This is a genomic window from Pseudanabaena minima str. Chao 2107 (genome assembly GCF_051131155.1).
Taxonomy (GTDB): domain Bacteria; phylum Cyanobacteriota; class Cyanobacteriia; order Pseudanabaenales; family Pseudanabaenaceae; genus Pseudanabaena; species Pseudanabaena minima.
Window position 1 is genome coordinate 2,940,649 of sequence record NZ_CP159508.1, and the last position, 57,671, is coordinate 2,998,319.

Annotated in this window: 52 protein-coding genes (2 of these 52 only partly in view); 26 read left to right on the forward strand and 26 right to left on the reverse strand. The window is 42.8% G+C overall.

Features of this window, described 5'->3' with window-relative positions:
- Nucleotides 1-314: the 3' end of a DUF2834 domain-containing protein gene (locus ABM313_RS13335; RefSeq protein ID WP_434683691.1), read on the forward strand. 343 nt of this gene lie to the left of the window's left edge; 314 of the gene's 657 nt are visible here — the last part of the coding sequence; its start codon lies beyond the left edge, outside the window; the stop codon is at nt 312-314.
- A 249-nt stretch (nt 315-563) separates the two neighbouring features.
- Nucleotides 564-1,154: a Uma2 family endonuclease gene (locus ABM313_RS13340; protein ID WP_434683692.1), complete on the forward strand. Its 591-nt coding sequence runs from the start codon at nt 564-566 to the stop codon at nt 1,152-1,154.
- A gap of 18 nt (nt 1,155-1,172) precedes the next feature.
- Here the strand turns inward: ABM313_RS13340 and pcrA are convergent, their stop codons facing one another.
- A complete protein-coding gene (gene pcrA / locus ABM313_RS13345) occupies nt 1,173-3,548 on the reverse strand; it encodes a DNA helicase PcrA (protein WP_434683693.1) in 2,376 nt (791 codons plus the stop codon).
- Nucleotides 3,549-3,685: 137 nt separating this feature from the next.
- Here pcrA and ABM313_RS13350 point away from each other — a divergent pair, with 137 nt between their 5' ends.
- The 6 genes from ABM313_RS13350 (at nt 3,686) to ABM313_RS13375 (ending at nt 8,708) form a co-directional block, all read left to right on the forward strand.
- On the forward strand, nt 3,686-5,149 hold the full coding sequence (locus ABM313_RS13350; RefSeq protein WP_434683694.1) for a protein kinase domain-containing protein: 1,464 nt from the start codon (nt 3,686-3,688) through the stop codon (nt 5,147-5,149).
- 179 nt (nt 5,150-5,328) lie between these two features.
- A complete protein-coding gene (locus ABM313_RS13355; RefSeq protein WP_434683695.1) occupies nt 5,329-5,904 on the forward strand; it encodes a Uma2 family endonuclease in 576 nt (191 codons plus the stop codon).
- A 311-nt stretch (nt 5,905-6,215) separates the two neighbouring features.
- Nucleotides 6,216-6,611 (forward strand): Pepco domain-containing protein, encoded by a 396-nt coding sequence (locus ABM313_RS13360; RefSeq protein ID WP_434683696.1) that lies wholly within the window; start codon nt 6,216-6,218, stop codon nt 6,609-6,611.
- Nucleotides 6,612-6,614: 3 nt separating this feature from the next.
- Nucleotides 6,615-6,800: a hypothetical protein gene (locus tag ABM313_RS13365; RefSeq protein ID WP_190397471.1), complete on the forward strand. Its 186-nt coding sequence runs from the start codon at nt 6,615-6,617 to the stop codon at nt 6,798-6,800.
- A gap of 2 nt (nt 6,801-6,802) precedes the next feature.
- On the forward strand, nt 6,803-7,078 hold the full coding sequence (locus ABM313_RS13370; protein ID WP_434683697.1) for a hypothetical protein: 276 nt from the start codon (nt 6,803-6,805) through the stop codon (nt 7,076-7,078).
- Between the two features lie 34 nt (nt 7,079-7,112).
- Nucleotides 7,113-8,708, forward strand: a complete 1,596-nt coding sequence (locus ABM313_RS13375; protein WP_434683698.1) for a GUN4 domain-containing protein — start codon at nt 7,113-7,115, stop codon at nt 8,706-8,708.
- Between the two features lie 227 nt (nt 8,709-8,935).
- On the opposite strand, the gene ABM313_RS13380 is transcribed toward ABM313_RS13375, so the two are convergent.
- Nucleotides 8,936-9,070 carry a hypothetical protein gene (locus tag ABM313_RS13380; RefSeq protein ID WP_434683699.1) on the reverse strand — a complete coding sequence of 45 codons (135 nt, stop codon included), beginning with the start codon at nt 9,068-9,070 and terminating at the stop codon, nt 8,936-8,938.
- 275 nt (nt 9,071-9,345) lie between these two features.
- Between ABM313_RS13380 and ABM313_RS13385 the strand changes: the two genes are divergently transcribed.
- From ABM313_RS13385 to mtnA, 8 genes are all read left to right on the forward strand, one after another.
- Entirely contained in the window at nt 9,346-9,825 is a 480-nt protein-coding gene (locus tag ABM313_RS13385; RefSeq protein WP_434683700.1) for a transposase, read from the forward strand.
- A 61-nt stretch (nt 9,826-9,886) separates the two neighbouring features.
- On the forward strand, nt 9,887-10,018 hold the full coding sequence (locus ABM313_RS13390) for a hypothetical protein (protein WP_434683701.1): 132 nt from the start codon (nt 9,887-9,889) through the stop codon (nt 10,016-10,018).
- Between the two features lie 406 nt (nt 10,019-10,424).
- Nucleotides 10,425-12,026 carry a lysine--tRNA ligase gene (lysS, locus tag ABM313_RS13395; protein ID WP_434683702.1) on the forward strand — a complete coding sequence of 534 codons (1,602 nt, stop codon included), beginning with the start codon at nt 10,425-10,427 and terminating at the stop codon, nt 12,024-12,026.
- A 294-nt stretch (nt 12,027-12,320) separates the two neighbouring features.
- Complete coding sequence (locus tag ABM313_RS13400; protein WP_434683703.1) at nt 12,321-13,427, forward strand: metal ABC transporter solute-binding protein, Zn/Mn family; 1,107 nt, start codon at nt 12,321-12,323, stop codon at nt 13,425-13,427.
- Between the two features lie 233 nt (nt 13,428-13,660).
- Nucleotides 13,661-15,019: a ribosome biogenesis GTPase Der gene (gene der / locus ABM313_RS13405; protein ID WP_434683704.1), complete on the forward strand. Its 1,359-nt coding sequence runs from the start codon at nt 13,661-13,663 to the stop codon at nt 15,017-15,019.
- Between the two features lie 101 nt (nt 15,020-15,120).
- On the forward strand, nt 15,121-16,530 hold the full coding sequence (locus ABM313_RS13410; protein ID WP_434683705.1) for an adenylate/guanylate cyclase domain-containing protein: 1,410 nt from the start codon (nt 15,121-15,123) through the stop codon (nt 16,528-16,530).
- Between the two features lie 37 nt (nt 16,531-16,567).
- Entirely contained in the window at nt 16,568-16,960 is a 393-nt protein-coding gene (locus tag ABM313_RS13415; protein WP_434683706.1) for a hypothetical protein, read from the forward strand.
- A gap of 73 nt (nt 16,961-17,033) precedes the next feature.
- The gene (gene mtnA, locus ABM313_RS13420; RefSeq protein WP_434683707.1) at nt 17,034-18,125 is read left to right on the forward strand and encodes an S-methyl-5-thioribose-1-phosphate isomerase; all 1,092 of its coding nucleotides are present in this window, start codon (nt 17,034-17,036) and stop codon (nt 18,123-18,125) included.
- A gap of 34 nt (nt 18,126-18,159) precedes the next feature.
- Here the strand turns inward: mtnA and ABM313_RS13425 are convergent, their stop codons facing one another.
- The 6 genes from ABM313_RS13425 to xseA all read right to left on the reverse strand — a co-directional run bounded on the left by ABM313_RS13425 (nt 18,160) and on the right by xseA (nt 22,625).
- Nucleotides 18,160-18,681 carry a hypothetical protein gene (locus ABM313_RS13425; protein ID WP_434683708.1) on the reverse strand — a complete coding sequence of 174 codons (522 nt, stop codon included), beginning with the start codon at nt 18,679-18,681 and terminating at the stop codon, nt 18,160-18,162.
- Between the two features lie 154 nt (nt 18,682-18,835).
- A complete protein-coding gene (locus ABM313_RS13430; RefSeq protein ID WP_434683709.1) occupies nt 18,836-19,063 on the reverse strand; it encodes a hypothetical protein in 228 nt (75 codons plus the stop codon).
- A gap of 66 nt (nt 19,064-19,129) precedes the next feature.
- Complete coding sequence (locus tag ABM313_RS13435) at nt 19,130-20,950, reverse strand: S8 family peptidase (protein ID WP_434683710.1); 1,821 nt, start codon at nt 20,948-20,950, stop codon at nt 19,130-19,132.
- 90 nt (nt 20,951-21,040) lie between these two features.
- A complete protein-coding gene (locus ABM313_RS13440) occupies nt 21,041-21,190 on the reverse strand; it encodes a DUF2256 domain-containing protein (protein ID WP_434683711.1) in 150 nt (49 codons plus the stop codon).
- A gap of 4 nt (nt 21,191-21,194) precedes the next feature.
- Nucleotides 21,195-21,416 carry an exodeoxyribonuclease VII small subunit gene (xseB, locus tag ABM313_RS13445; RefSeq protein ID WP_434683712.1) on the reverse strand — a complete coding sequence of 74 codons (222 nt, stop codon included), beginning with the start codon at nt 21,414-21,416 and terminating at the stop codon, nt 21,195-21,197.
- Nucleotides 21,417-21,428: 12 nt separating this feature from the next.
- Nucleotides 21,429-22,625, reverse strand: coding sequence for an exodeoxyribonuclease VII large subunit (xseA, locus tag ABM313_RS13450; protein WP_434683713.1), 1,197 nt, complete (start codon nt 22,623-22,625; stop codon nt 21,429-21,431).
- A 22-nt stretch (nt 22,626-22,647) separates the two neighbouring features.
- Here xseA and ABM313_RS13455 point away from each other — a divergent pair, with 22 nt between their 5' ends.
- Nucleotides 22,648-23,046, forward strand: coding sequence for a hypothetical protein (locus tag ABM313_RS13455; protein WP_434683714.1), 399 nt, complete (start codon nt 22,648-22,650; stop codon nt 23,044-23,046).
- A gap of 227 nt (nt 23,047-23,273) precedes the next feature.
- Complete coding sequence (locus ABM313_RS13460; RefSeq protein ID WP_434683715.1) at nt 23,274-23,714, forward strand: RrF2 family transcriptional regulator; 441 nt, start codon at nt 23,274-23,276, stop codon at nt 23,712-23,714.
- A gap of 239 nt (nt 23,715-23,953) precedes the next feature.
- Here the strand turns inward: ABM313_RS13460 and aroA are convergent, their stop codons facing one another.
- A complete protein-coding gene (gene aroA / locus ABM313_RS13465) occupies nt 23,954-25,297 on the reverse strand; it encodes a 3-phosphoshikimate 1-carboxyvinyltransferase (RefSeq protein ID WP_434683716.1) in 1,344 nt (447 codons plus the stop codon).
- 84 nt (nt 25,298-25,381) lie between these two features.
- Between aroA and ABM313_RS13470 the strand changes: the two genes are divergently transcribed.
- Both ABM313_RS13470 and ABM313_RS13475 read left to right on the forward strand, forming a co-directional pair.
- The gene (locus ABM313_RS13470; protein WP_434683717.1) at nt 25,382-25,996 is read left to right on the forward strand and encodes a Yip1 family protein; all 615 of its coding nucleotides are present in this window, start codon (nt 25,382-25,384) and stop codon (nt 25,994-25,996) included.
- Between the two features lie 564 nt (nt 25,997-26,560).
- Nucleotides 26,561-30,745: a response regulator gene (locus ABM313_RS13475; protein ID WP_434683718.1), complete on the forward strand. Its 4,185-nt coding sequence runs from the start codon at nt 26,561-26,563 to the stop codon at nt 30,743-30,745.
- Nucleotides 30,746-31,015: 270 nt separating this feature from the next.
- Here the strand turns inward: ABM313_RS13475 and clpX are convergent, their stop codons facing one another.
- The 4 genes from clpX to ABM313_RS13495 form a co-directional block, all read right to left on the reverse strand.
- Nucleotides 31,016-32,353, reverse strand: a complete 1,338-nt coding sequence (gene clpX / locus ABM313_RS13480) for an ATP-dependent protease ATP-binding subunit ClpX (RefSeq protein WP_434683719.1) — start codon at nt 32,351-32,353, stop codon at nt 31,016-31,018.
- Between the two features lie 17 nt (nt 32,354-32,370).
- A complete protein-coding gene (clpP, locus tag ABM313_RS13485; RefSeq protein ID WP_434683720.1) occupies nt 32,371-33,060 on the reverse strand; it encodes an ATP-dependent Clp endopeptidase proteolytic subunit ClpP in 690 nt (229 codons plus the stop codon).
- A gap of 175 nt (nt 33,061-33,235) precedes the next feature.
- Entirely contained in the window at nt 33,236-34,645 is a 1,410-nt protein-coding gene (tig, locus tag ABM313_RS13490) for a trigger factor (RefSeq protein WP_434683721.1), read from the reverse strand.
- A gap of 217 nt (nt 34,646-34,862) precedes the next feature.
- Nucleotides 34,863-35,270: an FHA domain-containing protein gene (locus tag ABM313_RS13495; protein WP_434683722.1), complete on the reverse strand. Its 408-nt coding sequence runs from the start codon at nt 35,268-35,270 to the stop codon at nt 34,863-34,865.
- Between the two features lie 345 nt (nt 35,271-35,615).
- Here ABM313_RS13495 and ABM313_RS13500 point away from each other — a divergent pair, with 345 nt between their 5' ends.
- Nucleotides 35,616-36,698, forward strand: a complete 1,083-nt coding sequence (locus ABM313_RS13500) for an NAD(P)/FAD-dependent oxidoreductase (protein WP_434683723.1) — start codon at nt 35,616-35,618, stop codon at nt 36,696-36,698.
- A 5-nt stretch (nt 36,699-36,703) separates the two neighbouring features.
- Here the strand turns inward: ABM313_RS13500 and ABM313_RS13505 are convergent, their stop codons facing one another.
- From ABM313_RS13505 to sds, 7 genes are all read right to left on the reverse strand, one after another.
- Nucleotides 36,704-37,081, reverse strand: a complete 378-nt coding sequence (locus ABM313_RS13505; RefSeq protein WP_434683724.1) for a DNA-binding protein — start codon at nt 37,079-37,081, stop codon at nt 36,704-36,706.
- Nucleotides 37,074-37,412 carry a type II toxin-antitoxin system RelE/ParE family toxin gene (locus ABM313_RS13510; RefSeq protein WP_434683725.1) on the reverse strand — a complete coding sequence of 113 codons (339 nt, stop codon included), beginning with the start codon at nt 37,410-37,412 and terminating at the stop codon, nt 37,074-37,076. The genes ABM313_RS13505 and ABM313_RS13510 overlap by 8 nt, the downstream gene beginning before the upstream one ends.
- 43 nt (nt 37,413-37,455) lie before the next feature.
- Nucleotides 37,456-38,964, reverse strand: coding sequence for a C-3',4' desaturase CrtD (gene crtD / locus ABM313_RS13515; RefSeq protein ID WP_434683726.1), 1,509 nt, complete (start codon nt 38,962-38,964; stop codon nt 37,456-37,458).
- The gene (locus tag ABM313_RS13520; protein ID WP_434683727.1) at nt 38,961-39,563 is read right to left on the reverse strand and encodes a hypothetical protein; all 603 of its coding nucleotides are present in this window, start codon (nt 39,561-39,563) and stop codon (nt 38,961-38,963) included. The genes crtD and ABM313_RS13520 overlap by 4 nt, the downstream gene beginning before the upstream one ends.
- Nucleotides 39,560-40,873, reverse strand: coding sequence for an AAA family ATPase (locus ABM313_RS13525; protein WP_434683728.1), 1,314 nt, complete (start codon nt 40,871-40,873; stop codon nt 39,560-39,562). The genes ABM313_RS13520 and ABM313_RS13525 overlap by 4 nt, the downstream gene beginning before the upstream one ends.
- 124 nt (nt 40,874-40,997) lie before the next feature.
- On the reverse strand, nt 40,998-41,174 hold the full coding sequence (locus tag ABM313_RS13530) for a hypothetical protein (protein WP_434683729.1): 177 nt from the start codon (nt 41,172-41,174) through the stop codon (nt 40,998-41,000).
- Nucleotides 41,175-41,233: 59 nt separating this feature from the next.
- A complete protein-coding gene (gene sds / locus ABM313_RS13535) occupies nt 41,234-42,217 on the reverse strand; it encodes a solanesyl diphosphate synthase (RefSeq protein WP_434683731.1) in 984 nt (327 codons plus the stop codon).
- Between the two features lie 293 nt (nt 42,218-42,510).
- On the opposite strand from sds, the gene ABM313_RS13540 reads away from it, so the two are divergent.
- From ABM313_RS13540 to ABM313_RS13560, 5 genes are all read left to right on the forward strand, one after another.
- On the forward strand, nt 42,511-43,251 hold the full coding sequence (locus tag ABM313_RS13540; RefSeq protein WP_434688473.1) for a response regulator transcription factor: 741 nt from the start codon (nt 42,511-42,513) through the stop codon (nt 43,249-43,251).
- A gap of 264 nt (nt 43,252-43,515) precedes the next feature.
- Nucleotides 43,516-45,825, forward strand: a complete 2,310-nt coding sequence (locus ABM313_RS13545; protein WP_434683732.1) for an inverse autotransporter beta domain-containing protein — start codon at nt 43,516-43,518, stop codon at nt 45,823-45,825.
- Nucleotides 45,826-46,250: 425 nt separating this feature from the next.
- Nucleotides 46,251-47,627: a glycogen synthase GlgA gene (gene glgA / locus ABM313_RS13550; protein WP_434683733.1), complete on the forward strand. Its 1,377-nt coding sequence runs from the start codon at nt 46,251-46,253 to the stop codon at nt 47,625-47,627.
- A gap of 199 nt (nt 47,628-47,826) precedes the next feature.
- Complete coding sequence (locus ABM313_RS13555; RefSeq protein WP_434683734.1) at nt 47,827-48,708, forward strand: hypothetical protein; 882 nt, start codon at nt 47,827-47,829, stop codon at nt 48,706-48,708.
- A 162-nt stretch (nt 48,709-48,870) separates the two neighbouring features.
- A complete protein-coding gene (locus ABM313_RS13560) occupies nt 48,871-49,293 on the forward strand; it encodes a hypothetical protein (protein WP_434683735.1) in 423 nt (140 codons plus the stop codon).
- A gap of 110 nt (nt 49,294-49,403) precedes the next feature.
- Here the strand turns inward: ABM313_RS13560 and ABM313_RS13565 are convergent, their stop codons facing one another.
- The 6 genes from ABM313_RS13565 to ABM313_RS13590 all read right to left on the reverse strand — a co-directional run.
- Entirely contained in the window at nt 49,404-49,619 is a 216-nt protein-coding gene (locus tag ABM313_RS13565; RefSeq protein ID WP_434683736.1) for a type II toxin-antitoxin system HicB family antitoxin, read from the reverse strand.
- A 102-nt stretch (nt 49,620-49,721) separates the two neighbouring features.
- Nucleotides 49,722-51,983: a tetratricopeptide repeat protein gene (locus ABM313_RS13570; protein ID WP_434683737.1), complete on the reverse strand. Its 2,262-nt coding sequence runs from the start codon at nt 51,981-51,983 to the stop codon at nt 49,722-49,724.
- 9 nt (nt 51,984-51,992) lie between these two features.
- A complete protein-coding gene (locus ABM313_RS13575) occupies nt 51,993-53,285 on the reverse strand; it encodes an ATP-binding protein (protein ID WP_434683738.1) in 1,293 nt (430 codons plus the stop codon).
- Between the two features lie 97 nt (nt 53,286-53,382).
- Nucleotides 53,383-53,814, reverse strand: a complete 432-nt coding sequence (locus ABM313_RS13580) for a DUF29 family protein (protein WP_434683739.1) — start codon at nt 53,812-53,814, stop codon at nt 53,383-53,385.
- 248 nt (nt 53,815-54,062) lie between these two features.
- A complete protein-coding gene (locus ABM313_RS13585) occupies nt 54,063-56,228 on the reverse strand; it encodes a molybdopterin oxidoreductase family protein (RefSeq protein ID WP_434683740.1) in 2,166 nt (721 codons plus the stop codon).
- Nucleotides 56,229-56,242: 14 nt separating this feature from the next.
- On the reverse strand, nt 56,243-57,671 hold the 3' portion of the coding sequence (locus tag ABM313_RS13590) for a nitrate ABC transporter ATP-binding protein (protein WP_434683741.1). Its footprint extends 590 nt past the window's final position; only the last 1,429 of its 2,019 coding nucleotides appear in the window; its start codon lies off the right edge, out of view; the stop codon is at nt 56,243-56,245.

Consider the following 57,671-nt stretch of genomic DNA (forward strand, 5'->3'; position numbering starts at 1 on the left):
TTTTAGATTCGCGTTTTGCAGGCTTCGGGATTAGCGCGATCGCCATGTACTTTTTGGTGTACGGATTCTCCAATGGCAATTGGGCTGATTTTATGCAGCAATGGCAAACCAGTCGATTTATTCATGTGATGAGTTTAGATTTTTGCATGTTATCGCTGATGTTTCCTTGGTTGCTTAGTGACGATATGGAAAGGCGCGGCATGACTGATGATCGCTTTTTTTCATTTATTGCGCTTATCCCTCTAATTGGTGCATTAATTTATCTATGTTTGCGATCGCCTGTAATTGAGAGTGAACAAGAGGCAACAGCTTAAAAGAAGCAAGTCAGATACATTTAATCGATTGCTCACACTTACTCTCTTCTCACCCAAGAATTAGTGGTGCGGCGCGAAGCGCTGCACCACTAATTCTTGAGGTTTATGTGTGGCAATGTAAGCTTTGCTTAGGAAATAAAACCAAAAAGATGAGTGACGACTAGAAGCGTCTCCACTCATCTTTTTTGGGGATATGGAGATGTGGATTTGATCGCTTAAAATATAGGAAATCTATTACCCCTAAAAAATATGATTGCAGCTAGAGACAACTTCCCTCAACTCACTCCCCAAGAATACTTTGCTTGGGAAGAAAAGCAACTACATAAGCACGAATATATCGAAGGTGAAGTCTATGCCATGAGTGGCGGTAGTGTTAATCATGGACGTATTGCTATTAGATTTACTAGCTTATTTGAGTCTCATCTAGAAGAGAGTAGCTGTATTGTCGGTAACTCTGACATCAAGATTAAGATTGTCAAAGCCGAAAAATACACTTATCCTGATGTGAGTGTCACCTGCGACGATCGTGACAAAACTACCACTCAATACATTACCTATCCATCTCTAATCGTTGAAGTTTTATCACCAAGTACCGAATCCTACGATCGCGGTGGAAAGTTCAGACTGTATCGCAACAATCCTGTATTAATAGATTATTTATTAGTTAGTTCCACCAGTATCGAAATAGACCTTTATCACAAAAAAGATAATGGGGAATGGATAATCAGCAACTATCAAGAAGGCGACATGATCGAGCTAAAGAGCATCAATCTCACCTTCGCGATCGCCCAAATTTATAAAGGACTCAATCTCACACCAGAAAATATAGATGTATTGTAGGCTATGCCTACAATACATCTATATTTTCTGGATCGGGGCAATTTTAGGATCGATGATCTTTTTGCCTTGACCAGCAAAAGCGACAGCTAGATACATTTTGTCACCAGTGCCAAGCAAATTCGAGACTTGACCTTCACCAAACTTTTCATGCATCACGCGATCGCCTACTTGCCAATCAATACGCGGCTTGGGTTTGACAGCATTTACCTTCACAGGTGGCGCAGACCTGAGCGAACCTTTAACGCTAGTAGCTTCGGCGCGTTGACTTGCCTTACTGATAAATTTATCGATACCATGTCCTGTTAAGTATTCCTTCGGTAATTCGGCTAGGAATTGGGAAGGAATCGCATATTCACGGTTGCCGTAGAGACGACGGGCTTGGGCGTGGCTAAGGAAAAGTTTCTCTTGGGCGCGAGTGATGCCCACATACATCAGGCGACGCTCTTCTTCCAATGCCATCGGATCGTTAATAGAACGGAAGCTAGGGAATAAGCCTTGCTCTAAACCAACAAGGAAGACAACGGGAAATTCTAAACCTTTTGCCGCATGGAGGGTCATCAGAGTGACTTTCTCAGCATTCTCACTGCTGTCATCAAGGCTAGAGGCAAGGGCAGCATTGGCTAAGAAGGCATCAAGGGAAGCATCTTCATTCTCTTCTGCAAATTGCACTGCTGCGTTATACAGTTCTTGTAAGTTAGCAATGCGATCGTTGGCTTCATCATTGCTCTGTGCTTTCAGTTCATCGATATAGCCTGATTCCGCAAGAATACCTTGAATGATATCCGCCGCAGGTGTAACTGCTACTTTCGCTTGCCATTTTTGCATTAACTCCACAAAGGAGAGCACACCCCTCGCCGATCGCCCCGCTAGAGTTTTAACTGTAGTTTCATCACTGATGATTTCCCAGATCGGCACGCTGAGTTCTTGAGCAGCTTGTTGAAGCTTATCAAGGGTTGCTTTACCAATGCTACGTTTGGGGACATTGATGATTCGCATCAAACCAAGGGTATCAGCAGGGTTAGAGAGTAATCGCAAATAGGAGAGAACATCTTTAATTTCTTTGCGATCATAAAATCGTAAACCACCCACGACTTTGTAAGGAATATTCCACCGCACCAGCATTTCTTCAAAGGGACGAGATTGAGCGTTAGTGCGATAGAGAATGGCAAAATGTCCCAGATTAGCACTAGGAGTCTTTGTCTTAACGCGACGAATCTGCTCAATTACAAACTGTGCCTCATCCACTTCATCATCAGCACGGAATAACTCGATCAAATCGCCATCGGGTCTTGTTGCTTTAAGGACTTTATCAATACGCTGTGAGTTATGGTCGATCAGTTGGTTGGCAATTTCGAGAATATTGGCAACGGAGCGATAGTTCTCTTCTAGCTTGATCATTGTGCCAGTATGGGCATCGGGTAAGCGATCGCCAAAAGCGTCTTGAAACTCCATCAAGATTGTGAAGTCAGCAGAACGGAAACTATAAATCGATTGATCCGCGTCACCAACCACAAAAATAGAGCGATTTTCCCAAGTGGGTTGATCATCGTTAGTTGCTAATAGACGAATCAAATCGTACTGGGTGCGATTGGTATCTTGATATTCATCAACAAGAATATGTTTAAAGCGATTATGCCAATAGTTAAGAACTTCAGGATTTTGCTGAAATAAACGCACTGGCAAAAAGATTAAATCATCAAAATCAAGGGCATTATTGGTGGCTAACTGATTTTGATAGAGGTTGTAAACCTGTGCGATCGCCCGTTTCCGAAAAGATGAATCATCACTTTGAGCCTCATATTCCTCTGGAGTCCAGCCTTTGTTTTTAGCATTGCCGATCGCAAAGCGCACTGACTTTGGCTCAAACTTCTTTTCATCTAAATTTAGTTGATTGATGACAATATCTTTAACTAAGGACTGAGCATCAGAATCATCGAAAATTGAGAAGTTTTTTGCCCAACTTCTACCATTTTGATCTTTATACTTATCAATATCAAGGCGCAAAATCCGACAGCACATACTATGGAAAGTCCCCATCCATAGACCATCTTGAGCAAAGCTATTGATATATTGCTTGTAAACTTTCTTACGGAGCTTATCCTGTTCCCAATCACTAATTTCACTTAAAGCCTTACCTAATTCTCTTTGGGCGACTTCTTGGGTTAGCAAAGATTGAATTCGCTCATTCATTTCCTTGCCAGCTTTATTCGTAAAGGTCACTGCAAGGATTTGCTCAGGGGCGACACCATGATTGAGCATTAAGTTGGCGATACGATAAGTTAATGTCCTTGTTTTCCCTGAGCCTGCGCCTGCAACTACGAGCATTGGACCATGCAGATGGCTTGCTGCTTTTTGTTGAGCAGGGTTGAGATGATGCAAAAAATTGGAACTCATGGGTACAGGAGGGAGAAACTTAGGTAGACTCTAATACAGTATGCCAAAAATGTTTACTTGTGATCTTTTGAGACGCTTGGCGCTTAGCACCTTGCATCTCAAAAGATCCGTCAATCTCTAAACTTAATGATTAGCCAGTGGATATTTACTGCACACGCCCCCATTGTACAAAGCCTTTAAATTCTTTTGCGGATCTTGATAGTGGCAATACACTCAAAACGATCGCTCAGAAATTCTGTATGGCTTGCGGGATGCCCTTGCTGCTAGGGGGACGCTATATTGTCGAACGTCCGATCGCTCAAGGTGGTTTTGGAGCAACCTTCTTGGCAAGGGATCGCTATACCCCAGCGATGAAACGCTGCGTGGTGAAACTGTTGCAACCTGTGGGGTTAACCAGTTCGCAGATGGTAATTGCCAAGCAAATGTTTGAGCGCGAGGCTACGGTTTTAGAAGATTTGGGGACACATCCGCAAATACCTGATTTGCTTGCCTACTTTGAGGTGCAGTCAGGACAGGATGAATTTTTTTATTTAGTACAAGAATTTGTCGATGGCTTTACATTAGAGCAAATTGTCGAGCAGCATGGAGCGATCGCAGAGGCGGATGTCTTAGAAATTATGCAAAGCCTGTTGCCTGTCTTGCAGTTTATTCATGAAAAAGGCTCGATCCACCGTGATATCAAACCTGCAAATATCATGGTTCGTAAATCTGATCAGTCCTATTTCTTGCTGGATTTTGGTGCAGTTAAGCAAGTTGCAGGCGCAGCCCAAGGTCAAAAGTCCACAGGCATCTTTACTCCCGGCTATGGCGCACCTGAGCAAATGCGTGGTGACACCGTGTTTCCCGCAACCGATCTCTATGCCTTCGCGGTGACTTGTCTCTTTTTGCTGACGGGCAAAGAGCCAGATGAATTATTTGATGTGAGTTACAACAAATGGCAATGGGATCGCTTTGTGAAGCTCAGTCCTAATTTTGATCAAGTTTTACATAAGATGTTAGAGGCGGCTCCTAGCGATCGCTTTAACTCTGCGGCAAGTGTAATCCAAGCCCTCAATTCTCAAATAGTGGTGACTGCAACGACTCCACCGCCAACACCAGTTACAACCCCAATAAAGTCAACATACCAAACGAGTATCCAAGTACCTGTACCGATCGCTTCGCCTAATGCGATTAATGCACCATCAGTCCCCAAAGTTCCGCGATCGCAAAAGACACCTTGGTTACTATCTGCGCCGATTCCCACACAATTTATCGCCGCTTTTTTGTTGGGCGTTGAAGCGATGTTGCTATGGCAAGTAAGTACAACCGTTGGCATTACGGCGATCGGTTCTCCTGCAAATTTAGTTGTTTTTGCTGCCTTCTTACTTGGTGTTGTGCTGCTGAGGATTAGTTCTGTTCTAGATAATAAAGATCTATTTGTATTCATAAACTTACTCAGTTTCGCCGCAGTTTGGGGAGGTCAAGTCTTTGCGAAAGCTGTATTTCAGAACTTACCACAATGGATAGATATTGCTCAGTATTGTGGAATCGCTGGATTTAGTGCGATCGCTCTGATGGCAGCCTTTCGCCTCATCTTCCAATTACTCTATTCTTTGCTTTAATTCAGTGATGTTACATGGAACTCAGTGGCTGAATCTCTTGCTGCTAGCACGACAGGGCAACCACGGGGGGATTGCCCCTACCCCAATAATTTAGATTTTGTAGAGACTGCGCCCCCGTGCCAGCCCTAGACATTGTTCATGATAAAATTGGATAACGGCTCAAGATTTGCTAAGTAATTATGAACGCTTTAACTATCAGCCTAGATTCTATAATCGATCTCACCGATGAGCAGTTCTTTCAACTTTGCCGCAAAAATAGCGACCTTAGATTCGAGCGCAATGCTCAAGGAGATATTACAGTCATGGCTCCCGCAGGTAGTGAAACAAGCGCCCGCAACTCTGATTTAAACGCTGATCTCGTATTTTGGAATCGACGCACAAAGTTAGGTATTGTCTTTGACTCTTCAGGTGGATTTAAACTTCCTAATGGTAGTGATCGCTCTCCTGATGCCTCATGGATTTTAAAGGAAAGATGGGAAGCTTTAACACCAGAACAGCGATCGCGATTTGCTCCCATTTGTCCAGATTTTGTGATTGAGTTGATGTCGCCTAGTGATAATTTGAAGGTTACTCAAGCGAAGATGCAGGAATATCAAGATAATGGCGCAAGACTAGGCTGGCTAATTAATCGCAAAGATCGAGAAGTGGAAGTTTATCGTATTGGCAAGCCTAAAGAAGTTTTACAAAATCCAATTTCTCTCTCTGGGGAGGATGTTTTACCTGAGTTTGTTTTGAGTCTTGCGGAAATTTGGTAAATGTAGGTGTTCTAAGTGATTTAGCTTCGACTGCGCTCAGCTAACGTGGCACTTAACAGTTAAAACTGTAGGTGTTCTAAGTGATTTAGCTTCGACTGCGCTCAGCTAACGTGGCACTTAACAGTTAAAACTGTAGCTATTCTAAGTGATTTAACTTCGACTTCGTTCAGCTAGCGTGGCAGTGAACATTAGTAACAATGTTGGCTGAGCGAAGTCGAAGCCATAGTGACTTTAATCTTTAGTAAGCTCCTTAATTAAACACGAGAAAATAATGGATAATTACTATAAATATGCAGTCTAGAGGCAAAACCATGCAAGAACAAAATTGGGGTGATGAGGAATTGTGGATTGTCACCGCTAGCTCTCCAAGTGTCCAAGAAGTGCAAACAGGACAAAAAAGTCCACCCCGTGACTTTAATCCTTACAGCACTTCTAAGGCTACGGTATCAGGTGAGGAACTAAAAGAAAGTCGAATCAAGGCAGAGACTCTCGCAGCACAGATGTCGCAGTTTGTGAAGGTGGTCAGTAAGGTGTTTACAACTGTTGAGAAGCAGGTAGAGCCAAAAGCAGGTTTGCATCTGGATGAGATTACCCTAACGGTGGAAATTAGCGGTGAGGGTGAAATTAAGTTACTGGGTACGGGTGGCAAGTTGGGTGGTAAAGGGGCGATCGAGTTAAAATTTAAAAGGATCGAGCCATCTAAATAAATAATGGGTAAAAAGAATCATGAGAAATCGATTAATTCGCTTAAACAACGAATTATTGAGCATCAGCAAAAAATCGACGTAGAGCTACTGAAAGACTATCCCGACTTAGGACTAATTCGTCATTGGCAAAAAGAGATTCGAGCCTTTGAACTCGGTATTGAAAAAGCACAAAAAAGACTAAGGAGATAAATATGCAGGTTACAGAGTTACCAATAAATTCTCTAATAAATTCCTATAGACCAAAGGCGATCGCTAATCCAACTCTCAGTACTTTGATTGCTGAGCTAGGAGTTGAATGTCAGAGGGCGATCGCGCTGATGCATCAATTGCAATTACCAAATCTGAGCGATCGCCAAAAGGTTGATGTGTTAGCCGAATTAAATGCTTCTATAATTCATTTGCAGTCTCATTGTGATGACGATCTACAGGAGTTAATTGCTGATGAGTTGGAAAATATCGCTGATTGAATTGCTCCTTCTAAAAATACGGTTTTAGCGAACTATGGCGAGAAATTGCGCGGTAATTGTCGGAATTAATGACTATGATGAGATTTCGCCTCTGAAGTATGCCAAAAGCGATGCTGAGAGGATGCGTGATTTTTTCATGCAGGATTTGGGCATTAGTCAGGACGATCTGTACTTTTTTACCGATGACTCGCCGCGCAATGCTCTGGGGCGCAAGACTCAGCCTACCTATGGCACTCTCAAGTCTTTTTTAGGCGATCGCTTTGCCGATCCCTTTCTATCCGCAGGGGATACGCTGTGGTTTTACTTTAGCGGTCATGGGATGCCCTGTGAGGGACGCGATTATCTCTTGCCTAGTGATGGCAATCCGCGAACTATGCCTGCTTTGGGGATTGCGATTAGTGATGTGACGGAACGGTTGCGGCGGAGTGGGGCGGATAATGTGGTGATGTTGATCGATGCTTGTCGCAGTGATGGCGCGAAGAATGCGGGTATGGGCATCGGTGAGGAGAAGCAGCAGGGTGTAATTACGTTCTTTTCTTGCAGTCCGTCTCAGGTTTCCTATGAGATTGATGAGATTGGGCAAGGGGCGTTTACGAATGTGTTGTTAGAAGCGTTGCGGATTCAGGGTGAGGGAAATTGCGCGACGGTGGAACGGTTTTATCAATATTTGAGGACGCATGTACCACGTCTGACGCAAAGCTATAAGAACTATGTGCAAACACCTTATGCAGTGATCGAGCCTGCAACAAAGTTACATTATATTTTGCTACCAAAATTTGCCAACAGTACGGATATTGACTCACTCAAAAAAGATGCTCTTTACGCTGAACTTCATGGAGACCTTACTTTAGCTAAGCAGCTATGGAAAAGAATAAATGTTGCATCAAGTGGAAATGATCAAGAAGTCATTGATGCGATTGAAAGATTAGCCAATAAGCAATCTGCTCCAAGACCTCAGACAAGAGAAGCAGTTAGCTCTAGTGGTAGTAAAACTCCTTCATCCCCTTCATCTTCGCCGCCTGTGGTTCCTAAAGAGTTTCAGAGAGAAGTTATTGGCAGAAAAACACCGCCAGTGCCGCCTGTCCCAGAGATCAAGAAAAATCCTGTGGAATTGGTGAGCGCGAAGGGGATTGATTATCGCGAGTTGGAGAAATTGCTGAAGGCGAAGGAATGGCGCAAGGCGGATGAACTGACGGCAAAACTGATGTGTCAGGTTGCTAATCGCGAAAAAGAGGGTTGGCTAGATACTGAGCATATTGAGGCTTTTCCTTGCGAAGATTTGCGGACAATTGATCAGTTGTGGGTGCATTACAGCAATAGCAAGTTTGGTTTTAGTATTCAGAAAAAGCTTTGGCTAGAGTGTGGCGGCGAGATTGGTAAATATGACTATGAGGTGTGGAAAAAGTTTGCTGCAAAAGTTGGTTGGTATCATCCACCAAAGTTTTTTATAGGTGATGGGGACTGGAGGACGTATACTGAGTTTATGAATGACACAAAAAATGCCCAAAACGCTCTCCCAGCAAGCCTCCCACTGTTGGAATTGTGGGGTTGGGTGGGGGTGAGTTTGTTTGTGTTGGTTGGGGGGGTGGGTAAGGTTCTCTTCTCTCGCGCAGAGACTTGTGAAGTGTAAACCATAAAGCTTTCACACCTCTATAAAGATTTGTAAACCGACAATTTTCTACAGCATAATCAGCATCCTAGCATTTCGTTACCTGTCACCATCCTCCTCAGCATCCTTACCGTTATTTTCCGAGAATTTTAAAAATTAATTCTCGTAGGGGCAGAGCATTCCCACCACAATCTATAAATTCTGCAATCATCTCAAATTGGGAATGCTCTGCCCAAAAACTCAAACATTCACCAAAAATCCCCAAACCGCAGGGATAATTTATCGGTAAATGCGAAGAGAGTAGAGCATTTGCGTACAGAGATTTCGGTGATAATTTGTAAATATTGGCGCAAATGCTCTACCCCTACAGCGATTAATTTCATGATTCTCGTAGGGGCAGAGCATTCCCATCACAATCTATAAATTCGGCAATCATCTCAAATTGGGAATGCTCTGCCCTTAACCTCTAACAATCACCGACAATCCCCAAACCGCCCAAAACCTCCAACATTTACCGACAATCCCCAAACCGCAGGGATAAATTATCGGTAAATGCGAAGAGGGTAGAGCATTTGCGTATTGAGATTTCGGTGATAATTTATAAATATTGCCGCAAATGCTCTACCCCTACATTTGCCATCTTTTCGATATTTGATGTATGTCTTACAACCCTAAAATTCATCATCGGCGTTCTATCCGTTTGCAAGGATATGACTATACAAATTCAGGAATCTATTTTGTAACCATCTGTTGCTATCAAAGAGAGCATTTATTTGGAGAAATAGATAACGGAGAGATGAAAATAAATGCGATCGGTCAAATTGTCTCTAACCTGTGGCAAAAAATCCCTCAGCACTTTCCAAATGTAGAACTGGATAGATTTATTCTGATGCCCGATCATCTACATGGAATTATCATAATTTCTGAATCAGAGGAAAATTTCTCATTAGCCAACATCATTCAAAACTTTAAATCTATTTCTTCTCGCAAAATCAACCGTATTAACAAAAGCTACGGCATATCAATTTGGCAACGCAACTATTACGAAAGGATTGTAAAGACTGAGCAGGAATTAAAAAATCTGCGTGAATACATTGAAAACAACCCAGCTAATTGGAAAGATAGCAATACCGAATAAATCAAAATAATGTTTGCATTCCCATAATTCTCGTAGGGGCAGAGCATTCCCACCACAATCTATGAATTCTGCAACCATCTCAAATTGGGAATGCTCTGCCCAAAACCTCCAACATTCACCGAAAATCCCAAATCTTCCTAAGCGATCGCCATTCACCGACAATCCCCAAACCGCAGGGATAAATCATCGATAAAAGCAAAGAGGGTAGAGCATTTGCGAAAGAAAATTGTAGTGGAGAGTTGCGAGATAGTGGCGCAAATGCTCTACCCCTACATATTTTCTTTTTTCTTTAAAATGCAAAACTTAAGAAATGAAGCTGAATCCATACTTTGAAAAAATAGTCCTCAACAAACGTTTAGAGATTAAATTAGATTGGAGCGATCTAGAATGATTGCCTGAAAAATTTTATAACTTTGTAAAAAGAAGCGCGATCGCCATCAAAGATCAAAGACAAATGACAACTCAATTTACTACTGGGGCAAAAAATTAGGGTCAGAAAATTTTTAATCCTGTTAGACTAGACAAGGCGCGAAATTGTCTAGATCAGCAAATTCATACGCCAAACTTAACTCTTGAAAGACTTTCGGATAATTACCACTATGTTTTGGGCGGATAAATTTGCAGCAGATGCAAGCGGCGATCGCATTATAGTCAACGATTCCAAAACCCCCTCTGGGCGCGTTCATGTCGGCTCATTACGCGGGGTTGTGATTCACGATGCCATTTATCGCGCCCTCAAACACGCAGGTAAACCTGTCACCTTTACCTATGGCGTTGACGATTACGATGCGCTCGACACCGTACCCCATTATTTAGATCAAGCCAAATTTGCGCCCTATCTAGGGCAGCCCCTCTGCAATGTCCCCTCACCTGACAAGGCAGCAGCTACCGATTACGCCAAATACTTCATGGGCGAATTTCTCGAAGTATTCGAGCATTTAGGTGTGCGTCCCCAAATCTATTACCTCCGCGATCTCTACCGTTCAGGCAAGATGAATCAATATATTGATTTATTCTTGAACAACGCTCATCTGGTGCGCGAAGCCTACAAAGAAGTCAGCAAAGCCGATCGCCCATCCAATTGGTATCCTTTCCAAACCATCTGCGAAAACTGCGGCAAAATTGCAACTACCGTTGTCACTGATTACCAAGATGGCAAAGTATTCTACACCTGTCAGCCTAACGCAATGGAATATGTCAAAGGTTGCGGTCATACAGGCTGGGTATCCCCCTTTGATGGTAATGGTAAACTGCCTTGGAAAGTAGAATGGGTCGCCAAATGGGAAGTCGTCGGCGTATCAATTGAACTCGCTGGCAAAGACCATTCCCAAAAAGGTGGTTCTCGTGATGTGGCTAACTCCATTTGTCGCAAGGTTCTCAAAAAGAATCCACCTACCCATGCGCCCTACGAATTCATTTTGGTGAATGGAACCAAGATGAGTTCTTCTAAAGGTGTCGGTTCCAGCGCTAAGGAAATCGCCGATTTATTACCACCCGAACTACTACGCTTCTTGATGTTGCGGACACAGCCTCGCAGCGTGATCAATTTCTCGCCGAACTACGAGACAATTACCCGTTTATTCCGTGACTATGACACCCTGATTGATAAATATCAGGCTGATACAGACAAAGACGAAAAGGCTTTAGAGGATTTAGTTCCTCTAGTCTATTCACAATTGAATACCGATGAGCAAGTTGCAGGTTATCAAGCCTTTGACTTCAGCACCTTAATTTCCTTGCTGCAAATCCCTCACCTCGACCTCGAAGCTGAAATTGCCGCCAGAAGCGCCAATCCACTCACCGATCGCGATTGGGAAGTCGTCCGCGATCGCATCCGTGTTGGCAAAAAATGGTTGCAAGACTATGCAGATGAAGAAGAGAAATTAGTTCTCTATCTAGATTCGATGCCTGAAAAAGCGGCAACCCTCACCACTGAGCAAGTAACCTATCTTGAAGCATTAGCGACCAATCTCGCTGGTGATGTTAGCTGGGAAGGTGAAGCATTACAAACGCTATTATTTAGCACTTCCAGACAAATTGAAGTTTCTCAGAAGAGTGCTTTTGCCGCAGTTTATTACACCTTCTTAAATAAGGAGCGAGGACCAAAAGCAGGAAGTTTACTTTCTTATTTAGAGAAAGATTTTGTGCTTCAACGGATTAAAGAGGCGATCGCTTTAAATCTCGCAACTAGTAGTTCATAAATGATGTTACGTGGAAAGCAGGGCATAAATTTCTTGCTGCTAGCCCAACAGGGCAACCACGGGGGGATTGCCCCTACCTAAACAATTTAAATTTTTTGTAGGGGCTGCCCCCCATGCCAGCCCTGATTTTTCAATATTGTAGGAATTCCTTCCACGTAACATCAATTCATAAATAAAAGCGGCGTATTGCGCCGCTTTTATTTATAAGAAAGCACAAAATGGCTATGTCATTTTGTGCTTTCTTATAAATAATGTTATGATAATGATTATCATTTTCTGCAATAAAACATAAAAATGTCTCAGCCAAACTCTGCAAAATTAACCTCAAAGCTATTTACCAAAAAAAGCTTGAGACTTTCTTCAGCTTTTAGTGCGGCTCTGATGGCGATCGCGGCTAGTCTTGGTTCCTGCACTGTGACTACTGATGCTAACAAACCAGTGAGCAGCCCTACCGCAACTACTCAAACTACTACATCCCCAGTCGCCAAAACTGAAGAACTGCCTCTAGTTGTGGCAACCAACTCCGTAGCCTGTGATTTGGCAAAGCAAATTGCAGGAAATACGATTAATCTCAAATGTCTAATTGAGGCAGGAACCGATCCCCATATTTATCAACCTAATCCCGAAGATCGTAAAGCGATCGACTCCGCCAAGTTAGTTCTCTATGGTGGTTATGACTTTGAGCCAAGCTTGATCAAACTAATTAAATCAAGTTCCAATACTGCCCCAAAAATAGCGGTCAATGAAGTCGCAGTACCCAGCCCTATCATGTCATCAGAAGGGCATAGTCATGGAGATGATCATGACCATCAAAAAGAAGATAAAGCCGCCACTAAGGAAGCCGATCCTCATGTTTGGAATAGTGCTCAGAATGGAATTAAGATTACTCAGTCGATCAGTAAGAGCTTGATTGCACTACGCCCTGATCAAGCAGAAACCTATACCAAAAACACTGCCAAACTTGTTAGCGAACTAGAACAGATCGATGTTTGGATCAAGGCTCAAATTGCCACAATTCCTGAAAGCTCACGGAAACTGATCACTACCCATGATGCTCTAGGCTACTATGCTCAAGCCTATGGTATTCCTGTTGAAGGTGCTTTAAATGGACTCAGTACTGACGAGCAGCCCACCCCAACTAGAGTCAAAGAACTGGTGAATGTGATCAAATCCAGTCAAGTACCCACTATTTTTGCCGAAGTTTCGATTAATCCTAAATTGATTACCACCGTTGCTAGAGAAGCGAATGTCAAGGTTGCAGAACGGAAACTCTATGCTGATGGTCTAGGTGCAAAAGGCAGTGAAGCTGAAACCTATGCAGGTATGTTAATTGCAAATACACGCACGATTGTTGAGGGTTTAGGCGGCAAATACACCCCCTTTCAATTAAAAACGCCTTAAAGAGCCTTGCTCTTTAGGACATAATACCAAAACACAAAATGGCGTAGCCATTTTGCGTTTTTAAAACCCTTACTGGGTTTGGGTACCAATTCACAAAAGTGTTGCCACACTTTCGTGAATTGGTACGAGAAAGGCGGCGCTTCGCGCCGCCTTTCTCGTTTGGGTTTTGATATTGACGAACTTATCAAATTAAAGTTATAGTAGTGAGTTCGGAATTCCAAAACTGTAAAGCCATGCCCCTACCGATTGTTGCCGTTGTCGGTCGCCCCAATGTGGGCAAATCCACTCTCGTAAACCGCCTGTCGGGTGAACAATACGCGATCGTCTATGATGAACCGGGCGTAACCCGCGATCGCGTCTATCGTGATTGTTTCTGGGGCGCACATGAATTTCAAGTCGTAGATACAGGCGGCTTAGTATTCGACGATGAGACGGAATTTTTACCAATGATTCGCGAACAGGCGGAAATAGCGATTCGTGAATCGGCGGCGGTGATTTTTGTGGTCGATGGTATGGCAGGGATCACCGATGCTGATGAACAATTGGGCGGCTGGTTACGACGACAAAATATTCCAGTACTACTAGCGGTTAACAAATGTGAAGGTTCTAAATATGGACTTTCATTAGCAGCAGAATTTTGGAATTTGGGCTTAGGCGAACCGATTCCTATGTCGGGCATTCATGGCAATGGTACAGGTGAACTGCTAGATGAGTTGATTAAGCATTTACCACCACCAGAAGAAGTCATTAAAGAAAGCGATGAGATTAAAGTCGCAATTATTGGTCGCCCCAACGTTGGTAAATCCAGCTTATTGAACGCTTTCATCGGCGAAAATCGTAGTATTGTCAGTCCCATTTCTGGCACAACTCGTGATGCGATCGATATGTCGGTTGAGCGCGATGGCAAAAAATACCGTCTGATCGATACTGCGGGTGTGCGTCGTAAAAAGAATATTGATTACGGCATTGAGTTTTTTAGCATTAACCGTGCGTTTAAGGCGATCGGACGCTCCGATGTAGTTTTACTAGTAATTGATGCCTTAGATGGTGTTACCGATCAAGATCAAAAATTGGCAGGTCGGATCAATGATGAGGGTAAAGCTTGCGTAATTGTGGTGAACAAATGGGATGCGATCGAAAAAGATTCCTACACCATTTACGATTACACCGCCGAAGTTAAGAGCCGTCTAATGTTTGTGGAATATGCACCGATTATTTTCGTGAGTGCACTTACAGGTCAGCGCGTGACTCAGATTCTCGATCGCATCGACATCGCCGCCGAGCAACACAAACGTCGCGTTCCTACTGCTATCTTAAACGAAGCACTTAACGAAGCAGTCACATGGCACGCGCCCCCAACCAGTCGCGGCGGTAAACAAGGTAAGGTTTATTACTGCACCCAAATTTCCGATAGTCCACCAACGATCATCCTATTTGTTAACGACCCCCATCGTTTCAATGACAACTACAAGCGTTACATCGAAAATCAATTCCGCAAAACCCTCGGCTTTGAAGGTACGCCCCTAAGATTTATCTGGCGCGGCAAGAAAGATCGTGAAGTCGAAAAGTCCAAGAATTCAGCATTAAGGTAAACAAAAGGGACGCTTCGCGTCCCTTTTGTTTTCTTACGCACTATGACGGTTGCGATGATGGCGTTGCTAAGATTGAATAAAGTCAGTAGCATGGAGCACTCATGGAAGAGCGATCGCAAGCGCTGCTGAGCCTATCTAAAGCCAAACTATCAAGACGAATTGCCTTTTGGATTTTTGTCAGTATTGTCGTCATTGAGGCAATTATTCTGGTTCCGTCTTATTTTCGACGTGAACAAGAATTGATCAATCAGGTAGAAGAAGTCTCGGCTATACAAGCGAGATTTTTTTTGCAAACCTCTAAATCGATGAAAGCAGAGTCAGGATTTATAGATTTAGCAAAATCGATCAAGCGGGACACCAATATCGCAGGATGGGCGGTAGAAGATGCCAAAGGTCAGCGCCTTGATCAAAAGGGTGAAATCCCGACACTCACCGCCGCAGATGTACGCGATAAACCAATCGCACGGATTCGTAGTGCCGATGGCAATCGTTATGATGTTGCATGGAATGGCAACCAGTTTGGTAGTGGTTATGTACTAATAATTCGTCATAATGTCGAATTTATTCAGCAAGAGTTAGTTACTTTCGTATGGCGAATTATTGGGTTAGTTGCCATTATTTCCCTATTTGTAACCGCTAGTACCTTAGTGATTTTGGGGGCGATCGTCATTTTGCCAATTTTGAAATTGCGCGAAGATCTGGAACTTGTTGCTGATTCAATTAGTCAAGAGCAGGCAGATCTGCAATTTCACTCAATGTTGACTTTGCGAAATGATGAACTTGGGGATGTCATGACAGCTTTTAATCAGATGTATACAAGGATTATTAAAGAAATATCTGAGCGTAAACGTGCTGAAACAATTATTCAACAAGAAAAAGATACCTCTGAGCATTTATTACTAAATATTTTGCCCTGCGCGATCGCTGATCGACTAAAACAAGGGGAAAAAATAATTGCCGATGGCTTTAGTGAAGCTACGGTTTTATTTGCGGATATTGTTAGTTTTACAGAATTATCTGCACAAGTGCAGCCAGTCAAACTGGTTTGTTTGCTTAATGAAATTTTCTCTGAATTTGATGAATTGGCAGAAAAGTATGGGCTAGAAAAAATCAAAACTATTGGTGATGCCTATATGGTAGCTGGAGGACTGCCTAAATTTCGCGCAGATCATGCCGAGGCGATCGCTGATATGGCTTTAGATATGCAAAAAGTAATCGGTCGCTTTGCTAGCGATCTAGGCGAACCATTCAAAATTCGGATTGGGATCAATACGGGACCAGTTGTCGCAGGGGTAATCGGGATTAAGAAATTTATTTATGATTTGTGGGGGGATGCGGTTAATGTTGCTAGCAGAATGGAGTCTCATGGATTGGCGGATCACATCCAAGTCTCTGACTCCACCTATGTAATTTTGAAAAACAAATATAATTTTGCTGATCGTGGCAAGATTATGATTAAAGGTAAGGGAGAAATGCAAACTTACTTTTTAATTAACAAGATAATTAACTAAAAACTTGATTTTTAATCGCTCAGCCTTAATCAAAGAAATGAGTCGCGCTCTCTCACCAACAACTATGACAGCCATAGAAGAAACTAAATTTGAAGCTTATACTTTAGGAGCCGCAACTTTTGATTTAAGTGGGCTTCCCAAGGAATACTACACTCTAGTAGATGGTAGTAAAAGCATCATTTGGGTACAGCCAATTTTCCAAGCACTGGGGCTAAAGTCATTGTTAGTGGCTTCTTTACCTGTAGAGAACTTTAGCTATGCTGTAATTTATGGCAAGGAATATACAGCCGTAGTAATCAAGCAACAAGGCAATTATTTAGCTTTACTAATCGATCCCCACGTTGAACTACTTGATGATCAGTTTTTACAGTGGGCTTATTGTTTTGATGCGACTTCTCTTAAAAATAATCCTAAGTTTCAAGTAATTTAAACTTTTGAGAGTTGATATTAGAGCATGATTGAGAAAAGATAAGGCTATTGTCCGAGGATGACTGAGAAAAACTATGAATTCTACCTACAAAGCATTTTGGTTAGAAGATGGCGATCTGGTGGTGATTGACCAGACACAACTTCCCTTTTGTTTGGTGACTAAGACTTTAAAAACTAGTACCGATGCAACCCTCGCAATTCAGGATATGACTGTGCGTGGTGCAGGCGTAATTGGTAATGTGGCAGCTTTCGGCGTGTACTTAGCGGCTCGCGAAAGTAATGGTGATTTAGAAAAGATCAAAGCTCTCTCAGCCGTGATTCGTCGCGCCCGTCCAACGGCTGTAAACTTGATGTGGGCTGTCGATCGCATGATTGCAGTATTAGAAAAATCAGCAAAACAAAAGCAAGACTTAGTAGAACTTGCACTCAAAGAAGCGATCGCCATTGCCGATGAAGATGTGGTTGGTACAAGAAATATTGGTAAATTTGGCTGTGAACTGATTGAGGCGATCGCCAAGACTAAGCCCAAGGGCGAACCTGTGAATATCTTGACCCATTGCAACGCAGGATGGTTAGCGATCGTTGATCGCGGCAGTGCCTTAGCACCAATTTATGAAGCCAGCGATCGGGGAATTAATATTCATGTGTGGGTTGATGAAACTCGTCCACGCAATCAAGGCGCTAATCTAACCGCATGGGAACTCGGACAATCCAAGATTCCCCATACGCTGATTGCGGACAATACAGGGGGATTGTTAATGCAGTATGGCAAGGTCGATCTTTGCATTGTCGGAACCGATCGCACTACCCGTAGCGGCGATGTAGCTAATAAAATTGGTACATATCTCAAGGCTCTAGCTGCCTTTGATAATCATGTTCCCTTTTATGTAGCTTTACCAAGTTCCACATTTGATATGCAAATATCGGATGGGGTCAAAGAGATTGCGATCGAGACTCGTAGTGCTGACGAAGTTCTTTATATGCAAGGCTTACAGGAGAATGGCGATATTGGCAAAGTGAGAGTCGCTCCATTGGAAACTTCAGCCTTAAACTATGGATTCGATATTACGCCTGCAAGATTGGTAACTGGCTTGATTACTGAGCGGGGTATTTGTGAAGCTGCGGAAACAGCGATCGCGGGGATGTTTCTTGATCTGATTCCCTAAGATAGAGACGGCTGAGCCGTCTCTATCTTAGATTTTATTGCTTTACAAGTTTTACAGGTTGGTCATCAGCTTGTAAGGTCTTGCCATCGGTTAATAATGTATAGGACTGCGTAGGAGGAAGGGGGCTTGCTTTTTTGCCATTAACAGTTTCTACTTGTGACACTACTTTTCCATTTTTGATGGATACTTTGCCTGTTGTTTTAATTGTTTCCTTTTTACCATTTGTAGAAGTAGCATTAACAAATGCTTCAAATGCACCATTGGGCTTGATAATCCATTGTCCTGAAATTGATGCTAAACCCTGTTTTTTTGCCTCAACCAAGAATTGAGGTGTAAAGACAGTCTTATAAGTTCCCGCAATTTTAACAACCTTGCTATCAGACTGCTTTAGCTTTGTAGAAACAGTTGCATTTTCAGAAGCATAAACCGATTGCCAAGGTTGAAATGTCTCTAAACTCGCGATCACTGAGAGCGTCATGGTCAATGTGGCGATCGCTCCTAATATGCCCAAGTTCCTGTAAGGCTGATGCTGATTGTGATCCTTGCTGTATGACATGAGAACCTCACAAAAACTGTTTGTAGGATAAGTATCTGGGCATAATTAAAAGCCAGAGCCAGAACCTGTAGCGCACACGCAGCCTGTACCACAGGTTTTGAGTTCTATATTTAATTGCACCTAGCTACTTAGAATAGATGATTTCAATCTGTATTTATCCTAATCTTTGGAAATCTTCAATTTCGATAACTTCGCCGATCGCTGCCATTGTAAATACATCATCTCGGACTTTAGCTGTAACCTTTACTTTTAATCCTTCTTGCAAAATCGCTTCAGGTGCTGGTTGCCAAATCTCATACTGCTCATCAGTGTCAGTTGCGATCGCCCAAGTTCCTGTACCAATATCGATATATTCTACGGTTCCGATAATCTGGATATTCATATATTCTCTGTAGTAATTTCCCAAAGCCAAAACCTAAAGTGGGTGGCTTTGCCACCCACTTTAGGTTTATATGCTAGAAGTTTCTGATTTAATCGATAGATAGGCAAACCCAAAACAAAGTAACGAGTTAACACTGAGAAATGCGATCGCAGGTATCCCATCACCAATCCACATCATCTGTGGCGCAAGTACTGCACTAGTTGCTAAGCAAGCAGAAGTACCAATCGCTGAACCGATCGCAAACCACTTCCATTGGGGATGTCCGAGCAGAATCAGCAATAAGCCTAGGGGCAGTAATACACTTGCAGTAATCGGATTAAGTGCATTGGTATTAGAGAAAGCATTCCCTAATTCAGGTAAAGAACTTCCCGCTACACGGAAAGGAAGTTGAGTAATGTCAAATAAATAGAAGCCACGTAAAAAGAATAAACCTGCGCCACCAAAGAAGACTCCATTGGAAAATGACCAATTCCAACGGAAAGGGAACCAGCGATTAAGTAGCCACGCCAATAGATAGGAGCCAATCACCATAATTAGTTTAGGAATTAGAGCGATCGCTCCACCATCAATCCAAAAACGTGGACTCAAGTATCCATTGTCTCGCGCCCATCTTAAGAAATCAGGAATTCCTAATTGCCCTTGAGAAGCGATATTTACGGCGGATGCCGCATTCAAATGCCCTGCTCCGTAATAGTTCAAAGTATCGTCAGTGACTTTACGTGAAGACTGTTTGAGAACTTGCAAAACCTTTTCAGGATCTTTCACGCCTGATGCTTCGATCAAAGCCACGACACCAGACACATGAGGGGCTGCCATGCTGGTTCCTTGGAAAGAACTAAATACAGATTGCTTGGTTCTGGGATCAATCGTATTTTGCAAAATACCGCCAGAATTATCTCCCTTTTCGCCGTTTTTACCCCTTGCGATCGCGCCTCCAGGAGCCGCAACATCAATACCCGCACCATAGTTAGAATAGGGTGCTTTTTCGCCAGTAGAACCTGTGGCGGATACCGCAATTACCTTAGGATAGCGGGCTGGGTAAAAAGCAGCATTACGATTGGAATTGCCTGCTGCCGCAACGATCACCACACCTTTTTTGTAGGCATAGTCGATCGCTTCCTGCATCAGCTTGCTTTCGCCACCACCACCAAGACTCATATTGATCACATTTGCGCCATTGTCTGCGGCAAAGATAATCGCTTCAGCAATATCCGAAATTGTGCCACCTCCTGACGCTGACAAAACTTTGAGGGGCATGATGCTAGCTTCGTAGGCAATGCCAGCTACACCAAAATTATTATTTGTCGATTGGGCGATCGTTCCCGCAACATGGGTTCCATGTCCATTATCATCGCTGGCATCTTCGCGATCGTTTACAAAGTCATAACCCTTGACAAAATTAGTATTTTTGAGATCATCGACTTTGCTCACACCCGTATCGATGACAGCAACTGTGATACCTTTGCCCTTGGTCTTTTGCCAAGCTTTTTCTATTTCGATCGCTTTTAAGTTCCATTGCTCCTTGTACATCGGATCATTGGGAGTTGTGCCACCACCAATAAAGTCCATCGAATAGACATAATTAGCTTCGACATATTCAGTCAAGTTGCGAAGTTCTTCTGACTGTTTGAGCTTGTCGAGGACTTGAGCATCTCCTTTAACGATGTAAAGACGGCTAGACTTAGAGAAGGGACTATTGAATTTTGGCTCAATTCCGTATTTTGAGGAGATCGCCTTCAGTTCACGATCAACTTGTTCCGATGACAAGTCATTACGAAAGTTCAGCACCATTGAGTCATATTTGCCTTGGACTGCTAAACCTTGATAGGTCGAGAGCGCCCAAAATAAGCCTGCAAAAAACAAGCATGTGAGCAGAAATTTTTTCATAATCCTAAGCCATTAATCTCCAGTCCTCGATAGCTTTTTAGATATATAAGACAGGCGACACTTTGCGTCACCTGTCTTATATATTTTATTTTAACTATTCCCTTTTTGCTTCCGACAGCGATCGCTACAATATTTAACTTCGTCCCAGCACCTTTCCCATTTTTTACGCCATGTAAAGGGCTTGCCGCAAACTATACAGTCTTTGCTAGGTAAAAAAGATTTATTGCCTTTATGAGCCATATTTCTATGAATTTTGACTTTGAATTAGGGTAACTTTCTGTTCAGCTTTTTCTAGATATTCACGGCAATATTGCGATCTCTTCATCCCTTCTTCATAGAGAGACAACATTTCATCTAGAGCAACTTCCCCATCATCGAGAATTTCCACTATTTCTTCAAGACGCTGCATCTGTTCTTCAAAGCTTAGCTCTGGTAGTTTCTTTGGCGATTTATTTAGGTTGGTCATACACTTTATCAGTTACTTTTTATCAGATACTTGTTCAATCTTGGCTTGGGCAATTTCCGATCGCCGCACAATTTCCACTGTATCAAATTCAGCAAGTGAATCATCATTGCTAAGCAAGCGATCACCTGATCGCAACAAAGCAAAACCACGCTGTAATGGTGATAGGGGATGTAGCGATCGCAAATGAGCCGTGATGCTTTCAAGTTTATTAGTGGATTGACGCAAATGACGAACAAGAGCCTTTTGCATAGTTTGCTCAGCTTCGTCTAATTGTTGAGCGCGATCATGCAAGCGATCGCCAAAATTTTGAAACGCATAACTATTGATGAGTGCATTCAGTCGTTGATCATAATTCTGCATTTCTAATTGAACAACACGATTTAGGCGATTCTCCCAAGCGGTGAGCTGTTGCCATAGGGTTTCGCGATCGCATTGAGTCACTAGTTCCGCTGCTGCCGTTGGTGTGGCTGCGCGTAAATCCGCAACAAAATCAGCGATCGTAAAGTCAGTTTCATGCCCAACCGCAGAAATAACAGGAATCCGCGAATGATAAATTGCCTCGGCAACTTGCCCTGTATTAAAAGCCCAAAGATCCTCAATCGAGCCACCACCACGCCCAACAATCAACACATCAGCATCGGTATTTTGCAAAGCGACGATCGCTGATGCGATCTCCTCAGGAGCCGTCTCACCTTGGACGGTTGCTGGGCATAAATAAATTTCACAATGGGGCGATCGCCGCTTTAGCGTACTGAGAATATCTTGAATCACAGCGCCTGTCGGTGACGTGACCACCCCAATTTTCAAAGGAAAAGCAGGAATCTCTCGTTTACGTTCTGGATCAAAATATCCGCGTTCCGCTAGATTTTCCTTCATCGCCGCAAAGGCTAGATATAAATCACCTTGTCCTGCGGCAGTCATGCGATCGCAATCGATCTGATATTTACCACGGGTTGCATAAACCGTTATGCGACCTTGGACAACAACTTGCATTCCACTTTTAGGACGAAAAGCTAGGGTACGGCTAGCCCACATCACACAATCGATCTGAGCTGACTCATCTTTGATCGTAAAATATCGATGTCCAGAGGCTGCGGTTGTGAAACCAGAAATTTCCCCCGTCACGCGCACAATCCCTATTTCTTCACGCAACAAAAGCGTAATTGCTTGCGTCAAATTTGATACAGTCATCGCTTCTTTAGACATCATAAATCCTGCTGCAATCCGCCCTATGAATACTTTTTTCCACACTCTGACCTATTCTATGCTGCTACTCTCAGTCTTGCCATTGGCAGTTCAAGCGCAGACGACTGATCAACAGGGTAATTACTACAGCAATGAAGCACCTGTAAAATCTGCTTACTCTCGTGTAGCAGGTTCATTGTGGCGGGTTATTGCAGCTAACGGGCTAAATTGTCGGCGATCGGCTAGTTTAAAAAGTCCTATCGTCCGCACTTATTTGACAAATGCTGTTTTAGAAGTAGAAATCTATCGTGGCGGCTCTGATGAAGTATTGGTTAATCCTTTAGATGAAAATGGTAGACCTTGGATGCCCGTAAGAGGCAGAAATATAGAAGATGTATGTTATGTAAGGGCTAATAGACTCTATATTCAGCCAGTAGTTAAATAGGAGTGGCGGCGCTTCGCGCTGCCACTCCTATTTAATACCAATTCACTGAAGTGAGCCAACACTTCAGTGAATTAAAAAACAAACCCAGTAGGGTTTTAAGATTCCAAAAATGGCGTTGCCATTTTTGGAATTGGTATAATATATTTGCTCTAAATTTACAGTGACATACCGTAGTATCATAGAATGCAGTTAAGAAAAATATCTTTAAATAAGAATTACGGTCTGTTGTGGAACTTTCTTTAAAGAGTGAATATGCAATTTTGGCTATGCTTGAGCTAGCTAATCATTTTGCGATCGATCAGCCTCTCCAGATTCGTCAGATTGCGAACCAACAAAATATTCCTGATCGCTATTTAGAGCAGTTGCTTGCAACTTTAAAGCGTCAAGGCTTGGTTAAGAGTCAGCGTGGAGCTAAAGGTGGCTATATCCTTGCTAGAGAACCTTGGGAGATTAGCTTACTAGAGATTATTCGAGGTATCGAAGGATATGACCCGATCGCTGAAAAAAGTAGTAAGTCAGGTAACGACAGCGCATCTCTTTCCGTAATCCATGAAGTATGGGAAACTGCTCAAAAGGCGGCTTCTAATGTATTAGACGGCTGTACGCTCAAGGATTTATGTGATCGGCAACGTCAGCGTCAAATTGCGACAACCATGTATTACATCTAAATAGTAAGGGCGGCGCTTCGCGCCGCTTAAACCCAGATTTTTGATACAAGCCCCGCAAAGAGGGGCTTGTATCAAAAATCTGGATTTGATTTACTGATGTCACGTGGAACCCTCACCCCCCCACCCCCCTCTCCCATTAAGGGAGAGGGGGAGAAAGACTAATTTCTTGTTCCCCTCTCCCCTTTTGGGAAAGGGGCTAGGGGTGAGGGTCTTGTATGCTTCCACGTAACATCAGTGATTTATTCTGATTGTGTATACAAACTTTGTAAGGTAGGAATAAACGATGGATAAGAAATAGCAGCAGACTCGGCACGATTTATAGAGGTTTTACCTTTAGCTACTAAAGCCGCGATCGCCAGACTCATCGCGACTCGATGATCGTTATAGCTGTCAACTTCAGCACCTACCAAAGATTTACCACCGACAATCGACATACCATCTGGAAGTTCCGTAACATTTGCACCCATTTTTGTCATTTCTTTAACCATAGCAACAATGCGATCGCTCTCCTTGACACGCAGTTCAGCAGCATCTTCGATTGTCGTAGTTCCTTCTGCACAACTAGCTGCGATCGCTAAAATCGGAATCTCATCAATGAGTCGCGGAATTACCGCACCACCAATTCGACAAGCCTTGAGATTAGCAGAGCGCACTCTCAAATCAGCAACAGGTTCACCTGTAACTTCCCGTTGATTCTCATAGATAATATCTGCACCCATCTCAGCAAGAACTTCGAGGATACCTGTACGGGTTGGATTAATGCCGACATTCTCAATTACCAAATCAGAATTGGGAACGATGGACGCAGCTACTAACCAAAATGCTGCTGAGCTAATATCCCCAGGGACAGTCACCTCCTGACCAACCAGTTTTGCCCCTCCCTTAATGCCGACTGTATTCGTATCAATATCAAGGCTCACTTTTGCTCCGAAAGCAGCTAGCATTCTTTCACTATGATCACGAGATCTTTCTGGTTCCGTGATAATCGTTTCCCCATCAGTCATTAATCCTGCCAGCATAATACAGGACTTGACCTGTGCCGAAGCTACAGGTGACTGATAGTGAATTGCTTTGAGATTTTGTCCTGAAATCGCTAGCGGTGCTCTCGCTCCATTCTCCCGCCCCCAGATATTTGCTCCCATTTGACGTAAAGGATTGACGACACGAGACATAGGGCGCGATCGCAAGGAGTGATCACCCGTGACCGTAAAAAAGCGATCGGGGTGACTGGCAAGAATCCCTAACATCAAACGTAATGTCGTTCCCGAATTACCAGCATTTAAGACATCTAGAGGCTCCTTAAGATTTCCCAAACCGATTCCCTTCACTGTTACCAATTCCGAGTTAAGTTCAGAAATTTCCGCCCCCATCGCCGAGAAACAAGCTGCTGTACTACGCGGATCTTCGCCTAGCAGTAAACCTCGAATCGTTGTCTCACCCTCCGCTAGTGAGCCAAGCATTAACGCTCGATGCGAAATTGACTTGTCTCCAGGGATCGTGATTCTTCCTTGTAAACCTTGTGGCAATTGGCTTGCATCAATGTTGAGGAGATGATGAGTTTGAGTAGTGTCGAGGTCAATCATGTTAGAGTCAGTTAGCAATTAGTATTAGATTAAGACAAAATCACGGCAAATTTAGACTTATATCAACGTCACCACTAGCTTTTTATGAATCCCACTGAGCCAAATTCTGCTGATTTAAATGCGATCGCCACAGATATTATCCCTGACAGGGACACACCACCTCAACCGCCGCAAACACTGGGAAATTTTCTTGATCGCCTCTATGGGACGCTGTTTTTACCACAAGTGACTTTTGAACAACTCAAGGCAAATCCTAGCTTTGTCCAAGCAGCGATCGTCATAGCTTTAGTAAATATTCTAGAAACCTTCCGTCTTGACCAATTTGTAAGTTATAGAATCATCTGGTCAGTGATTAGCGGAATTATTGGTTGGTTATTTTTCACTTTTCTACTCAAACAGTTGGCGAATGTTTTTCAAAAAAATGTCGAGATGGATAAATTGCTTACCCTCACAGGTTTTGCTAGTTTACCTTGGCTATTTATGGCTCCTGCATTGAGTTTACCGCCACGATTACGTTTCCTCGCAGCAATTTCAGTGATGATCTGGTTTATCATCTGGCAAATATGGAGTGCGTCAGTAGCATTAGAAATTAAAATCTGGAAAACTTTAGCGATCGTACCCCTAGCAATATTTGGCGGTATCGTTACCCTAATTTGGTTAGGCAATACTTTAAAGTTGATACTAAGTATTAGTCTGTAGCAAGCAATCTTCAGCCAGCTAAAAAATAATGAATTGCTTTTTGATGGTGCGGCAAAGCCACACCACCAAAAAGCTTAAAAATCCAAAAGAGTAATGGCAGCGCAAAGCGCTACCATTACTCTTTTGGATTTTAAGTCCTAAACAAAACTTGTATTGCTATATGTTCAGATCTCTGAATGTTTATATGCAAGTACAAATAATTTGTGCATTTATAGCTGCCGTCATTTTTGTTAGGACATAAAAACCAAATAGTGTGAGGCGGCGCTTCGCGCCACCTCACACTATTTGGTTTTTGATTTGTCCTGATACAGGTGACTATAGCTATACTTAAGCCCTCGCCTTTCTTCCAAATCATTGGGAAGATTGCTATATTTAGATATACACTTCTAGCTTTATCTCAAGCAAAATTAAAAGTCAAAACCTTTACTGTGATTGTTTTTTGTTTTGCAGATGAATGCGTACTCATTTGCAAAACGCCATTAAAGTTTGTTAAACGGGGATTAACGAAAAACATCTAATTGAAAAACCTTAATTGGGAGAATCATATCCCAAACTAAAACCTACATGATTCCTGCTCAAGAACCACCAAATGAACTGGAAAGAGTTGCTGCTCTACATCAGTGCAATATCCTAGACACTGAGTCAGAGCAAGGCTTTGACGATATCACCCGATTGGCTGCTCATATTTGTCAAACCCCGATCGCCTTAGTAAGTTTAGTAGACAAAGATCGGCAATGGTTTAAATCCAAGGTTGGGATGGAGGGAACAGAAACACCAAGAAGAGTCTCTTTTTGCGCTCATGCAATTCTTCAAGATGGGATTTTTATAGTTACTGACACTCTCAATGATGAGAGATTTGCGGATAATCCCTTAGTTACCCATACTCCAAATATTCGCTTTTATGCAGGCGTTCCCCTTAAAACTGTGGAAGGCTATACCCTAGGAAGCTTATGTGTACTTGATTATCAACCTAGAGAACTCACACAAGAGCAACTTGCTGCACTTAAGTCACTAGGTAATCAGACTGCATACATTATTGAAACTCGTCGTAGCTTAACTGAAGTCAATCGCTTAGCTATCCCCATAAAAAATAAAGATTCCCAAGAAAAAGGAAACTTTCTTAAAAAAATTGCCTTTTGGATGAGCCTAGCCGCAACAATGGTCATTAGTATGGGCGTAATTTCCTTTGTCAATTTGCGTAGCGTAAGAGATATCAACAGCGCAATTCTACAACAACGCGAAACTTTAGAAAAAATTAATCAACCGCTTAATCGTTTACGCGAGTTAAAGGTTGCAATGATGAATTATCTACTATCTAATACTCCAGAGAGTTTGGACAAATATGAGGTTTTAACTTTGCAGTTGGAGCAAGATTTACAATTTCTCCAGAAGCTATCCTTAGATAATAGTAGTCATCTGTATGACCAACAAAAGAGCGATCGCTATAAAAATACGCTGCTTCTGCTAGTTCAACACATTAACAAAGAAATGAGTGACTCTCGCCAAATTTTGTTGCTCTATCAAACTGCTGGCATCAGCGCGACCCAGAAAAAAATAAAGGATCTAAATAATCAAAACTATCTAGATCTTGCCGAAGTTCAGTTAGGAGAGCTGATCACACTAGAAACAAGCAACTTAACGCAGTGGTTACAGAAACGTCAAGATTCTTTAGTTAAGGCTGTAGATCTTTCTTTAATTACACTCTTATCTACTCTAATTGTATTAGCATTATTATTTTATTTTGTAAGACATGAAGTAACCGTCCGTCGCAAGTTAGCTAATAGCCTAAAACAAGAGCGGGATTTTACAGTTGCTGTATTGGATACGGCTGCAACATTGGTGATTGTATTAGATCCAGAAGGTAAAATCATCCGATTTAATCGAGAATGTGAACGGGTGACTGGTTATTATTATGAAGAAGTACATAATCAGAACTTTTGGAAGATTTTTTTATTACCTGAAGATATTCCATTAGTTTGTAAAAATCTTGCTAAAGTGGTTCCTCAAAACTCATCAACCTCCTATGAGAGCTATTGGATAACTAAGCATGGGGAACGTCGTTTAATTTCATGGTCAACCACATCTCTACTAAGTTCAGATAATAAAATTGATTTTATTATTGCTACAGGATTGGATATCACTGATCGCAAACAAGTTGAGGAAGAAGTCCGTTTGCAGAATTGGCGATCATTAGTATTTTCCCAAATTACTTTACGAATTCGCCAATCACTCAATATAAATGAGATTTTAAGTACAACTGTTGACGAAGTTCGCAGATTCCTCAAAGCAGATCGAGTTCTAGCATATCGCTTTGATGGAGAATGGGAAGGTACAGTTGTGGTTGAGTCAGTCGAGCCGCCTTGGATTGCGTCATTGGGAACAGATGTTAAAGACATCTGCTTTCGGCATAGGCTCTGGGAAAAATATCGTCAAGGTCGCAGAGTCATCAATGATGATATCCCTAATTCAGATATGCCCGATTGCTATAAGAAATTGATGGCTCAATTTCAAGTGCAGGCGAACTTAGTAGTACCAATTCTCGAAAGGGAAAACTTATGGGGGCTTCTCGTAGTACATCAATGTAGTAACACAAGGCATTGGCGAAGCTTTGAGATTGACTTCTTAACAGAGCTAGGAACTCAAGTGGGGATAGCTATCTATCAAGCGACTCTATTAGAACAAGAAACATTACGTCGCGAACAATTATCACGACAAAATCTTGCCTTAGAGGAAGCACGTCATCAAGCTGAAGTCGCCACAAAGCTGAAAAGCTCTTTTCTCGCTACCATGAGTCATGAAATTCGCACACCAATGAATGCAGTGCTGGGGATGACAGGTTTACTGGCGGATACTGAACTTTCGCCTCTACAAAAAGATTTTGTGGAAACAGTAAGAATCAGTGGCGAAAACCTGTTGACATTAATCAATGAGATTCTGGATTTTTCTAAGCTTGAAGCCAATGAAATGGAATTAGAAGAGATCAGTTTTGACCTGAACACTTGCGTTGAGGAAGTAACTGATCTGCTAGCTATGCTTGCTCAGTCCAAAGGTTTAGAACTAGCCTCACTAATTCATCAAAATGTACCGATTTATCTATGCGGAGATGTTGCACGGGTTAGGCAGGTATTAACGAATCTAGTCAGTAATGCCATTAAATTTACGTCAAAAGGGGAAGTTATCGTCAAAGTTTCACTCAAAGCAGAAACTGAATCCACCGCAACAATTGAATTTAGAGTAATTGATACAGGTATTGGTATATCGCCTACAGCCCAGAAAAAACTGTTTCAACCATTCACTCAAGTTGATGCTTCGACTAACCGTAAATATGGTGGTACTGGTTTAGGTTTAGCAATTTGTCAGCAATTAGTCGATCTTATGGGAGGTGAAATTGGCATCGATAGTGAGGAAGGAAGAGGTTCACAGTTTTGGTTTAGAATTTCCTTTGTAAAGCAAACTCCCGAAGCGATCGCTGAGCGACCACCACGTCGAGAAGTTAATCTCAAAGATATTCGAGTATTAGTAGTAGATGATAGTGAAACTAATTGCAAAATCCTCACCTATCAACTGACAGCTTGGCAGATGCGTGTCGATGCAGTGCAATCCGCATCAGATGCGATCGCTATTTTACGAGACGCAGTGGCTGAAGGCGATCGTTATCAGTTAGCAATTTTAGATATGCAGATGCCTGACCTTGATGGCGAAATGTTAGGTGCAAAGATTAAAGCTGACCCGACGCTACAAGATATCAAATTAATTATGCTGACCTCTCTAAATCAACGGGGTGGCATCAGTCGCGTTAAAGAAATGGGATTTGAGTTTTACCTTGTCAAACCAGTCAAACAATCACGCTTACTCGATATTTTGATGGAAGTAGTTTCTATAGAGACTAATCGCAAAGCTCTGCCAATTTCTCCACTCATAGGGTTAGATGATATACCTAAAAAGATTTCTAAGCTTAAAATTTTGATCGCCGAGGACAGTCCGATCAACCAAAAAGTTGCTTTACATCAGCTAAGGAGCTTTGGCTATGATGCAGATGTGGCAGGAAATGGAAAAGAAGTTCTCGATTTACTCAAGCACATCCACTATGACATTATCTTAATGGATTGCCAGATGCCAGAAATGGATGGATATGAGACAACGACAGCTATTCGGCAACTAGATTCAGCTAAAAGTAAGATTGTCATTTTGGCTATGACTGCTAATGCCATGAAAGAAGATCGCGATCGCTGCCTTGCCTATGGAATGGATGACTATCTCAGTAAACCGATTCGCAAAGAAGATCTTGCTCAAAAATTAGCTTCATGGGAGAGAAAAATTAATGCTCAGAATGTGATCGCTACTTCTGAAATTTCAGAAGTGGCAATAACTGCTGAGCAAGATATTCATACTATTCTCCCAAAGCAATATCTCAATAGTTCTGAGTCATTACCATTAATTGACTGGACATATATTGACGATATTGCTGATGGTAGTGAAGAATTTAAAACTGAACTTCTCGAAACTTTTGTCGAGTCTACATCTAAGAGTTTAGGGCAACTCGAAGCTGCGATCGCGGCAAATGACTATCAGGCAATTTCAAGGGTGGCGCATTTTATCAAAGGTTCAGCTAGCAACTTAGGTATTATTTCAATTGGGGTGATCGCTAGTGATTTAGAGCTAATTGGTCACAATCAAAAAGAAGCAAACATGATGGAGATACTTAAAAAAATGCAATCTCTTTTAACACAAATTCAACATTTTCTTTAAATGCTCCATATCTACGACAGCAGTAAAAGGTTTGCTTAAGACATAAACCCCAAAATAAAAGTAGCGGCGCTCTGCGCTGTTACTTTTATTTTGGGGTTTGAGTGGCGTAGCCATTTTGTATTTTTAAAACCAAATAAAGGCGGCGCTTTGCGCCGCCTCACACTATTTGGTTTTTATGTCCTAACAGGCATGGCGACAGCTATAGTAACGCTTTCTTTACTATTAACATATACATAAACAAAAGGGACTCGCTTAGCGAGTCCCTTTTGTTTATGCTGATTCAGGTTTAGGCATTGAGGCAGGATGCTGCAAAATCTCCGCCGTCGATAGTTTTTCCACCATGTCACGGGTAATTAGACATTTGGTGACATCCTTACGAGAAGGCAACTCATACATCATGTCCAGCATCAACTGCTCAACGATACCGCGTAAAGCTCTCGCCCCTGTTTTACGGCGATAGGCTTCCTTAGCGATCGCCTGAACTGCATCAGACTGAAACTCAAGCTGGACATTATCCATTTTCAAGAGTTTTTGGTACTGCTTAATCAACGCACTCCGAGGCTCAGTCAGAATTGCCATCAACGCTTTTTCATCAAGCGGATCAAGAACAGCCGTCACAGGCACACGACCGATAAATTCAGGAATCATCCCAAACTTGACTAGATCATCGGGCTGTAGGTTTTTCAAAATCTCCGCAGTACGTTTTTCGCGGGGAATCGACTCACCCTGCTGCACAAACCCCATCGACTTCTTGCCAATGCGCTGCTCGATTAGCTTCTCCATACCACCAAAAGCACCACCGCAAATAAACAAGATATTTTTGGTGTCAATCTGAATGCAGTCTTGGTAAGGATGCTTGCGTCCACCTTGAGGCGGTACGTTGGCGATCGTACCTTCGAGCATTTTTAGTAAGGCTTGTTGAACACCTTCACCCGAAACATCACGGGTAATCGAAGTATTTTCACCCTTACGCGCAATTTTATCGATTTCATCAATATAAATAATGCCGCGCTGAGCCTCTTCAACATCAAGGTCAGCAACCTGTAAGAGCCTCAGTAAAATATTCTCTACATCTTCACCGACATAGCCCGCCTCAGTAAGTGTCGTAGCATCAGCAACCGCAAAAGGCACATCTAGCATTTCCGCTAGAGTCTGCGCTAACAGAGTCTTCCCACAACCTGTGGGACCAATCAGCAAAATGTTCGATTTCTGAAGTTCAACCCCATCTTCAACCTGACCTTTGCCAGCCGACTCAATGAAACTTAGGCGCTTGTAGTGGTTATAGACGGCGACAGACAAAACTTTTTTGGCTTCGTCTTGACCAACTACATTTTCATCAAGATAACGCTTAATGTCGCGGGGCTTAGGGATCTGACTGAGATTAAGATTTGCCGCAGTTTTAGTTTTCCGCTTTTCATTAGCAGGATCTTTACGCTGGGTAGATTGAGGCGGAGCACTGTTAAACAACTCCTCATCGAGAATTTCGTTGCATAAATCCACGCACTCATCACAAATGTATACCCCTGGTCCTGCAATGAGTTTGCGTACCTGCTCCTGTGACTTACCACAGAAGGAACATTTAAGATGAGAGTCATATTTACTGGGCATAAGCTATCTCGCTGTGGCTAGACTAGGGATAGGACAGATGGCTGGAGGCTTTTGGAATTGGTTAAAACGCGATCAATTAAACCATATTGTTGAGCTTCCGCAGGCGACATAAAGAAATCTCGCTCGGTATCTTGTTCGATCTGTTCGAGAGGCTTGCCTGTGTTAGCAGCTAACATCTCGTTGAGCGATCGCTTAATATACAAGATTTCCCTTGCTTGAATTTCGATATCAACTGCCTGACCTTGAGCGCCACCAAGAGGTTGGTGAATCATGATTCGTGCATTAGGTAAAGACATGCGCTTGCCCTTAGCACCAGCCGCTAATAAAAATGCGCCCATGCTAGCCGCCAGCCCCATGCAGATAGTACAAACATCGGGACGAACGTGGTTCATGGTATCAAGAATTGCCATGCCCGCATAGACTGAGCCACCAGGGGAGTTGATATAAAGATAAATGTCCTTTTCAGGATCTTCAGCTTCTAAAAATAAAAGCTGAGACATAATCAGGTTCGATGTGGTGTCATCTACTTGCGAACCCAAGAACACGATTCGCTCACGCAGTAAGCGCGAGAAAATATCAAATGCTCTCTCGCCTTTACCTGATTGCTCGACTACCATCGGCACAACCTGATTTTGGGTCGAAGCGATCGCAAATTGATTTGATGTTAATTGACTAGATAAAGGGAACATTCGTTTTGAATTCACCATAATTTTGATGCATATCCTAGGAAAAACCTGATTAGCTAAGCTTAAGTGGCAAAGCTAAGGTTTTGCCATACAGATTTAAGAGCTATTATGCCTCAAAAATAGTATTGGTCTCTAGCCATACTATTCTACGCAATTTAAAAGTAAGAGGGGTGCAAAGCACCCCTCTTACTTTTAATTAAGCTTCTTCAGATGTTGCCTCAACAGTTACCACATCTGTATCAGTCTCTGGAGAGATAGTTTCGAGGGCTTCAGGCTCTGGTTGGAGTGACCCTTGCTCGACTAACTCAATCTCAGAATGCTCGATCAACCATTCCACAGCGATCTCAGTCCGCATTTCCTCACGAATCAAGCTAGCTAATCTAGCGGGATCGATATTAGGATCTTTGAGCACTTCTAAGGTGCTAGCAACTCTTTCTTTGAGTGCAGCTTCATCAACCGCAAGCTTTTCCTCTTCAGCAATTTTATCAAGGGCAACTTTGCGGCGGAGACGGTTAACCGCCTCTGGTTGATTGAGGCGGCGCATTTCTTCAACCAATTCCTTGGTAAACAGTTGCTTTGCCATCGCAGGATCGATGCGCTCTTGCAAGTAGCTAGCTTGTTGGCGCACCAAAAAGTCTAGTTCTTGCTGCAAGAGGGTTACAGGTAAATCAACTTCGAGTTCGGCAGTGAGAGCCTCAAGGACAGCACGTTCCTTGTTGGCTTTGGTCTTAGCTTCAGCTTCGTCGGTGACACGCTTTTCGAGGAATTCACGCAATTCGGCGATCGTTTGTTTGTCGCTAATTGATTGAGCAAACTCATCATCTAGAGCTGGAAGCTCACGACCTTTGATCGATTTGATCGTGACGACATATTTGATTTCCTTGCCGACATATTCTTCGGGGTAATATTCTTCAGGAAAAATTGACTCAACTTCAATGACCTGATCAATCGCTGCACCGACGATCGCCCGAACAACTTCAGGAATAAATGCTTTTTCATCAACATCTAACTGAAAATCCTCTTCGCCCGCGTCAGGTAATTCTTCACCAGTGGTGCGATCAAGGACTTTGAGATCGACAGTAACGACATCATTTAGAGCAACAGCACGATCTTCGATCGGCACGATCGTCGCCTTACGAACTTGAAATTCGTGTAATGTGCGATCAACTTCGGTAAGATCTGGCTTAATTTCTTCAGCCTTAACCGTGAAGCCTTGATATTTGTTGAGAGTTACTTCTGGCTCAACGTCGATTGCTGCTTTAAAGGATACTTCTTGCCCTGGGGTGAAGGTTTGGACAAGAGTTTCAATATCGGTAATTAGTTGAAAGCCGCCCAATGCTTTATCTTTAACTTCTTTATTCTCAGCAAGGGCTTCGGTTAAGGTTTTTTCTAGCAATTCTTCGAGAACATTTGCTTTGAGTCGCTGACTACCAACTTGTCTCAATACAAGTTGAGTGGGCGCTTTGCCTTTGCGGAAACCAGGTACTTGCATCGTGCGCGTCAAGTCTTTGACGATGCGATCGTATATTGCTTGAGACTTTGCCCCTTCTACTTGAATGTCAAAACCAATTTGACTAGCGGGAAGCTTCTCTAGAGTGACCTTCATTATTAAATATGCCTAGATTAAGTATGCCTAGATTGTATATATCTAGAAATCAAAAAACATTTTTTGGACTTTTGCCAACTTTTGGCAAAACTGTCAGCAAGTGCCAAATTATGCCAAGTCTATGATAATACGATATTGGCGATCGCATATTTCAAAAAGCTCCAAATTAAGTGACGGTGAGTAGCACTTTATGGCATAGCTATTTTGTATTGCAGTGTTACATTAGCTTACGGGACATGACTGTAGCGCGACCTTCGCTTGGCTTAGTTGGTGATGTGGGACTAGTAACAGCATCACGAGGTGGTAAAGGAGTCATTGATTCAGACGCATCTAGTAAAATTTGTAATTTTGGACCAGTTGTTGCAAGACGAATAATTACCCCATCCTGCACTCGCTCCTTGTCAATTTGCTGGTCATTAATATATGTACCATTTGCCCCAATATTAACGATTTCCCAATAGAGCGAGTGACGATGTAGCTCCACATGGTAGCGAGAAACAACAGAGCTATAAAGAATCACGTCATTATCTCCAGATCGCCCAATCCGAATCATAGGCTCAGAGTCAAATTTCCATGTTTGGATTGGGGTAGATTCGATGGGATGCAGCAGGTTTAGCGTAATCACGGGTTTTAATGCAGTAATTTTGCAGGACGTAGAAAGTTTGACCGCAAATGCTACAGGATTTGCACTTATGTCAAAAGTCTAACATTGACATTTCTCACATTGACATTAATGGTTTTGCGATTTAATCAAGAAACCGATTTTTGGTGATACGACTTTGCAGCACCACCAAAAATCGGTTCTTTTTTACTGCAAGTCCCTCAACATAATGGCAATTTCTCACTACAGTAACGTCAGATCAACAGTTTTTCACCATTTGCGGCGTGCAAAGCATGACTCAAATGGCTTCGCGTTAAAGTAGGAAGGCTGACACTAAGCTCCCATCTAAAATCTTACTTTCAAAAATTTATGACCACTATTACTATTGTTGGCTGCGGTGTGATCGGGGCAATGCTTGCCTATGAATTAAGTAAAACCGAGCTAGATGTGACAGTTATTGAGGTAAGTGCCAAGCCAGCAATGGGGGCAACAAGTGCAGCGCTGGGTGTGTTGATGGCTGCCTCAAGCTCTAGAGCAAGAGGAGTTTTAGTAAAGCTACGCTTGGCAAGTTTAAGTAAATACGATCGCCTGATTTCTGAGTTAACTGCCCAAACTAATCTTGATATTCTCTACAACCGCAATGGCATTTTAAATTTGTATCGATCGCCTGATGCTGAAACAAAATCGCGATCGCTATCTGAGATTCGCAAAAGGCAAGGTTTTGATTTGCAATGGCTTGATCGCGAGCAAATTGCTCAAGATTTCTCACAATGGCAAACCGATGGCGGCTTATTAAGTCCATGCGATCGGGCAGTACATCCCATCCAGTTAGTCAATGCTCTTGTCGAAGCCGCAACTCAAAATGGGGTGAAGTTTCTTTGGAATACACCAGTCGAAAATTTAGAAGATATATCTAGCGATCGCATCATCGTTACATCAGGTTTAAGTTCTAACGCTCTACTTGCGCCACTTTTAAAAAATCATCCTAAATATTCGGGGCAAGATCTGATGCAGCCAGTTGCTGGTCAAGCGTTGTTGCTACATATCCCCAAGCTAAACCTAAAGAACGTTGTGCATATTGAAAATGAGGATGGCTCCGATCTGAATATTGTGCCGTTAGGTAGCGATCGCTATTGGCTCGGTGCAACCTTAGAGTTTGAACCCAGCGAGTTACCTAATGAGGCTAATGTGTCTTTATTGCTAGAACAGGCGATCGCATGGTGTCCCACTTTTGCTAATGCTGAAGTTTTAGAAACATGGGCAGGCGATCGCCCCAGACCAGTTGCCAATCAATCACCAATTTTAGGCTTTGTGCCAGATTATCCTCACATTTTGGTGGCTACTGGTCACTATCGCAATGGTGTGTTGATGGCTCCCGTAACGGCTCAAATTACCAAGGATTTACTTTTAACTGGCACAAGCGATCTACCTTGGCGACCCTTTACTCTCTAATTTGCTTAAGCCGCTATTTCTAATTCTTCTAAATCTTGATCGAGATCTTTCGACCGTGCTTCAGCAGCATCAACTGTCACCGTCAGTTTTAACCCCAACCCCTTGAGCCAATCAGCTAAACCATAGATCGCCTCTGTGCCTTGTTTTTGCATAATCGCTTCTAGGGTTGCACTATAGGCTGTTAATTGTTCAGGTACAAGGGCTTCAGCAACATTGCCAAGAGCTAGTTTGAGTAGATTAGTTTCAATATCAGATGGCTCGTGATCTTCAAGATGAACGTCAAGATATACTGCGGCATACTCAGGATCTTGTAATCGGGCAATATGGGATGAATGATAATCTACGCTTGCCTTATAAGTTGATTGACTTGCTGTTTTACTCATTGTTCTGCCTCTTAAAATTTTGCCAATATTCTTTAGCCTTGCGGATATCACGGTTTTGAGTGCTTTTGTCGCCGCCACATAATAGCAATATTACAACTAATCCAATTTGCCCAAAGTAAATGCGATAGCCATTCCCATAGTCAATTCGTAGTTCGTATATACCATCACCTATAGACTTATAATCACCTAAATTTCCTGATCGTAAACGATCCAGACGTTGTTCAATTCTTGCTTGTGCCCGAATATCTCGCAGTGAGTTAAGCCATTCGTCAAAGGGAATTTTGCCTTCGGCTGTGATGTATTGCCTAATTTCTCTTGGTTGTGCTGACATCAGCTTGACTTCATTTTGTGCAGTGACTTCGCGCTTAACGATATTAAATCAGTTTGCGTGACGATTGCTCTATCTGCCTGACTACTGTTAGCGCTGAATAACTTACCCCTGCGGTTCCTTCCCCAGGGTGGGTAGAGTCACCAACTAGCCAAATATTTTTAAGTGGAGTGCGATTGGCGAAACCAAAAGGACCAAAGGTAGAAACGCGCATTCCCACGCCACCAACAATGCCACGATCTCGTCCTGTATATCGCTCAAACGTCCGTGGAGTGGCTGCTTCAATAAGAATGATTGTCTCTTCGTTGAGATGGAAATATGTGCTTAACTGCGCGATCGCCCGTTCTGTAAATCTCTGTTTGAGTTCCTGATAATCTTCGCCGCCGTACCAAACTGCTGCATCTGTGAACTCAGAGGCAATAATTGTAGCTTTTCCATCAGGAGCGCGACCATCGCCTTCTTTGCTAACGGAAATAAATAGCGAATGTGGTTTATGAACTTGGGAATCTTCATAGGCTTCCAAAAACTGTAAATGCGGCGGACAGTCTTTAGGAATCGCAGCCCGATCCACTCCCAAATAAACTACAAAAGCTACTGAAGCAGGCTTGAGATTGGCAACCCGTTGAGCATATCCCTTGGGCACAGCATCTCCCAAAAGCTGCACAAAGTTATTCACCGTCACATTCGCCACGATGTGATCGGCGCTATCTTCAAAAATCTCTTGCGATCGCAGATTTTTTACTTTTACCTTTTTACTTTTTCCTTGATCCTCGATCGCAGTAACTTGATGTTGCATCAATACCTTTCCCCCATCGCGCTCAATGCTCTCAATCAGGCGATCGCTTAAAACTTGCATACTTCCTTTGAGATGGAATAGTCCTAAAGGAGTTTGCGAAACTGCTAAAGCTGTTGCTGCATAAAGTAGAGCTGTCTCTTCAGCATTCACCTGTGAATAAAGCTTCAATTGCAAATCGAGGAATGTGCGTAATCTCTGATCATTTGCCAATCCAAACCCACGCAGAGCATCACCCACGGTCGAGAAGGTATATGGAGCTGTTGCTAAGGTATCGATTCGCAAAGCTTTAACTAATTGCCAAGCATCCCAAATATTACGCGGTGGCAAAATCGGATCGCGAGACTGAAAGCACCAACTGCGCCAAAATAAGTCTTCTAAGAAATTCCAAAATGGTTCGCTATTGGGAAATTGCCTTTGTCGCTCTGCTTTCCACTTATTGCGATCGCGCCAAACGTTAATCGGCTCACTCTCATTTGGCAAAAACACTGCACAGGCAGGATCGCAATATGTAGCTTCAGGAAGTTCTATTTCTAATTCCTTAAAAATGCGATCGTGAATCCCACCAGATTCTAAACCTGCTACCTGTGTTGCACCCACATCAAATGTAAATCCACGCCGCTTAAATGTCGATGCACAGCCACCAGCAACAATTGCCAAATCGTAAACAATGACTTCATAGCCACGCTTAGCCATCAAAGCCGCCGCCGTTAATCCGCCAATTCCCGCCCCAACCACAATTATTTTTTGTTTCACTTTCATTTACTCAACTCGCACCATTGTCGAATATTTTTCTCTAGTTCTTGAATATCTTCAGGACAGCGTTGACGAATGCGATCATAACGTTTAGATGCTTCTTCGGCGAGGATTCCTCTACCCTGACAACGTGCTTCTAACAGCGATCGCTGTTCTGCAAATCGCATAAAATAACTTGTTTTGGATTTTCTCTCAGAACGAATTTCTGACCATTTCCAAACTTTAGGAATATCTTCACATCCTGCTAAAACCCATACTTCTAATTCTTGCCAAGCATTTTCACCAAGAAATTTTTTCGGGCTTTGATACTTTTCTGCTAAAAACTCCTGTGCTTTCTTTTCAAGTCCATCAAGTTTCGCTCGTCGATCTCCATTGCCATCGCGATCGACACACACCAAAAATAAATCAGTCATACCTCCATATCTTTCCAAAATTTCTTGAATCTTTTCCCATCTCAATGCTTCAGCATGACCACGCAGACGAGGATTTTTGCAGACTGCAACTTTTGCTTGAGGCTTTCCGATCGCTGTCATCATCGCTCTGACAATCGGTAGTACCATACTTTCATCATTGACAAAATCTTCAAGAATAATCAAAACATTCATGCGTTCTGCACCTCTTCATCTTCGAGGAAGTACATCGCATCTTCTAGCCAACCTGAATCTAGTAAGCTCGATAATCCATCATTAGCGATGAGTTCTCTCGCATTGGGAATGTCCATGATTTTAGTGATTCGTGACTCGGCGCGATCGCCTATTCGATACATTAAGGAGGCATATTCGAGACTGGCAGGGCTGAGGAAATTTAACAAAAGTGGTGAGTGGGTTGTAATCACTATTTGCATTGAACCATTAGCTACTTCTTGCTCCATTAGTTGCAGCAGTAAGCTCAAACGATTGGGATGAATGCCATTTTCGGGTTCTTCAAAAAAGTAAAAGCGCGATCGCTGATTGCCCAAAAGCGCCGCCAGTAATCCTAAAAAGCGTAATGTCCCATCCGATGCACTATAAGCTGTTGTTTTCTGTCCGCTAGCCTCTTCGATTCTCAGCAAAACTTTGCCTGTAAAGTCCTCTGGAAAGTCAAAATCCTTTGCATCCATTGGTGTTAAGGCTTGCAACCAATCCAATAAAATCGCCTTACGAGTTTCATCACGACAGATATCTAACATCACCGATGATAAATTTTCGCCGCGATCGCCTAAAACATTTTGTCCAGAAAAAGTTGGCAGTCTCATCACATCAGGACTGAGATCGAGAAATCGCATTTCACTTATGACATTTAAAGCAAGTTCACAGAATTTTTTTGCAATTGAGCTATCAAAGTTTTCCCTAATACCTTGTCCATATGGCTTAACTCCTTTAGACACCTGAGAAAGTATAGGTATGTAATTTGCCATGTAGTCATATTTTTCTATGATCACAGGATTAGCATACACTTTATAACTTTCCCAATAGTCATAAAAATGAACACCATTAGAATTAGAAAAAGCTAATGTGTATGTTGATTGTGATTCAAAAATTGGATATTCTTTTTTCTTACAGTTCAATCTTTCATCAGTTATGTAAGGGACTGGATTAGCTAATCTGACTTTAATGTGGTAATCCATGTCATACTCTGTATCGCCATCTTGGACAGAAAAAGAAATAGCGATCGCAAAAGAATCAGCCCCACAATAAGTTATTTCTTTCGTCCCACCACGTATGCCACGCCATTGCAGTACACCACCTTCACCATATTTCTCGCCAATGATTTCGGCAATACTATAGCCTCTCGAAATGCCATGCAAAAAACGAAAAGCATCACGAATATTGCTCTTACCTGAAGCATTAGTCCCCACTAAAACTGTCAAATCTCCAAGCGAAAGCTCAGCATTTTTAAAACTTTTAAAATTTTCTAATCGAAGGCTTTTTAACATTTAAACAACCTTGATATTCCAACACCATCCAGAATAGCAAATATATTTTCTTCATGCACAAAATCATCTTTTCTACTCTCAAGAATTGCATTTGCTAAGCCAACTTCTTCCAAAGCCTCTTGAATTATTTCAGAAAACAAATTCCATTGAAGTAATAAAACTTGGCTTTTTGATATTTAGGATCGTCTGCAACTTGAATAAATTTTTCCCAAGAGACTTTTACCCAAGTATTTAGGTTCTGCTCAATTACATTTTCAGTTGGTTGAACAGCAGCTTTATCAATACTTAATACCGCAACCATATCTATACCTCATTGGCAAAAAATTAAGGAGACTAGCGAAAGCTTTATGCTCCTTGATTTTAATACAAGCGATCTAGAACGTAATTGGTTAAACCGATAAGGGATTGCTTAGGAGCAGAAGATGGCAGCCACTCGATCGCAGTTAGCGCCGACTTAACATGACTCTTTGCCAAATCACGCGATCGTGCAATACCTTGACTGCTATAGACAAGATCCAGTGCTTTTTCGATATCACCATCCTCACTGAACTCACGCTCGATCAATCCGAGTAACTGTGGATGTTCTTCTATGGCAAATAATACTGGTGCAGTCAAATTACCTTGCTTCAAATCAGAGCCAGCAGGTTTGCCCAATGTCTCAGTCGAACTAGTGAAATCAAGAATGTCATCGACAACTTGGAAGGCAATTCCAAAATGTTTACCAAAGTTAAAAAGCTGCTCAGCCTGTACCTGACTGACACCACTCAATACCCCAGCAGCTTTAGCACTACCCGCCATTAGAGAGGCGGTTTTATAAAAACTTTTTTCCAGATAATCTTCTAAGGTTAAGCTGCTATCAAACGCAGTCAAGCTCTGCCGAATTTCACCCTCAGCAAAATCAGTGATCACCTTTGACAAAAGTTTGACGACTTCGAGATGATCGAGATTTGCTAAGTACCAAGATGCTTGAGCAAACAGAAAGTCTCCAGCCAATACCGCAATGCGATTACCAAAACTGTTATTCACAGTTGGCATACCACGCCGCAGGTCAGCCGAGTCGATCACATCGTCATGCACCAAACTGGCGGTATGGATCATTTCCGTGATCTCGGCAAGTCGGCGATGGCGTGAAGTGATATCGCGATCGCTCATGGTCGCCCGTGACACTAGTAAGACTAGCGCAGGGCGCATACTTTTGCCCTTAGCTTCAAATAAATGCTCAGCCGCAGCGTACAAAATTGGATGTCTTGCGCCTACCAACTGCTTCAAATTATCCGTGAGCGTACGCAAGTCATCTTTGACTGGTGCAAAAAGTTCGGTGACAGAAGTAGTTGGAAGGCTCATGCGAATAAACCAGTGTTAAATCAATTTTTACATATCTTCATATATTGTATGAGTAATGTTGTAAGAGTTAAAGCCCGACTTAGCTTGTTTTTATAGTCGCAATCAGTCAAAGGACTGCAAATGGCTGACACTCTGTACCTACTACTCCTTTAGCCAGAAATTTTTTCGCGATCGCTATAACTATCAATGAGTAGGGATAAAGCACCTCTTCACCTTTGCTCACTATGTATCAGCATGATATATATTATTTAACAAATCGTAATCCAATCGTATAGATGGAACTTTGACTAATGATGCCTAGGCTGCTCTTGATCGATGATGATCCGATAATCTCTGAAATGGTAACTCTGAACCTTGAACACGCTGGCTATCAAGTCAGTCAAGCGAGCGATGGCATCAAAGGACAAGCACTTGCCATTCAGTTGATGCCAGACATGATCATCCTTGACTTGATGCTGCCACGGGTTGATGGGTTCACAGTTTGTCAGAGGTTGCGCCGTGACGAACGGACTAAAGAAATTCCTGTGATGATGTTGACAGCTATGGGGCAAACCCAAGATAAGGTCGAGGGATTTAATGCTGGTGCTGATGACTATCTGACTAAGCCATTTGAGCTGGAAGAGATGCTAGCGCGAGTACGTGCTTTGCTACGCCGTACAAATCGGATTATTGACACAGCCAAGCATGGTGAAATTTTAATCTTTGGCTCATTGACGCTTGTACCTGAGCGCTTTGAGGCAATTTGGTTTAATAAAACCGTCAAGTTAACTCATTTAGAATTTGAGTTGCTACATTGTCTATTGCAGCGTCATGGGCAAACCGTTTCACCTAGTGAAATTCTCAAAGAGGTCTGGGGCTATGAACCAGATGATGATATCGAGACTATCCGTGTGCATATTCGCCATTTACGGACTAAGTTAGAACCAGATCCACGCCATCCTAAGTACATTAAGACGGTATATGGTGCTGGCTATTGCTTAGAGCTTCCCCACGATAACGATAATCAACAAAACGAAGAGGCGATCGCTGAATAAATCAGTCAATAAGTTGTTTGGCAATTTCTCATTGATTAATCTCCAACAATAGGGATGACCTAAAAGGTCATCCCTATTGTTTATTTAGTATTAAGCTAGCTGAGCGAAGCCGAATCTTCACGTATTTATGACCAAGTGTTAGGCAACACATGGCTTTTAAGCCCTGATCTTTCAAAATGGAAAAGTGTAGATTTTCCTTGGAAAGATGAGTTGTTAAGGGCTATGCGGAAAAAATCAGTATCTAGAATCTTCAAATATAGTTGCTTGTCTTTATCACTAGTATGCATAAGTGTATGTATAAATGGGGGAATTGTTACAGAAGCATCTAGTCAACCTGAGCCATTTCCATTTGATGCTCAACTTCTCTATAACGGCAGTGGCGCAGGGATAGATGGCAATACTAGTGTTGATTTACGCATTCCTCTCAATCAAACACCAGAAAATTTTTTCTATCTCAATCCTCAAGTCCGCATCTTTAATAATGGACGCATTGGCTCTAATCTTGCAGTTGGCTATCGATCGCTAAATGATGTCGCCAAATTCGTATTAGGGGGCTATCTTGCCTACGACAATCGTGATGCAGGAGCGCAGTTTTTTCAGCAAATTTCCGCAGGCTTAGAACTTTTTGCAGAAACTTGGGATATGCGCCTCAATACTTACCTTCCCATAGGTAAGACTAATACCCAACTGAGCGAAACAATCCTAAATACTGGCAGCTTTCAGGGTAATCAGTTTTTGATCGATCGTGATCGCCGTTTTGATGCAGCGATGGGTGGCGTGGAGTTAGAAGCTGGCACTATAATCACCACTGGTGATGCAGGATATCTCCGTCCCTATGTCGGGTCTTACTATTACACTGCTACCAATAGTGTTGGAGCCTTGGGGATTAAAGGTGGTTTGGGATACTATGGCGATCTCATCAATGCGGGTTTATCGATTCAGAACGATCGCATTTTTGGCACGAGTATTCTTTTTAATATTGGTATTAATTTTTCTAATCGTTCCGCCAGAAAAGCTACTCCGCCAACATTGCTAGAGCGCATGAATGAACGATTTTCGCGTAATAGTTCTGTCCTTGTCGAAAATCAAACGGTACGCGATCAACTCGTCGCAATTAATCCTGTGACTGGTCAGCCTTATAGTTTCTTTATTGTTGCCAATAACACTACAGGCTTATCTGGCAACCCTAATGTGGTGTCTTTTACTAACTTTTCGACGGCTATTGCCAATGCCAGCGCTGCTGGGGCAAACGGAATTGTGTATGCCTATACCCCAACAGGCTCTATAGCACCAACTTTAGCTGGATTTACAATTCCTGACGGTGTAAAAGTCTTTTCTAGTGCGCCATCTGTAGTGCCTCTGTCATATTTAGCTGGCGCTGGAGGTGCGAATTTGCCCAATATTCCTTTGCCTGCTAACACGGGTGTTTATCCCATCGTCAGCGATACAGTCACTCTAGCATCAGGGTCTAATCAAGCTCTATCTGGCTTTAGCATCAATAAAAATGTGGCTACTGGGGCAAATGCTGGCATTATTGGCAACAATAACGTGAATGCCTTGATTGCCAATAATAGGGTCAACATTACGGCACCTAGCAGCACACCAGTGGGTAATTCGGGGCGAGGTATTGTCTTGATAGGTGCTAGTGGCAATACCAATGTTTCGGACAACCAAGTTAACAATGCGATCACTGAAGGCATTCGTCTAGATAACGTCAGTGGTACTGCTGCGATTACTGGCAACACAGTCATTAATACAATTCAACCTGATGTCCAAACACAGGTAGAGGCGGGAATTCTTGTACGCAACAATACAGGGAATGTCAATCTGACGATCGCCAACAACATTGTTAGAGATAATACCGCCACCGCAGGCGTTGTTGAAATTGACGGGATTGAGTTTAGTCTCTGTCGTGTCTATCCAGATTTAGGAGGTTGTGCCACTACGACCACCGCAACTGTCAACATCACAGGCAACACTGTCCGAAATATCACAGGTGCAAACGATGGAGCCGATGGCATTGACATCAATTTAGGCAATAATGCAAACGCCACGCTGTCAATCAGCAACAATACCATTGATAACATCGTGAACAAAGGCATTAGCTTTGGCGCTGTTGATGGTTCTATTGGTACAACGACGATCGCTAATAACAACATTAGCAATGTCGGTGGTGCAGCAATTCAGGTGCGTGTAGGAGAAACGGCAGTTGGAGGACAGTCGTCTGTTCGAGCGGCGGTATTGAATAATAAAGTTACAAACACCAATACGCAGGTTGGAATAGATGATGCATCGATGATTATTCGATCTCAAAATGTTGCTTCGCTCTGCGTCAAGTTTGAAGGAAATACCTTAAACAATCCCACCTCTAGTCTTGATTATCTATTCCGTAGGCAAAGTACATCACCATCAGGGCTGCAATTAGCAGGACTAACCACAGCGATCGCCGTGGCGAATCCCAGCCCAGCACTGGTCAATGAACTCACGGCTAGAGGTAATACAGGAACAGCAAGTAAATACAGAGTCCAAAACAACACTGTTCAAATTCCCACTACGGCTTGCACATTTCCTTAACGTCAGTTCGACGAAAGCGAAAAATGGTAAGAATCGCTAAGCGATTCTTACCATTTTTCGCCATTTGCGGCGTTCTTCGCACGCCGCAAATGGCGATATCGAACTCACGTTTCCTTAACGACTAAAAAGAAAACAAGCTTTGCGGGTTTTCTTTTTAGTTGGTGAAACACCTCTTGTAAAAATTACTGCTGTAGCGATCGCGCTAATCATCAAAAGAGACCCCACCGAGTGGGGGCTCTTTTTTATCTATCAAGCGTCGCTTGTAAAAATTACTGCTGTAGCGATCGCGTCGATCTTCTAAAGAAACCCCACGGAGTGGGGTTTCTTTTAACTCTCAAGCGTTGCTTGTAAAAATTACTGCTGTAGCGATCGCTATATGCCTGAAAATAATTTAGATAGCCTGACATACGAGTAATGATCAACGAATGAAAATTTTATTTGCGGCGGCTGAAGTTGCTCCTCTCGCCAAAGTTGGCGGCATGGCAGATGTAGTAGGCGCACTTCCCCCGATTCTCAAGAAAATGGGACATGATGTGCGAATCATCATGCCTTACTACGGCGTAGTTCCAGACAAACTGCAAGAAAATCCAACATGGATTTGGAAAGGCTATGCGATGTTTCAGGAATTTGATATTTTTGAAACCGTATTACCAGGTACAGATGTCCCCTTGTATTTAATGGGGCATGGATCATTTATTCCTGCTCGCGTTTATGGCGGTGAAGATGAAGATTGGCGGTTCACCATGTTTGCCAATGCTGTCGCCGAATTTGCATGGAACTATTGGAAACCAAACATCATTCACTGTCATGACTGGCATACAGGCATGATTCCTGTATGGATGCACCAAGTATCCGACATTGGCACTGTATTCACGATTCATAACCTTGCCTATCAAGGACCCTGGCGCTGGTTCTTGGACAGAATTACTTGGACTCCTTGGTATATGGATGCCCATAACACGATGGCGGCAGGTATCAAGTATGCTGATCGCGTAAATACAGTATCTCCAACCTATGCCCAACAAATCTGTACACCCACCTATGGGGAAGGCTTAGAAGGCTTACTGTCGTTCCTCAAGCCTTGGGGTATTTTAAATGGCATCGATACCGATCTAGAAAATCCTGCTACCGATCAATCTCTGGTGCAGAACTATTCTGTAGAAACCCTTGACGATCGCATGGCAAATAAAATTGCTTTGCAAAAAGAGTTAGGACTAGCCGTAAATCCTGCGACTTTCTTGATTGGCATGGTGGGACGTTTAGTAGAGCAGAAAGGTATTGATCTACTGTTACAAACTCTCGAACGTTACTTAGCCTATACCGATGCTCAATTTGTCGTTTTAGGTACAGGTGAACGTTATTACGAATCACAACTCTGGCAAATCGCCTCCCGCTACCCTGGGCGTATGTCGGCACAGATTTTATTTAACTCAGCACTTTCCCATCGGGTTTATGCTGGTTCCGATGCCTTTTTGATGCCTAGTCGCTTTGAGCCATGTGGTCTGAGTCAACTAATTGCCCTGCGCTATGGTTGCGTACCAATTGTTCGTCGCACTGGCGGATTGGTTGATACTGTGTCCTTCCATGATCCAATTGGTCAGACAGGTACAGGCTTTAGCTTTGATCGCTACGAGCCATTGGATATGTATACCTGCATGGTACGTGCTTGGGAAAGCTATCGCTATACCGATGCATGGCGACTACTGCAAGAACGTGGAATGAGTACTAATTTCAGTTGGCAATCTTCCGCAGAAAAATACATCCAGCTATATCGCTCAATCCCTGGACTAGAAAATGCTTAGATAAAGAATCTACCTTGTACAAGCAAGTCTCACCCCCCTTAATTCCCCCTTGCTAAGGGGGAATCCAGAGATTTTAGATTTGTAAGCTGCTGCCAAAAGGGTGCTTTATACACTCTTTCGGCAGCAGCTTGCAAATCTCTCAAAGCACTGTAAGAATTACCTTGAATTAAATTTAATCAATCTTTCAGGCAATCTATCAATGCGTCAGTTTCCTACTATTCTTATTCCTCCAGAAGTGCAGCGCATTGCTCAGTCTAAACCTGTTGCACCCAAGCTAGGTATGACCTTGCCAAGTTTGCCGTCTAATCAACAGCCAACACCGATTCAAATACAAGAAGCGCTCTCTTTGAGCTTCGGTCTAATTGTCTTAGTAGCACTGGTAACCGCAGTCGCCAAAGAGTTAGGGATAATGATATTAATTGTGGGGACAGTTGCAATTGTGTTGAGGGTCAGATATCAGTTTCTCACCTACAAAAAACGATATCAAAATCATCAACATCAACTGCAAAACTATTTCGCAAAGCTAGAGGCTTATTCCCGCGAAGAGGTGAGCTATCAGCAACAATTAGCGATCGCCCATGCGCCTGAACGCATCCTTGAGTTTCGCCATCAGCAATATCAGAAGTTCTTTGCCAAGATTCCGACCGTCGAAAATGCGATCGCCTTAACCCAGAGTCGTAAGCCTACGGATCGCGATCAATCGGCTATTTATGATTTTGGAAAAACTCTCCAACAGTATTTATCAGGAACGCTCTATCAAGGTGTCAAGATTTATATTCCTAGCATTAACCATGATTGGGTTCCTGCTTTGACCTATATTGATCCTGTTTTGAACGTACATATTGCGATCGAGATTAGTGCGCCTTCAGAAAGTGAGTCCAATGCAATGCAAAATGATCTAGCTGATCGCTTTTTAGTAGATTCAGGCTGGATCATGATCAAGTTCTCGCAAAAGCAAATCTTGCAAAGCTCTGCCCAATGTTGCAAGGAGTTTGCCAAGTTACTAGATCGCTTAAGTCTTGATCCATCAGTTCTACCAAACTTTGAGTCTATTCCTGATTTAGTACCTGCTAGAAATTGAGGGATTTGCCACCTCAATGCAACAAGTCCCTGAAATTGGCTTTATAGTGAGAATTGCTACAGCGAACGTAGGTTAATAGGGTTTATTGTTGGCAAATGCTAAAATCAGCAATTAATAGCTGATAAATATTGGTTTTGTAGGTTTTATGTGAGGGTAAGGCCCGTGAATGCTGCTGAACAAGCGAGAAATGTCGAAGTAGCGACCAAAATCGCCACGATTGTCAATTTGTTTAAAGCTATTTACCCTGCTGCACGCTCTGATTTGAAACCTTGGCTAAATAATTCGGATACACGCAGATTACTCGATCCAGACTCGATTGATGTGGGCTTTCATTTCCCAGGGGTAAGCTGGCGGCTCAAGGTTCGCAGCATTCTCTTTCAAATTCGACTATACGAAGATCCTGTCGATGGAGATTTGCGAGCGATCGGGATTGAAGCAAGTGGACATGACTATAAAGGCGAATGCTGGCGCTTTTCAACGGTGGATAACTGGCAATTTTTCGGCGACAAGATACCAATGGAAGATGGAGTTGAAAACCTACGCGAGTTTAGCCGTCAAACATTAGAAGTTTTCAATCGTAAATAATGTGAGTTCGGGATAAGCTACAAAATTTAAAAAGACTAAACAGTTTACCTTTTTCCTTTTTCCTTGATCGCTAGTTCGGCTTTTCCGTACTTCCCTTGCAATTCGTTAGGTTATGCATACATCAATCGCCTTTTGGGTGTGGGGATGATTCTTCCTAGTGTTTTCGCTGTTTCTATCCATTCTTGGATGATAATTTCGGCATTGGATACGGCTTCGGTATAGCTTTGACCGTCTGCCATGCAGCCTGCAAGTTCGGGAACTTCCACGATGAAGGCTTCATCTGCTTCGCTCCAATAAACAATCAATTCGTACTTAATTGGTGTCATTTGATCCTTTCGCTAAAGCCTATCCGCTTTAAAAATTGGCAGAGGGTTTCAAAATCAATACTATTATCGCTGCCACCATCAAGCAGTTTTTGCCTAAATTTTTCATATTTTTACATTCATGTCTCCTTCATGCATTGCATAATTTTGGCGAACTGTAACTGTATTGGGATGCTCGGAACCAAGGGCTTTCTCAAGAATTTGGATAGCTCGCAGGTAGAGAGGTTCGGCTTCGCTGTGCTTCCCTTGCGATTTGTAAAGTAATGCGAGATTGTTGAGACTGTTTGCGACATCGGGATGGTCTGCTCCTAGTTGTCGTTCCCTGATTTCGAGCGATCGCATATAGAGAGGTTTGGCTTCGCTGTACTTGCCTTGAAAATAGTAAAGTGCTGCGAGATTGTTAAGACTTTGGGCGACATTTGGATGCTCCTCTCCTAGTTGACGTTCCCAGATTTCGAGCGCTCGCACATAGAGAGGTTCGGCTTCGCTGTACTTCCCTTGCGATTCGTAAAGTAATGCGAGATTGTTAAGACTTTGGGCGACATCGGGGTGATCTTCTCCTAGTTGGCGTTCCCTGATTCCCAGTGATCGCACATAGAGATGTTCAGCCTCGATGTACTTCCCTTGCGCTTGGTATAGTGCAGCAAGATTGTTGAGACTGGATGCGATAGAGGGATGGTCTGCTCCTAGTTGACGTTCCACGATCGAAAGTGATCGCAGATAGAGTGGTTCGGCTTCGCTATACTTCCCTTGCACTCGAAAAATTTCTGCCAGATTATTTAAACTTGAAGCAACATCAGGATGGTCTGATCCTAGTTTTTCTTGTCTAATTTGTAACGCCTTGAAGTAGAGAGGTTCAACGTTCTCATATTTTCCTGACGCATAGTAAAGCCCAGCAAGGTTATTAAGACTATTTGCAACATCAGGATGACTTTTTCCTAGAAGATCTTGCTGTAATTCCAATGCTTGCTGATAGAGTGGTTCCGCGTCTTCATAATTACCTAAAGCAAAGTATAGACCTGCTAAATTATTGAGGCTTGCTGCAACATCAGGATGACGATCTCCAAATAATTCCTTTTGTAATTCCAATGCTTGAGAATAAAGATCCATCGCTTCTTCGTACCTACTTTGTGAAAAGAATAACCCTCCTAGATTAGTAAGACTAGATGCAATGTCAGGATGGCGATCTCCAAGAACTTCCCTCTGTGATTGTAAAACTTGTTGATAAATTGGCTCTGCTTCTTTATACCTACCTTGAGACATATATAAACTTGCTAAGTTATTCAAACGAGCAATTGCATTCCGATCTTTTACTAATTGTCGATTTCCAACTTCAATGGCTCTTAACAAAAGAGGCTCAGCTTCAGAATATCTTCCTTGTATTCTATAAAGCTCAGCAAGATTATCAAGTTCAGTAGCAATATCAGGATGAGTAACACCTAATCTTTGCTCTTGAATGATAAGAGATTCTAAATACAAAGGTTCTGCTTCATCATATCTTTTCTGTGATTGGTAGATTTCCGCTAGATTATTGAGACAGGAAACTATGTTTGAAAAATTAATTTTTGATTGATTCGAGTACAATCTATATGCTTGTAAAAAAGCATTTTCTGCTTCAGCATAGTGTCTAGAATCTTTGTGAAATATTCCTATTGTATTGTACAAATTTGCTAGCAAAGGAGAATTTGGATCTTGAATTTTTAAGTTTTCGATTTCCTGTTGTAGATTGTCAGGATTATCTTTTGACTTGAATGTTATTTCAGAATCAAATATTGATTTTCCAGAACCAGATAAAGATTGAGATTGAGAAATTTGAATATTGACATCGCCGCTAACAAAAAGTCCCTTGAATCCAACTTGCTCAATACTAGTAGATCGAGAAAACTCAAACACACCGCCGCGCCAACTCCAAAAATCGGGAGCTCTTTGGGCTAAGGATGTTGCGATTGCAGGCGTTAACCAAATCACAATCGGAAACGTAAAATCGCGCAAGCCCTCCCTTGTCCATTGCGCCGAAAAAAAGAATTGTTCTTGAGCCGATTTTGGTTCGTTGAGGCGGATTCCCAAAAGTTCATCTGCACCCAAAACTGTGACGATCGCAGGTTGATCATCCGACATTAACTCAGGTTCCTGTGATACCAAGTCCTGCAAAGATTGTTTTAAACTTGGTTGCTGGCGATCAATTCTGACACGATGGTAACTTGTCCCTTTAGACGCTAACTCTCTCTCATAGCTACTAATCAACTCATCACGATATTTCCAATTATCACAAATCGCAATCAACAAATTCAGCCTGCCATAGCTGGCTTGCATAGACATCAACAAACGCCGTAAATTCCGTTGATTTTGACTGGGATCTTTTTCCATCGCAACGCTCTACGCCTCGATTAGTTTTTTCTGTTTCAGCAAATCCACCACAATCGGATGCACGTCATACCACAGCGAAGCATTCATATACTCCAATACCATCAAGCCATGTAAAAGTTTTACAAAACCTTCATTACTAGAATCCTCAGCTTCCGAAGTCTTGTATATCTGTACCAACAAATCATAAAGACTACTACCAATCTGCCGCGTAAAATCATGACGCAAATTCTGCAAGGCAGTATTGAGAATCTCTTGATCGATAATGATATCTTCGCGATCTGGCTCAATCTCAATTTGCACCATACATTCCGTACAACATTCTCGCGCAATCCTCACCAATTCCCGCATCACCCCACCACTCTTTAACACCATCTCACGAGCAGTTTGCGGCTCGATCAATCCATCAGGAATACGTTTTTCTAGTACTTCCAGAAATATATTTAGGTTTTTAGCAATTGGTTCCACTTCTGGATTACGGCGATCATCTTTTGGAAAAAACTTAGCCACAGGGAACAGATGCGGACGCACCACACCCTCAGAATTAAGAGCCCCCATTACTTGCGGCTCTTGAATTGCTGAAACAGGAATTGTAAACACAATCCGAATATGGGGTGAAAATAGAGCCTTGATATTATCGCGATAAATCTTTCCAACCAACGGCAGATCCAACTTATCCAAATCGTCAATGATTACAATTACAGTCTTCTTTGTCTTAATTTGAATGGCAGCCGCAAGACGATCAATTTTGCCCACTAGGTCAGAAAATTTTTTCTCAAAAGTTTTCTCTAACTCATCACGAAAAGAATGTTCCCTTTGCAATTTTGCCGTAAATACATCTAAAAATTCAACCTCAAATCCTAACTCCCCTATGGTTTCTTCGCCTTGCGTTTGCTTGCGAGTTGTCGTATTCCAACCTAAAACAGTTTGCTGGATATCTCCTGCGACATTTATGCCTAATTTTTTGGCATGACTAAGCATCAACAAAGCGATCGCGTACAAAATATTCGTATGTGTTACCGCCGTCATCTCGATCAGATCGGCGATCGAGAAAAACACCACATAATGTTGCTCGGACATTTCATTGGCTAATCGCTTCAACAGAGTTGACTTACCGCAACCACGATGCCCCGCAAAAATAAATTTGCCATTCTTTTCAGATGCCTCAATTTCGCGCCTCAGTCTAACCTTGACCTCTAGCCCATAATCCACCCGAAATTTTGCAATATCCTCGGCTTCAACTAGCGGGAACAGATCCAAGTCTTTATAAATTTGTTGAAATTTTGCGAGAAGTTCAAGATCCATAATTGCCGCAGATAATAGCTAGGTAAGCAAATAATGCCATCATACCAATGAAAGTAATAGCTAGAAAAATTACGATTTTTAGGATTTTGGCGATCGCTTATTCACCATCTGCCAAAATCAAGGCGATCGCTTGATCGATAATAGTATTGCGATCAACCATTGCGGCTAATTGTTGCACTGAATAACAACCACCAAAAGCCTCAGCCGCCGCACCTGATAGAGCAACTCGATAAGCATCATTGATTGCTTCCCTCAATTCCTCCATCGATAAATAATTGCCACCAGCTTTACGCCGACGATTGGTTTTTTGAATTTCATACACAGCATTCTCAATGGAAGCATCCCACGATCGCGTTGTTCTTCCTTCTGCTTGACGTTTGATTAAATGCAATAAGAGGATCTTGGAAAAGCTGGAGATTTTATTCAGCTTGTCGTCTTTGATCATTTCCGTCATTTCCTCAACCAACAGCAAAGCCTCATGGATATTGCCACCAAGTAAAAACCCCTTAAGTTCTAACAACTCTTCCATCGCATTCACCTCTTACCTCAGTTCATCGCAATTGTTATCAAATGTCGCTTTTACATTATTTACACCACAAAGTTTACTAATGCCTTCATTTTACATCAGCCACAGGAAAATGCTTTGGTCTACAAATCTACTCAGGCAACGTCAGTTCGACGAAAACAGCAAATGGTAAGAACCGCTTAGCGGTTCTTACCATTTGCTGCCATTAGCGGTGTTCTTCGCACGCCGCTAATGGCTATATCAAACTCATGCTAAGGCAAATGAACTAGGGCGATCGCCACCGCACAAGCCTTTAATTCTGGCTGCTTTGAGTCAGGATCAGCTTCAGGATGAGTGAGCGCATTTGCCTCTGCATGATCTGCCCAGAGAGTTCCCCAATGCATTGGCACAAATAATACGCCTCTTGAAATCGCCTCAGTTACCAGTGCAGGAAATTTGGAAGAACCACGACGCGATCGCACTTCTACTAGATCGCCGTTATGAATGCCAAACTTGTTGGCATCCTTGGGATGAATTTCGATAAAGGGATTGGGATGCATCTGACGGATTTTGTCAATGCGCCCTGTGCGGGTTTGCGTGTGCCAATGCCCGTATAGCCTACCAGTGGTGAGAATAAAGGGATACTGCTCATCAGGAGATTCAAACACACCTTGGGAATGATAAGCACCAAATCTTGCTTTGCGATCGCTGGTATGGAATTGCAAATCAGTATAGAGACGCTTGTGATGATTCTCGTCTTGTTCGGGATTTTGATCGGAACTGTTCCATTGCAGAGCGCCCATTTTAGCAAGCTTTGCATGGCTGATACCTGTCATATCGCAGGGGCGATCGCGAGTGATCTGCACAAACTCCTCATGAACATCAGCAGAAGTTTGGAATTGGAACTTGTCAGCAAAACCAAGGCGACGACCAACTTCAGCAAAAATCGCCCAATCATCACGGGCTTCACCGAGGGGGGGCTGAAAGGCTTGGCAGAGAGTAACACAGCGCTCGGAATTAGTCATTGTGCCAGTCTTTTCGCTCCATTGCGTAGCGGGGAGGAGAATATGAGCAAAAGCCGAGGTTTCAATTGGATAATATGCATCTTGATAAACGGTAAAAGGCGATCGCCTTAGCGCCGCTTTAGTGCGTACTAGATCGGGAAAACTAACGGCGGGATTTGTCGCGGCAATCCAGAGGAAATCTACTTCACCAGATTCCAAACCGCGAATCATATCCCAAGCTGTGCGCCCGACTTGGGCAGAAATTTGTCCAGATGGTAACCCCCAAAATGTTTCCAATTCAGCACGGTGTTGAGGATTAGTGACAAATCTATACCCAGGCAGTAAATGCGCTAAGCCCCCTGCTTCTCTGCCTCCCATCGCATTGGGTTGACCAGTCAATGAGAATGGACCAGCACCAGCTTTGCCAATTTGAGCTGTTAGCAAATGCAGATTAATAATGCATTGGACTTTGGCTGTGCCTTGAGTGGATTGATTGACACCCATTGACCAAATGGAGAGAACTCGTGGTGATTCTGCCCAATATTTAGCCGCTAGTTCCAAATCGTCAACATTAATGCCACAGCGACGCGCCACGAATTCGGGTGTATAGAGTTGCGTGATTTCTGCCAATTCGGCAAATCCATTGGTGTGTTGTTCAATAAATTGGCGATCGCATTTTCCCCATTGCAATAACAAATGGGCGATACCATTTAGTAAATCAATATCCGTCCCAGGTTGAATCGCTAAGTGGAGATCTGCAACCTCGGCGGTTTGGGTGCGGCGCGGATCGATGACGACTAGTTTTACATGGGAATTCTTTTTATGATGACGACGGAAGCGATTGAAAATAATCGGATGGCATTCGGCGGTATTTGTGCCGATCGCGAATAGACAATCGGTAATATCTAAATCTTCATAGCAACAGGGGGGACCATCGGAGCCAAAACTTTTGACATAGCCCGAAACTGCCGACGACATACAAAGCCGCGAATTAGCATCAAAATTATTGGTTCCCAAACAGCCTTTCAATAATTTCTGAGCAATGTAATAATCTTCAGTTTGAAATTGTCCCGAACCATACATACAGAGAGCATCTGCTCCCTTGGTAGCGATTACATGCTGCATCCGTGTAACGATCGCATCGAGAGCTTCATCCCAACTGACTTGGCGAAATTCGTCATCAAGGCGATCACGCATCATCGGATGCAATAGGCGATCCTTTTGAATTGATTCGGCAATTGTCGCACCCTTGACACAGACCATGCCTTGACTGGATGGATGAGCGCGATCGCCTCTAACTTTGAAGCGATCGGGAAATTTGACTGTTGGTTGATTAGTGGTTTCCACAATCTCCAAACCGCAACCAACACCACAATAAGGACAGAGGGTTTTGACGATTTGGGGTGTGGTTGAGGCAGGAATAGGTGCAGACATAGACAGTTATTGAGCTATTGACGAACAGCTACTTTTTTGGAGGCAAAACCTTTAATGGGATCAAAATAGCTAGTTTCCGTGAATTGTGAGTATGGCATAGATTGCAAAGCCGCGATCGGATCAGATGGATCAAAAACTGAACCATCGGCTAAAACAATTGGCGATTTATCCTCTTCGATAATGGGAATCTCTAATTCCTTCGCAGCTTGCTGATAAACATCTGTGGCAAGCAGGTTATAAATAACTTCTGCATGATTCTCTGGGAAATTGACTAATCCCCAACGCGCCATTTGTGCTAGCACCCATAACTGCTCTTTGCGTGATGGCATATTACCGACACCAAATTGACAGAAATCTTTCTCATACTTTGCTTCCATTGTATTGACCCGATAGGGTCCCGCAAATCCTGGACGAATATAGACAGGATCAAGATTGAGGTATTTCGGACTTGCCAAAGTCAGCACCACTTCGTCCCGATTTTCCAACGGTTCACAGAACTGAGATGCTTCTAATAGAGCCTTAACTAGCTCTAAATGGGTATTGGGATATTGTTCAGCCCAATCTTTACGAACACCTAATACTTTCTCTGGATGTCCACGCCAAATATCGAGATCCGTCGCTACCACAAAGCCAACATTACTATTGACCGCACGAACGTTCCAAGGTTCGCCCACGCAGTAACCGATGATATTATTTGCCATCAAGTTAGAAACCATCTGTGGCGGTGGAATCACGATGACATCCACATCTTGATCAGGCTGAATACCACCACTGGCTAGCCAATGCCGAAGCATCAAGTTATGCATTGAGGCATGGTGTACCATGCCCATTGCAGGATTATACGCATCTGCAAATTTATCGACATAGGCTTTTAGGGATGCGAGATCATGTACGCCCTCATCATGGAGCCTATTACTGAGGGTGATTGCATTGCCATTACGACTCAAGGTTAAAGAAGTAACTACAGGGACAGGAATCTTGCTACCCATGCCAAGGCTAATCGCAAGGGGCATCCCTGCAACCATTTGCGCGGCATCAAGACGACCTTCGCGAATTCCTTCCGCAAGATCATTCCAGCTATTTTCTTTGGAGAGAGTAACGTCTAGCCCATATTTGGCAAATAATCCTTTCTCTTGAGCAATTACAAAGGGAGCACAATCGGTGAGGGGAATGTAGCCAATCGTGAGATTGGTTTTTTCGATATTTCCCAAACTGATCGCTGCTGTATTCTTGTTTTTAGCGCGTTCAATTTTGATTTGCTTCTGACGATCGAGGAAGCTAACAACTTCACCTCTGAGTCGATAATAATTCGGGTGATTGACGGACTCAAGCCTTTTGCGTGGATGAGGTAAATCAACGGTGAGAACCTGACCAATTTTTGCTTCTGGGCCGTTGGTCATCATGACAATGCGATCGCTCAATAGCAAAGCTTCATCGACATCA

What these genes read in the sequence shown, in the direction of transcription:
- ABM313_RS13340 (WP_434683692.1), top strand. Translation starts at nt 564, where the DNA reads ATGATTGCAGCTAGAGACAACTTCCCTCAACTCACTCCCCAAGAATAC.
- pcrA (WP_434683693.1), bottom strand. Translation starts at nt 3,548, where the DNA reads ATGAGTTCCAATTTTTTGCATCATCTCAACCCTGCTCAACAAAAAGCA.
- ABM313_RS13355 (WP_434683695.1), top strand. Translation starts at nt 5,329, where the DNA reads ATGAACGCTTTAACTATCAGCCTAGATTCTATAATCGATCTCACCGAT.
- ABM313_RS13360 (WP_434683696.1), top strand. Translation starts at nt 6,216, where the DNA reads ATGCAAGAACAAAATTGGGGTGATGAGGAATTGTGGATTGTCACCGCT.
- ABM313_RS13365 (WP_190397471.1), top strand. Translation starts at nt 6,615, where the DNA reads ATGGGTAAAAAGAATCATGAGAAATCGATTAATTCGCTTAAACAACGA.
- ABM313_RS13370 (WP_434683697.1), top strand. Translation starts at nt 6,803, where the DNA reads ATGCAGGTTACAGAGTTACCAATAAATTCTCTAATAAATTCCTATAGA.
- ABM313_RS13375 (WP_434683698.1), top strand. Translation starts at nt 7,113, where the DNA reads ATGGCGAGAAATTGCGCGGTAATTGTCGGAATTAATGACTATGATGAG.
- ABM313_RS13380 (WP_434683699.1), bottom strand. Translation starts at nt 9,070, where the DNA reads ATGAAATTAATCGCTGTAGGGGTAGAGCATTTGCGCCAATATTTACAA.
- ABM313_RS13385 (WP_434683700.1), top strand. Translation starts at nt 9,346, where the DNA reads ATGTCTTACAACCCTAAAATTCATCATCGGCGTTCTATCCGTTTGCAA.
- ABM313_RS13390 (WP_434683701.1), top strand. Translation starts at nt 9,887, where the DNA reads ATGAATTCTGCAACCATCTCAAATTGGGAATGCTCTGCCCAAAACCTC.
- lysS (WP_434683702.1), top strand. Translation starts at nt 10,425, where the DNA reads ATGTTTTGGGCGGATAAATTTGCAGCAGATGCAAGCGGCGATCGCATT.
- ABM313_RS13400 (WP_434683703.1), top strand. Translation starts at nt 12,321, where the DNA reads ATGTCTCAGCCAAACTCTGCAAAATTAACCTCAAAGCTATTTACCAAA.
- der (WP_434683704.1), top strand. Translation starts at nt 13,661, where the DNA reads ATGCCCCTACCGATTGTTGCCGTTGTCGGTCGCCCCAATGTGGGCAAA.
- ABM313_RS13410 (WP_434683705.1), top strand. Translation starts at nt 15,121, where the DNA reads ATGGAAGAGCGATCGCAAGCGCTGCTGAGCCTATCTAAAGCCAAACTA.
- ABM313_RS13415 (WP_434683706.1), top strand. Translation starts at nt 16,568, where the DNA reads ATGAGTCGCGCTCTCTCACCAACAACTATGACAGCCATAGAAGAAACT.
- mtnA (WP_434683707.1), top strand. Translation starts at nt 17,034, where the DNA reads ATGAATTCTACCTACAAAGCATTTTGGTTAGAAGATGGCGATCTGGTG.
- ABM313_RS13425 (WP_434683708.1), bottom strand. Translation starts at nt 18,681, where the DNA reads ATGTCATACAGCAAGGATCACAATCAGCATCAGCCTTACAGGAACTTG.
- ABM313_RS13430 (WP_434683709.1), bottom strand. Translation starts at nt 19,063, where the DNA reads ATGAATATCCAGATTATCGGAACCGTAGAATATATCGATATTGGTACA.
- ABM313_RS13435 (WP_434683710.1), bottom strand. Translation starts at nt 20,950, where the DNA reads ATGAAAAAATTTCTGCTCACATGCTTGTTTTTTGCAGGCTTATTTTGG.
- ABM313_RS13440 (WP_434683711.1), bottom strand. Translation starts at nt 21,190, where the DNA reads ATGGCTCATAAAGGCAATAAATCTTTTTTACCTAGCAAAGACTGTATA.
- xseB (WP_434683712.1), bottom strand. Translation starts at nt 21,416, where the DNA reads ATGACCAACCTAAATAAATCGCCAAAGAAACTACCAGAGCTAAGCTTT.
- xseA (WP_434683713.1), bottom strand. Translation starts at nt 22,625, where the DNA reads ATGATGTCTAAAGAAGCGATGACTGTATCAAATTTGACGCAAGCAATT.
- ABM313_RS13455 (WP_434683714.1), top strand. Translation starts at nt 22,648, where the DNA reads ATGAATACTTTTTTCCACACTCTGACCTATTCTATGCTGCTACTCTCA.
- aroA (WP_434683716.1), bottom strand. Translation starts at nt 25,297, where the DNA reads ATGATTGACCTCGACACTACTCAAACTCATCATCTCCTCAACATTGAT.
- ABM313_RS13470 (WP_434683717.1), top strand. Translation starts at nt 25,382, where the DNA reads ATGAATCCCACTGAGCCAAATTCTGCTGATTTAAATGCGATCGCCACA.
- ABM313_RS13475 (WP_434683718.1), top strand. Translation starts at nt 26,561, where the DNA reads ATGATTCCTGCTCAAGAACCACCAAATGAACTGGAAAGAGTTGCTGCT.
- clpX (WP_434683719.1), bottom strand. Translation starts at nt 32,353, where the DNA reads ATGCCCAGTAAATATGACTCTCATCTTAAATGTTCCTTCTGTGGTAAG.
- clpP (WP_434683720.1), bottom strand. Translation starts at nt 33,060, where the DNA reads ATGGTGAATTCAAAACGAATGTTCCCTTTATCTAGTCAATTAACATCA.
- tig (WP_434683721.1), bottom strand. Translation starts at nt 34,645, where the DNA reads ATGAAGGTCACTCTAGAGAAGCTTCCCGCTAGTCAAATTGGTTTTGAC.
- ABM313_RS13500 (WP_434683723.1), top strand. Translation starts at nt 35,616, where the DNA reads ATGACCACTATTACTATTGTTGGCTGCGGTGTGATCGGGGCAATGCTT.
- ABM313_RS13505 (WP_434683724.1), bottom strand. Translation starts at nt 37,081, where the DNA reads ATGAGTAAAACAGCAAGTCAATCAACTTATAAGGCAAGCGTAGATTAT.
- ABM313_RS13510 (WP_434683725.1), bottom strand. Translation starts at nt 37,412, where the DNA reads ATGTCAGCACAACCAAGAGAAATTAGGCAATACATCACAGCCGAAGGC.
- crtD (WP_434683726.1), bottom strand. Translation starts at nt 38,964, where the DNA reads ATGAAAGTGAAACAAAAAATAATTGTGGTTGGGGCGGGAATTGGCGGA.
- ABM313_RS13520 (WP_434683727.1), bottom strand. Translation starts at nt 39,563, where the DNA reads ATGAATGTTTTGATTATTCTTGAAGATTTTGTCAATGATGAAAGTATG.
- ABM313_RS13525 (WP_434683728.1), bottom strand. Translation starts at nt 40,873, where the DNA reads ATGTTAAAAAGCCTTCGATTAGAAAATTTTAAAAGTTTTAAAAATGCT.
- ABM313_RS13530 (WP_434683729.1), bottom strand. Translation starts at nt 41,174, where the DNA reads ATGGTTGCGGTATTAAGTATTGATAAAGCTGCTGTTCAACCAACTGAA.
- sds (WP_434683731.1), bottom strand. Translation starts at nt 42,217, where the DNA reads ATGAGCCTTCCAACTACTTCTGTCACCGAACTTTTTGCACCAGTCAAA.
- ABM313_RS13540 (WP_434688473.1), top strand. Translation starts at nt 42,511, where the DNA reads ATGCCTAGGCTGCTCTTGATCGATGATGATCCGATAATCTCTGAAATG.
- glgA (WP_434683733.1), top strand. Translation starts at nt 46,251, where the DNA reads ATGAAAATTTTATTTGCGGCGGCTGAAGTTGCTCCTCTCGCCAAAGTT.
- ABM313_RS13555 (WP_434683734.1), top strand. Translation starts at nt 47,827, where the DNA reads ATGCGTCAGTTTCCTACTATTCTTATTCCTCCAGAAGTGCAGCGCATT.
- ABM313_RS13565 (WP_434683736.1), bottom strand. Translation starts at nt 49,619, where the DNA reads ATGACACCAATTAAGTACGAATTGATTGTTTATTGGAGCGAAGCAGAT.
- ABM313_RS13570 (WP_434683737.1), bottom strand. Translation starts at nt 51,983, where the DNA reads ATGGAAAAAGATCCCAGTCAAAATCAACGGAATTTACGGCGTTTGTTG.
- ABM313_RS13575 (WP_434683738.1), bottom strand. Translation starts at nt 53,285, where the DNA reads ATGGATCTTGAACTTCTCGCAAAATTTCAACAAATTTATAAAGACTTG.
- ABM313_RS13580 (WP_434683739.1), bottom strand. Translation starts at nt 53,814, where the DNA reads ATGGAAGAGTTGTTAGAACTTAAGGGGTTTTTACTTGGTGGCAATATC.
- ABM313_RS13585 (WP_434683740.1), bottom strand. Translation starts at nt 56,228, where the DNA reads ATGTCTGCACCTATTCCTGCCTCAACCACACCCCAAATCGTCAAAACC.